Genomic DNA, 57,671 nt, shown 5'->3' with positions numbered 1-57,671 from the left:
TGAAGCATCATGGCAGTACAGATCCGCAAGTTAGACTCCACCGCGCCCGACTTCAAGAACACCCTCGACGCCCTGCTGGCGTTCGAAGCGGAAACCGATGACGCCATCGAGACCGCGGTCGCGCATATCCTGCGCGACGTGAAGGCGCGCGGCGACGCGGCTGTGCTGGAGTACACCAACAAGTTCGACCGCATCCCCAACGGCGGCGCGAAGTCGATGGCCGAATTCGACATTGGCCAGGCCGAGTTGGACCAGGCCCTGGCCGCGCTGCCGGAAGCCCAGCGCGCCGCGCTGCAGGTGGCGGCCGACCGCGTGCGCGTGTTCCACGAGCGCCAGAAGGACGCCTCGACCGGCTTCACCTTCACCGAGCCCGATGGCACGGTGCTGGGCCAGCGCGTGACCCCGCTGGACCGGGTCGGCATCTATGTCCCGGGCGGCAAGGCGGCGTATCCGTCGTCGGTGCTGATGAACGCGATTCCGGCCCACGTCGCCGGCGTGAAAGAAATCATCATGGTCGTGCCGACCCCGGACGGCGTGAAGAACCAGATGGTCCTGGCCGCCGCCGCGATTGCGGGAGTGACCCGCGTGATCACCATCGGCGGCGCGCAAGCCGTCGGCGCGCTGGCCTACGGCACCGAGACCATCCAGCCGGTCGACAAGATCGTCGGCCCCGGCAACGCCTATGTCGCCGCCGCCAAGCGCCGCGTGTTCGGCGTGGTCGGCATCGACATGATCGCCGGCCCGTCCGAGATCCTGGTGCTGTGCGACGGCACCACCGATCCGGACTGGGTGGCGATGGACCTGTTCTCGCAGGCCGAGCACGACGAACTGGCCCAGGCCATCCTGCTGTGCCCCGACGCCGACTACATCGCGAAAGTGGAGCAGAGCATCCACAAGCTGCTGCCGACGATGCCGCGCAAGGACACGATCACCACGTCGATGACCGACCGTGGCGCGCTGATCAAGGTGCGCGACATGGACGAGGCCTGCGAGATTGCCTCAAGCATCGCCGCCGAACACCTCGAAATCTCGGCGCTCGATCCGATGCAGTGGGCGGATAAAATCCGCCACGCGGGCGCGATGTTCCTGGGACGTTTTTCATCCGAGTCGCTGGGCGACTATTGCTGCGGCCCGAACCACGTGCTGCCGACCTCGCGCACGGCGCGCTTCTCGTCGCCACTGGGCGTGTACGACTTCCAGAAACGCTCGTCGATCATCCAGGTCAGCGAAGCCGGCGCCCAGACGCTGGGCAAGGTCGCTGCCACCCTCGCGTATGGCGAAGGCCTGCAGGCGCACGCGCGCAGCGCCGAGCTGCGTCTGGATCCCACGCAGTTGCAAAACCTGCCGCAGGCATCATGACGTCCTGGGTCAACCAGGTATTCTGCGAGGATGCGCTGGCCGGCCTGGCGCGCATCCCGGACGGGTCCATCGACCTGATCCTGACCGACCCGCCCTACAACCTGGGCAAGGACTACGGCAACGCGTCGGACCAGCAAAGCGTCGAGGCCTACCTCGCCTGGACCGAGCAGTGGATCGACGCCGCCATCCCCAAGCTCAAGCCCAACGGCAGCCTGTACATCTTCCTCACCTGGCGCTTCGCGCCCGAGATCTTCGTGATGCTGAAAAAACGCATGACGATGATGAACGAGATCATCTGGGACCGCCGCGTGCCATCGATGGGCGGCAGCGTGCGCAGCTTCTCCTCGGTGCACGACACCATCGGCTTCTTCGCCAGGCGCAAGGATTACTATTTCGACCTGGACGCGGTGCGCATCCCGTATGACGCCGAGACCAAGAAGGCGCGTTCGCGCTCGATTTTTGTTGGCGCCAAGTGGCTCGAAGTCGGCTACAACCCGAAGGACGTGTGGAGCGTGTCGCGCCTGCACCGCGAGCATCCGGAGCGCGCCGACCATCCGACCCAGAAGCCGCTCGAGATCATCGAGCGCATGGTCAAGGCCTCCTGCCCGCCGGGCGGCATCGTGCTCGACCCCTTCATGGGCAGCGGCACCACGGCCATCGCCGCCAAGCGCCTGGGCCGCCAGTACACCGGCTTCGAACTGAATCCCGATTACTGCGCCATCATTGCCGAACGCCTGGCCGCGCCTGAGGTGCCGGTCAGCGGGGCGAAAGCAAAAAAATTGCGCAAGGCCGCCAAGGCCGCCAACATCACGGAAGAAACATCATGACCGACATCGCCAAACTGATCGAGAACACCATCCGCGCCGACGTGCGCGCCGTGGGCAGCTATCACGTGCCGGACTCGATCGGCTACGTCAAGCTCGACTCGATGGAAAACCCATACCAGCTGCCCGAGCCGCTGCGCGCCGAACTGGGCGCGCGCCTGGCCGAGGCGGCCCTGAACCGCTATCCGGTGCCGTCCTACCGCACCCTCAAGGACAGGATCTGCAGCAAGCTGGGCGTCCCGGAAGGCTATGACGTCCTGCTCGGCAACGGCTCGGACGAGCTGATCACGATCCTGGCGACCGCGATCGCGCGCCAGGAACGCGAAGCCGGCAGCCGCCGCGCCGTGGTGATGGCCCCGGTCCCGGCCTTCGTGATGTTCTCGCGCTCGGCCCAGTTCGCGGGCGCCGACTTCGTCGGCGTGCCGATCCAGTCCGATTTCTCGCTCGACCTGCCGGCCATGCTGGCGGCGATTGCCGAGCACAAGCCGTCGCTGGTATTCCTGGCCTATCCGAACAACCCGACCGGCAACCTGTACGATGCCGGCGACATGGTCGCGATCATCGAGGCCGTGGGCGAGCATGGCATCGTGGTGGTCGACGAGGCGTATCAACCGTTCGCCCGGGTCAGCTTCATGGAGCGGCTGCCGCAACACCCGAACCTGGTCGTGATGCGCACCCTGTCCAAGCTGGGCCTGGCCGGTATCCGCCTCGGCTATATGTCGGCCGCCGCGCCGCTGCTGGCGGAGTTCGAGAAGGTGCGCCCGCCGTACAACGTCAATGTGCTCACGCAAGTGGCGGCCGAGTTCGCGCTCGACCACCTGGACGTGCTGGACCGCCAGGCCGGCCTGCTCAACGAGGAACGCACCCGCCTGGCCGCCGCCCTGGCGGCCCTGCCCGGTGTGGAAGTGTTCCCGTCGGCCGCCAATTTCATCTCGCTGCGCGTGCCCGATGCCGAGCGCGCCTGTGCGATTCTCCATGGCGAGAAGGTCTTGATCAAAAATTTGAGTAAAATGCATAAATTGCTGGCCAACTGCATCCGCGTCACGGTCAGCACCCCCGAAGAGAACGACCAGTTCCTGGCAGCCCTGAAGACGTCGCTGTAATCCAGCGCCCCTGACGGACACCATTTAATCCAGTCGGCTCCTGCCCAGCAAGAGACCGACCGACGACCGCCCTTAGCAATGACCCGCACTGCCGACATCACGCGCAATACCAACGAGACGCAGATCCGCGTCTCGATCAACCTCGACGGCACCGGCCGCCAGAAGCTCAATACCGGCGTCCCCTTCCTCGACCATATGCTCGACCAGATCGCGCGTCACGGCATGTTCGACCTCGAGGTCGAGGCCGTGGGCGACCTGCACATCGACGCCCACCATACGGTGGAAGACGTCGGCATCACGCTGGGCATGGCCGTGGCCAAGGCCATCGGCGACAAGAAGGGCATCGTCCGCTACGGCCACTCGTACGTGCCGCTGGACGAAGCGCTGTCGCGCGTGGTGATCGATTTCTCGGGCCGTCCCGGCCTGGAGCTGCACGTGCCGTTCACGCGCGCCATGATCGGCGCCTTCGACGTCGACCTGACCGGCGAATTCTTCCGCGGCTTCGTGAACCACGCGGCGGTCACCCTGCACATCGACAACCTGCGCGGCGTGAACGCCCACCACCAGTGCGAGACGGTGTTCAAGGCCTTCGGCCGTGCGCTGCGCATGGCCACCGAGCTGGACCCGCGTGCGGCCGGCATCATCCCGTCGACCAAGGGCAGCCTGTAATCATGGCCAACAAGATCGTCGTCGTCGATGGACTCGGTAACCTGCGCTCGGTGGCGCAGGCGCTGCGCGCCGCCGCGCCCGAGGCCGACGTCCTCATTTCCAGCTCGGCCGCGGACCTGGACCGCGCCGACCGCATCGTGCTGCCGGGCCAGGGCGCCATGCGCGACTGCATGCGCAGCCTGCGCGAATCCGGTCTCGAAGACGCGCTGATGCGCGCCGCCAAGACCCGTCCGATCATGGGCGTGTGCGTGGGCGAGCAGATGCTGTTCGATGAAAGTGAAGAGAACGAAGGCACCCCCGGCCTGGGCCTGTTGCCCGGCAAGGTGGTGCGGTTCCAGTTGGACGGCAAGCTGCAGGCCGACGGCTCGCGCTTCAAGGTCCCGCAGATGGGCTGGAACCAGGTGCGCCAGGCGCGTCCCCACCCGCTGTGGGAGGGCGTCGAGGACGGCAGCTATTTCTATTTCGTGCATAGTTACTACGCCGCGCCGGAGAACCGCGACGACGTGATCGGCGAGACCGACTACGGCGGCCCGTTCTGCTGCGCCGTCGGCCGCGATAATATCGTCGCCACCCAGTTCCACCCCGAAAAGAGCGCCGCCGCCGGGCTGCGCCTGTACCGCAATTTCATTCACTGGAATCCGTGATTCCGCGTTTTAAACCGTCAACCAACCGACAACGACCATGCTGCTGATCCCCGCCATCGACCTGAAAGACGGTCACTGCGTTCGCCTGAAACAAGGCGATATGGACCTCGCCACCGTGTTTTCCGAAGATCCCGCCGACATGGCGCTGCATTGGCTGAAGAAGGGCGCGCGTCGCCTGCACCTGGTCGACCTGAACGGCGCATTCGCGGGCAAGCCGAAGAACGAGTCCGCCATCAAATCGATCCTGCAGGTGGTGCAGGAATACGCCGAAGACAATGGCCTGGACGAGATCCCGGTCCAGCTGGGCGGCGGCATCCGCGACCTCGACACCATCGAGCGCTACCTGGACGACGGCATCAGCTACATCATCGTCGGCACCGCCGCGGTCAAGAACCCGGGCTTCCTGCACGACGCCTGCGGCGCCTTCCCGGGCCACATCATCGTCGGCCTGGACGCCAAGGATGGCAAGGTCGCGACCGACGGCTGGAGCAAGATGTCGGGTCACGAAGTCATCGACCTGGCCAAGAAGTTCGAAGGCTATGGCGTCGAATCGATCATCTACACCGACATCGGCCGCGACGGCATGATGGCCGGCGTGAATATCGAGGCGACCGTCAAGCTGGCGCGCGCGGTGAAGATTCCCGTGATCGCCTCGGGCGGCGTGCACGTGCTGGCCGACGTCGAAGCGCTGTGCGCGGTGCAGGACGAGGGCATCGAAGGCGTGATCTGCGGCCGTTCGATCTACGAAGGCACGCTCGACCTGGCCTCGGCCCAGGAACGCGCCGATGAACTGACGGAAGGGGCGCAAACCTGAACACGTCGTTCCCGCGCAGGCGGGAACCCAAGTTTTACGCGCAGTCGATCTGCATGCGAACTTGGGTCCCCGCCTGCGCGGGGATGACGTGCCGGCGCTGAGAAATCATGCTAGCTAAACGCATCATCCCCTGCCTCGACGTCACCGGCGGCCGCGTGGTCAAGGGCGTCAATTTCACCGAGCTGCGCGATGCCGGCGACCCGGTCGAGATCGCGCGCCGCTACGACGCCCAGGGCGCCGACGAGATCACCTTCCTCGACATTACCGCCTCCAGCGACGGCCGCGACCTGATCCTGCCGATCATCGAAGCCGTCGCCTCGACCGTGTTCATCCCGCTCACCGTCGGTGGCGGCGTGCGCAAGGTCGAGGACGTGCGGCGCCTGCTCAATGCCGGGGCCGACAAGGTCAGCATGAACACCTCGGCCGTCACCAATCCGCAACTGGTGTTCGACGCCGCCAACAAGCACGGCTCGCAGTGCATCGTGGTGGCGATCGACGCCAAGCAGACCGGTCCCGGCAAGTGGGAAGTCTTCACCCACGGCGGCCGCAACGCCACCGGCCTCGATGCGGTGGAATGGGCGCGCAAGATGGAGAGCCTCGGCGCCGGTGAGTTGCTGCTCACTTCGATGGACCGCGACGGCACGAAAATCGGCTTCGACCTGGGCCTGACCCGCGCCGTCTCGGACGCCGTGGGCATCCCCGTCATCGCTTCCGGCGGCGTCGGCGGCCTGAAGGACCTGGCCGATGGCGTCCTCGAAGGCCATGCCGATGCGGTGCTGGCCGCCAGCATCTTCCACTACGGGCAGCACACGGTCGGCGAGGCCAAGCGCTACATGCTCGACCGTGGCATCCCGATGCGCCTCGCTTAAGGAAAGCCACATGCCGACCAATGCCAAGTGGCTCAACAAGGTGCGCTGGGACGAGCACGGCCTGGTGCCGGTGATCGCCCAGGAAGCGGCGACCGGCGACATATTGATGTTCGCCTGGATGAACCGCGACGCCCTGACCCGCACCGTCGAGACGGGCGAAGCCGTGTACTGGAGCCGCTCGCGCAAGAAACTGTGGCACAAGGGCGAAGAGTCCGGCCACATCCAGAAGGTGAGCGAGATCCGCCTCGATTGCGACGAAGACGTGGTCCTGCTCAAGATCGAGCAGGTGGGCGGCATCGCCTGCCATACCGGCCGCCATTCCTGCTTCTTCCAGAAGTACGACAACGGCGACTGGCACAGCGTCGAGCCGGTGCTGCAGGACCCCGACACCATTTATTCCCCGGACAAGAAGAAGACCCCATGAGCGTTACCCTGGCCCGCGTCGCGGCCGTGATCGAATCGCGCAAGCCCGAACACGGCGGCGACCCCGCGACTTCCTATGTCGCCAAGCTGTTCGCCAAGGGCGACGACGCCATCCTCAAGAAGATCGGCGAGGAAGCCACCGAGCTGGTGATGGCGGCCAAGGACGCCCGCGTGGCGAACGACCCGTCCAAGGTGCTCTACGAATGCGCCGACCTGTGGTTCCATTCGATGGTGCTGCTGGCCAGGTTCGACCTCACGCCGCAACAGGTGCTGGACGAGCTGGCGCGACGCGAAGGCGTGTCCGGCATCGTTGAAAAAGCTGCACGCAAGGAATAAATATTCCTTGAAGCGTTGCAAGTGAGCACCTGCTGACTGTGCGTGGCCCTGCTTCCGGTGTCATAATCGGAGACTGAGCGTCATACCGATGTCATGCGGCGTTGATACGATGCCTCGGCTTCATGGGCCTGTAAGTCCTTGAAATGTTGTAATAATCTGGAGACAAGATGGATAACTGCATTTTTTGCAAGATCGTCGCCAAGCAGATCCCGGCCGCCGTCGTCTATGAAGACGAGGACGTGCTGGCATTTAAGGACATCAACCCGGCGGCGCCGGTGCACTTGCTGGTGATTCCTAAGCAGCACGTGTCCACCTTGTCCGACTGCACCGAGGAGCATACGGCGCTGCTCGGCAAGATGCTGGCGCTGGCGCCGAAGCTTGCAAAAGAGAATGGTATTGACGTCAAGATCAGCGCCGATGGCAAGCCGGGCGGCGGCTTCAAGACCCTGATCAATGCCGGTCCGGACGGCGGGCAAGAGGTGTATCACCTGCACCTGCATATGTACGGTGGCCCGCGTCCGTGGCGCGGACTGGGCTTGTGAAGCGGCCTCTAAGCCAGGACTAAGTTTCAATGGGGGCAGAGTGCCCCCGCATCGCGTATACTGTGGTAGACGCTTTCCCGATTTTTCAGGCGCGTGCGCCTTGCTAGGAGAAATAACATGGGTGGTTTGAGTATTTGGCACTGGGTCATCGTGCTGGTGGTCGTGATGCTGATCTTCGGCACCAAAAAGATCAGCAATATGGGTTCTGACCTGGGCAAGGCCGTCAAGGGCTTCAAGGATGGCGTCAAGGGCGACGAAGAGAAGGCTGCCGAAGCCAACCCGGCCCAGCCGACGCAGCAGGTGGCCGACAAGTCGACCATCGACGTGGAAGCCCGCGACAAGACCCGCCTGTAAGCCGCAGTCCCCATGATCGACCTCGGACTGTCGAAAATCGCGATCATCGGCGTGGTCGCCCTGATCGTGATCGGCCCTGAAAAGCTGCCCAAGGTGGCGCGCATGGCCGGTACGCTGTATGGCCGCGCCCAGCGCTACCTGCATGACGTGAAGTCCGAGGTCAGCCGCGAGATCGAGCTCGACGAGCTGCGCAACCTGCACAAGGAAGTGCAGGAGAAAGCGCAATCGTTCAAGAGCGAGGTCGAATCGGCCACCAGCGATTTCGAGTCGTCCGTCACCAGCCACGTCGACGAGGTCGAGGCCTTGTGGGATGACCGCGCGGCGCACGACAGCAGCGCGAGCACGATCACGCCGACCGTGGCCGACATCGACCGCAAGGCCAGGGATTTCCGCCGCAAGAAGCTGGTGCGCACCTCGAGCGTGCCGGCCTGGTACAAGAACCGCCATGGCACCAAGCGCCATGTGATGTCGGGCGCCGCCCGGGTGCGCAAGTTCCGCCCCGGCAATGCCAGCAAATCCAATTCTTCCTTCTTCTAAATGACTGAGCAAGCCGCCGGCGAAGACACTTTCATCTCGCACCTGGTCGAGCTGCGTGACCGCCTGGTCAAGGCCTCGATCGGCATTGCGATCGTGTGCGCCGCGCTGATGGCGTGGCCGGGGCCGTCGCATATCTACGACCTGATCGCCGCGCCGATGATCGCCTCGATGCCTCCCGGCTCGACCATGATCGCCACCGGCGTCATCTCGCCGTTCCTGGTGCCGATGAAGGTCACCCTGCTGCTGTCCTTCATCCTGGCGCTGCCCTGGGTGTTCTACCAGGCCTGGGCCTTCATCGCGCCCGGCCTGTACGCCCACGAAAAGCGCCTGGTGCTGCCGCTGGTGATCTCGTCCTCGGTGCTGTTCATCGCCGGCGTCGCGTTCTGCTACTTCTTCGTGTTCGGCCGCGTGTTCCACTTCATCGGCGAATTCGCGCCGACCTCGATCGCGGTCATGCCCGATATCGAAAACTACCTCGATTTCGTGATGTCGATGTGCCTGGCCTTCGGCGCCTCGTTCGAGGTGCCGGTGGTGGTCGTGATCCTGGTGCGCATGGGCATCGTCAGCCTCGAGAAGCTGCGTGCGGTGCGTTCCTACGTGATCGTCGGCGCCTTCGTGATCGCCGCCATCGTCACCCCGCCGGACGTGGTCAGCCAGCTGGCCCTGGCCATTCCGATGTGCCTGCTCTACGAGCTGGGCCTGCTGGTGGCGCCGATGTTCGCGCGCGCCACCCGCGCGCCGGAAGAAACCGCGTAACCACGCGATAGCGCCGGGCGCTGCCCCGGCGCTACGGACAATTCCCTACGATGTAATACCCCTGCGCCGTCTGCGCCAGCGTGCTGGTGAAGAAGACGTTGTACAGGCCCATGTTCTGGTTCGAGCCGTTGGCCAGCGCATAGCCGCCGCTCGCGTGCGCGCGGCCGGCCTGGACGTGGGCGTAGTTGCTGGCCGTGCTGGTCGTGCAGGTGAACGGCGGCGGTGGCGTGCCCGCGCCTACCTGGAAGGCGGGAATGGCGCAGGCATTCGACGTTTGTCCGTTATTGCCGATGGCCGTCACGCTGCCGCCGTAGCTGCCGTCCGCGCGGTTCGCATAGGCCTTGCTGAAGGCGGCGCCGCTGCCGGCCGCATCGTCGTCGACCGGCGACGGGCCATCGAGCAGCACCCGGTAGCCGGCGATCGACCCTTCGGCGAAGCTGGCGGCGCCGTTCACCGTGACCGTCGATCCCGACACGCTGGCGCTGCACGAGGCCATGACGGGCGCCGGCGCCTGCGACACCCGCAGGTTCTTGTTGAACCAGAAATCCATGATGAAGGCGGGGTAGTTCACCCGGGTCGCGTTCACATAGTTGGCGTTCTGGCCGCCGGCGCCGGCCGGCCAGGCGTGGGCCAGGCCCGTCACCGTGATCTGCGAGGTGCGCACCTTGCCGTTCGCGTCCGTGTATTCCACATTGCTGCCGCTGCCCGGCACGGTCACCGCCGCGCCTTGCGTCCAGGCGCCGCCATACACCTGGCGCATGGCGGCGGCGTCCAGCGGGCCATAGGCCTGCGCCACCGTGTAGTCGCTGGTGCCCCAGATCACGCCGGTGACCTGGGTCGCGAAATGGTCAAGCGCGCTGCCCGCCATCGCGCGGCAGGCGTTGGCCGCGGTGGTCGCCGTATAACCGGAAGGGACGATCGAGATCTGGCCGGTGGTGACGCCCGGCGGCGGGGCGGCGGACAGGCCCAGGCCGGCGAAGACCTCGGGCGCGGTGCAGCCCAGCACCATGGCCTTGGCGCCGCCCGAGGACAGGCCGGCCACGTACACCTGTTTCGGATCGATCGCGTATTGCGGGTTGGCGAGGAAGCGGTTGATCAGGTCGAGCAGCACCGCCGTGTGGCCATAGGAGCGGCTGCGGTTGGTGGCGGCCCAGTCCCAGCAGTGGGTGCCGTAGACGTTGCCGGTGGCGTTCGGCGCCAGGATCACCGCGCCGTACTGGTCGGCCACCGCCTTCCAGTTGTAGCCGGCGTCGCCGCTGCCGTTGATCACGTCGCCGCCCGCGGTCTGGGCGCAACCGTGCAGCACCAGCACCAGCGCGCGCTTGTTGTCCAGGCTAGGTGGCGTGGCCGGCCAGTAGTAGTAGCCGCTCAGGGCGCCGCCATGGGTGGTGTCGTTGGCCCAGACCTGGTTGGCGCTCCAGGCGCCGGGGCCGGCCTGGACCGGGGTCTGGGCGAAGGCAGGGGGCAGCGGCGCACACAGCGCCAGGCAGATCGCGGCTTGCGCCGCTCGTCGGTGGAAGGGCAGCATGCGGAGTCTCCGATATGGTTGTCGTGGGCTTGCCGGTGTCGGCCTGCCACATTCATCATAGTTCGGGAGACGGCGCGCACAAGCGGGCGTGGGAGCACGCCGCTTGTGCGTTTTTGCACGGCCTGGACAGCCATGCGGACGGGGTTACTGCATCAACTCCGAGATCATCTTGACCGGCGCATTGCCGTAGCTGAGGAACTGGTCGTGGAATTCCTTCAGCTTGAAGCGCTCGCCCAGCTGCTGCTTGCGGCGTTCGCGCAGTTCCATGATCTGGTGGTAGCCGCTGAAGTAGCTGGTCAGCTGCACCGAGGTCAGGGTCACGCGGCGCCATTTTTCGTCGGCTTCCTGGCGCGTCTGGAAGGCCTGGCGCGTGAGCAGGTCGATCGCCGCCTCTTGTCCCATGCCGTTCACGTGCACGCTGTAGTCGAGGATGGTGTTGGTCACGCTGCGCAGGTTCCATTTCGAGTACATCAGCCACATCTCGGGCGCGTTGTCGCCGTAGCCCGATTCGAGCATCATGCGCTCGCCATACACGGCCCAGCCTTCGACCATGGCGCCATTGCCGAACAGCGACTTGATCAGGGAAGGCGAGCGGTTGGCGTGCACCAGTTGCGCATAGTGGCCGGGGATCGCCTCGTGGATGTTCAGGATCTGGAGGATCCACTCGTTGTACTCGCGCAGGCTGCTCTCGGCCTGTTCCGGCGTGAGGTTGTCCATCGGCGTGACGTTGTAATACGTCTTGTCCTTCGAGCGGTAAGGGCCCGGCGCGTCGATGCTGGCGCCGGCCACGCCGCGCTGGTACATCGGCGTTTCGCGCACCTCGAGCGGCTTGCTCGGGTCCAGCGTCAACAGGTCGTGCTTGATCACCCAGTCCTGCAGGAGCGGGATCTGGCGCCGGATCTCGGCGAAGAAGTTCTCGCGTGCGACGTGGCGGCTCGATAACTTGTCGATCATCATGCCGATCTTCTGGAAGCGGTCCTGCGGCTTGGCGACGCCCGCCATATAGCGCGGCCACAGCTCGTCCGAGATGCGGTCCATGTTCGACAGCAGTTCCTCGCGCGTGACCAAGGCCTTGCGGAAGGTCTCTTCGGCGCTGGAGGACGACTGGATGTCGAGCGCGAACTTCTGCTCGTACAGCGCCTTGCCGGCGCGGAAGGGACGCGCCTTGCCGTTGGCCGCCTGGCGCTGCTCGACACCGTTCAAAAAGTCGACGTAACCCAGTACCGCGCTGCCGGCGTTGGCGATGCGCTGGGCGAAGATCGCCTTCTCTTGCGGCGTCAGGATCGATTCCTCGGCCGCCTTGCCCAGGTCGGCCAGCACGGCCAGCGTGCCCGGCGCCTGGCCGATCGCGAGCTGGGTGTGCTCGCGCGTCGGGTTGGTGATGGACGCCTGCGCCGCCGCGTAATAGTCGGGCACGTCGGCCAGGCGCTTGAGGATGGTGCGCAGGCGCTGCGGCTTGGCCGCGTAGTCGGTGTTCAGGATCAGGTCGAGCGGCGCGGCGACGTTGTACTGCGATGGGTTCCACTCGTGTTCGCGCCAGGTGGTGAGGCGCCAGCGGTCCTTCTCCAGCTTGTTGACCAGGAGGGCCAGGTCGGTGCGGTAGCGCGGCGACAGCTGCCTGGGATCAAGCTTGCCGAATTTTTCCAGCCACTCGTTGGCGAAGGCGAGCTGTTTCGCGCGCGTGTCGGCGTTCGGGATGGTGAGATTCGCGGCGTGGTCGAACTTGCCGACGTAGATGCCGCCCTCGGGATCCATGCGCCACAGGGCGGTCAGGTATTGCATGCTCAGGGTCGACATGCGGCGGTCGACGCGCGTTTCCGCGGCGTTGGCGCTGGCCGCCCCCGCGGCTGCGGCGCCGGCGCCGACCAGGGCCTTCTTGCCCTTGCTGGAAGTCTTCTTCTTGACGACCTTCGAGGATTTCGCCTTGCCCTTGGCTGGCTTGGAAGTGGCGGCGATGGCCGGCGTCAGTGCGAAACACGCCAGCAAGGCCGCCAGCGCGATTTTCGTTTTCATCATCGTATTCAGCCCTGTAACTAAGGAGATGTCTTGCTCGCGGGAGGCGCGAAGGCGTGCAGATTAGCACTAATTGCATCATTTGCGGGCAGCTGAAACATTCCGACACGCATGAATACCAATATTGACGAATCGATAAAATCAGCGCCCGAGTCCCGCCTTGAGCATCTCCAGCATATCCCCCGGCGACATGCGCGCCGCCATCTCGGTCCCTTCCAGCAGGCTGTCGGCCAGGTCGCGCTTGTGGCGGTGCAGGTCGACGATGCCTTCCTCGATCGTGCCGCGCGCGACCAGGCGGTAGATGGTCACCGGCCGCTGCTGGCCCATGCGGTGGGCGCGATCGGACGCCTGGTCCTCGACCGCCGGGTTCCACCACGGGTCCATGTGGATCACGTAGTCGGCCGCCGTCAGGTTGATGCCAACGCCGCCCGCCTTCAGGCTGATGAGGAACAGGTCGCCCTCGCCGGCCTGGAAGGCGTCCACGCGGCGCTTGCGTTCCTGGATCGGGGTCGATCCGTCCAGGTACTGGTAGGCGACGCCCTGGGCGTCGAGATACTGGCGGATCAGGGTCAGGTGGTCGACGAACTGGCTGAACACCAGCACCTTGTGCCGGTTCTCGAGCAGGTCCGTGGTCAGGCGCGCGAAGGTCGCCAGCTTGCTGCTGGCGATGCCGGCGCCGGGCGCCACCAGCTCGGGATTGCAGCAGGCGCGGCGCAGCCGCATCATCTCGGCCAGGATCTCGATCGCCTTCTGTCCCTCGGGCGCCTCGAGCGCGGCCAGCTTGTCGAGGGCCTGGCGCCGCAGCGATTCGTACAGCGCGTTTTCCTCGGCGCTCAGTTCCACCGGGACCACGATCTCGGTGCGCGGCGGCAGCTCGGACAGCACCTGCGCCTTGGTGCGGCGCAGGATGAAGGGCGCGGTCAGGCGTCGCAGGCGCGCGCGCGCGCCTGCTTCGGCGCGTTTGTCCTGGGCTTTCTCGATCGGGCGGGCGAAACGCAGCTGGAACTGGTCGGCGCTGCCCAGCAAGCCCGGATTGATGAAGCGGAACAGGTTCCACAATTCTCCCAGGTGGTTTTCCAGCGGCGTGCCGGTGGCCGCCATGCGGAAGTCCCCCTGCAGCGCCATCACCGCCTGCGAGCGCTTGGTGTGCATGTTCTTGATCGCCTGGGCCTCGTCGAGCACGATGCTGTGCCAGCGCCGGCCCTTGAAGCGCGCCGCTTCCAGCTGCAGCAGGCCGTAGCTGACCACGACCACGTCGAACGGCCCCGCGTCGTCGACCGTGGCGGCGCGTTCGCCGGGACCGAACAGCTTCAGCTTCAGGGTCGGCGCGAAGCGCGCCGCCTCGTCGATCCAGTTCAGGCACACCGAGGTCGGCGCCACCACCAGCGCCGGGCCGTCCTTGGCGCGCGTGAGCAGCAGCGCCAGCGCCTGCAGCGTCTTGCCGAGGCCCATGTCGTCGGCCAGGCAGGCGCCCACGCCCCAATGGGCCAGGCGCGCCAGCCACTGGAAGCCTTCGATCTGATAATCGCGCAGCTCGGCCTGCAGGGTGGACGGCAGTTCGGGCAGATGCGCCGCATTGTCGGCCATGCGTTTCAGGTGCCCCTGCCAGGCCTTGTCGGCGTCGACGTGGCCGGCGTCGCGCGCCAGCTCGTCCAGCGCGAAGCTGGCCAGCGCATGGGTGCGGATGCCGTCGCCGTGCAGTTCGCCATACGCGCCCAGCTCCGTCAGGCGCCGGTGCAGCTCGTCGGACAGGGCCAGGTATTCGTTCTCGCCCAGGGCCACGAAGCGGCTGCCGCTCTCCTGGATCTTTTCCAGCAGCGTGCGCAGGTTCATCACGCGGCCTTCGTCGATGACCACGTCGCCGCTGGCCGTGAACCAGTCGCGTTCGCGCCGGATCTGCACCCGCACCGACTTCGTCGTGGCCTTCTTCGTGACCCTGAACTTTTCTCCCTCGGGCCAGGCGACCACGATGGCGTCGGCATCCAGCGCGCGTAGCTGGTCGACCAGCTCCAATGCCAGCAGCGGCTGGCCGAGCAGCCATTCGCCGTGGTCCGGCTCCGCGTGTTCGAGGGCCTGGCATTTGCCGATCAGCTGGCGCTCGGCTTCGCGCTCGGCGTTCAAGTCGCGCCGCGCTTCGGTGCGGATGCCCTCGACGTCGGCGATCACATTGGCCGCGCCTTCCCCAGGGCCGTAATAGGCGCCGTCCGGCAGGGGGCGCACCAGCAGCTGCATACGCATGCCCTGCTGGTAGGGACGCAGCAGCACGTGCAGGCGCGGGTCGGCCGGCACGGTCTCGATATCGCTGCTGCTGGCGCCGATGTCCGATTGCACGGTGACGATCGACGACACCGCCCCGATCGCGCGCAGCACGCGGCGCTCGGCCGCCATCGGCACCGTCAAGCCTGCGCCGACGATGGCGGCGATGCGTCGGTGCTCGTCCCTGACGTGCACCAGGCGCAGGCGGGTCGGCGTCTCGCGCGTGACCACGACCTCGCCGTCGCCGTCTTCCACCGGCGGATGCAGCACGATCGACACCATCTCGCCCTGTTTCTTGACCAGCAGTTCCGGCTCGCCCGGCAGCAGCTCGACCCGGGTGCCGGGCGAATCCATCCAGAACAGCAGCGGATGGCCGACCAGGGCGGCCAGCGCCTTGTGCACCTCGAGCTCGAAACGGATGCCGCTGCCGGCGTAGTAGCGGCGGCCGGCGATCGCGTTCACCGCCTGCAGGTCTTGCGCGGTGAGGAAGTCGAGCGCGGCGCCTTCCTCGGCCAGGCGTTTCAGGCCCATGGCGCGGCCGCGGCTCCAGCCGCCTTGCGCGTCGCGCTTCTGCTCGCGCGGCTCCAGCTCCTGCACCCCCAGGTGCGGGTCGTAGCGGATCAGCCAGACCAGGCGCGACTCGCGGACGTTTTCCACGTTCGCCGCCGGCTGCAGGTTGATCAGGGCGTTCAGCTGGCGTTCCCACGGTTCCTCGCGCGCGAACCAGCCGGTCATGTCGGGCAAGCGGTGCCTGCGTCGCAGTTCACTGGCGCGCGCTTCGTGGGCCAGGTGGCCGGCCTGGCCCATCTGCGCCAGCACGCCGGCCAGCTGGGCCGACCACAGGTCGAAGCCGGCCGCCTCGGATTGCAGCAGCATGTCTTCCAGCCGTGCGCGCTGGTCGTTCAATGCGGGCAGGGCCAGCCAGTGATGGATCAGGGCGCGGAACACGGTCGGTTCCAGCGACAGCTCCCAGCTGCGCGTGCCGAACAGCGCGGCGTCGACGGTGCCGCGCTGGATCTCGTGCAGCATGCCGAGCTGGAACCAGACCGCGTTGTCGGGCCGCTGCACCGCGCGCGTCTCGATCTCGAGCCAGGCATCGGCCAGCTTGCGGTAAGCCGGATCGCTGCTGCGCAGCAGGGCGGCCATCGCGATGTGCGCGCAGTGGCCGTCGAACACGGCCTTGCGCTTGCCCGTTTCGCGCCTCAACTGCTTGAGGGAGGCGTCGATCCCGGCCAGGCCGCTATCCAGATCGTCGCGCAGCACCTGCACCACGCTGCGCAGGAACAGGCCGGGCGAATCGCCTGTTTCGTTCACCAGCGACAAGGCGTCATCCAGGCGCCCGCACAGGATGTAGTGCTCGCCCAGCGAGCGGCGCAGCGGGCTTTCCGGGCTGCTGCGCGCCACCAGTCGCTCGGCGTACTCGCGTACCGCTGGCGCAAGCTGGGGTTCGCTGCGCGCATGCATGACCAGGATGTGCAGGATGCCTTCGCGCAGGCGCGGGTGGATGCGCTCCATCATGCCTGGCGCGAACGGGCGCGCGCAGACGTCGACCAGCGGATGCAGGTAGCTCGCCTCATGGCAGCGCTGGCAGGCGTCCAGCAGGGGGGAAACGACGTCGTGTTCCTGTCCGGTCAGCAGGGCGATGCGCAGCAGCGCCAGGCCCTGGCGGTAGCTGCGCAGCATCAGGTTGCCCTGCCAGTCGCGCCGCACGGTCGAGACCTGGCCATAGGCCGCGGCCACGCTATCGAACAGGCCATCGTCGAGAGCCGCGTCCAGCACCGGCCAGGACAGCTCGGGCGCGATGGCGGCGCCGCGCTCGCCCATCTCGACCACCAGCTTGCGCTCGCGCAGGCGCGCCAGTTCATCGACCCATTGCGCGATCGGCAGCGCCACCCCCAGCGCCCGCATATGCTCCAGGATGCGCTGGCGGCCCATCGGTTCGCCCGCGATCGCCAGCACGACCAGCAGCGCCCGTTCTTCCGCCGTGCAGGCGGCCAGGCGCGCGTTCACATCGTCAGTCGTCATGCGAGGTTGTCGATCTCCACCGCCGGCAGGCCGTCCGGCACCGGGATGCCGAACACGCGCAGATAGAAGTACAACTCCGCTTCCAGCGTGCGCACCACGCTGTCTGCCTTGCGGAAGCCATGGCCTTCGCCTTCGAGCGTCAGGTAGGCCACCGGCAGCTTGCGCGCGCGCAGCGCCTCGACCACGCTCTCGGACTGCTGCGGCGGCACCACCTTGTCGTCCAGGCCCTGGAAGAAGATCATCGGCCGCCGCAGTTTATCGGTATGGTGGATCGGCGAGCGCTCGCGGTACACCGCCGCGGCGGTTTCCGGCGGCGCGATCAGGTACTGGTTGTAGTGCGACTCGAACTTGTGCGAGTCGGCGTCCAGGCCGGCCAGGTCGGACACGCCGTAGTAGCTGGCGCCGGCCTTGAAGACGTCGTGGAAGCCGAGCGCCGACAGCACGGTCAGGCCGCCGGCGCTGCTGCCGCGGATCAAGAGGCGTTCGGGATCGACGATGCCCTGCGCCGCCAGGTGGCGCGCGCCGGCCACGCAATCCTCGACGTCGACCACGCCCCATTGATGCTTGAGCAGGTTGCGGTAGGCGCGCCCGAAGCCGGTGCTGCCGCCATAGTTCACGTCGAGCACGGCGAAGCCGCGGCTGGTCCAGTATTGGGTGGACAGCTTCAGGGTGCTGGCCGCCATGCCGGTCGGGCCGCCGTGGCCGATCACGATCAGCGGCGGCAGTTCGCCCGCCGGGGGCGCGTGGTCGGCATTGGTCGGCGCGTAATAGAAGGCGTGGGCGGTGCGACCATTCGCACTCGGATAATCGATCGCCAGCGGCACCGACAGGTAGCCGGTGGCCGGCAGTTGCGGGATCGAATGGGCCAGCACCTCGCTGCTGTTGTTGGCCAGGTCGATCCGCGCCAGTTCCGGCGCGATGGTCGGCGCGCCGCCCAGCACGGCCACGGCGTCGCCCTGCACCCGCAGCTCGCGGATCTCTTCGTACGGCGACTCCAGCGGCAGCAGCTTGCCGTCCGACAGGCGCGCCAGATAGCTGACGCCTTGTTCGACGTAGGCGCACACGATCTCGTCCTCGGAACGGAAGCCGTACAGCGAACCGCCGAAACTCCAGTGCGGGCCGCCGAATTCGGCATCGACCGGGCACAGCGCATGCACCACGCCGTGGTCGTAGCGGTACAGGTTCCACCAGCCGCTGCGGTCCGACACGAAGTGCAGCACGCCGCCGGGCGACCACTCGGGCTGGCAGATCGATTCGTCGGGGCCGCCCGCGACCAGGCGGCCGTTCACCAGCGTCCCATCGGCGGCCACGTCGGCCAGCCACAGTTCCGTGCCTTCCCACGGCATGCGCGGATGGTCCCAGCACAGCCAAGCCAGCTGGCGGCCATCGGGCGACAGGCGCGGCGCCGCATAGAAGTCGTTGCCGTCCACGAGCACGGTCTCGACACCGTCGAAGCCGACCGCGGCCAGCGTATTGACGGGGTGGGCGGCGCCGGCCGAATGGTCCTCGCGTACCGCGACCAGGCGCTGGCGCGCGCCGTCGAGCACGAAGTCGGCGAAGCGGTGGCCCGTGCCCTCGGCGCTCACGGCGACCGGCTGTCCGCCGATCTCGACCCGGTACAGGCGGTTGTCCACATGGTGCGAGAACCAGGCCACGCCGCCCGCCAGCAGGCAGGCGCCGCCGCCGTATTCATGGACGCGGCTGCGCACATTGAAGGGCGCCGGCGTCAGCTCGCGCGTGCCGGCGGCGTCGTGCACCATGAGCGTCGTGCGTCCGCCCTCGCTGGCGCGGCCTTCGAGCCAACCCAGGCGCGGACCGTCGAGCATCGTTTGGGACAACGGCACCGCGCCAGCCGCGACCACCGCGGCGCTGATCGGGGAGGGCCAGGCGCCGCAAGGCAAAGGATGTTTGCTGGTGGCAATCGTCATGATCCGGACTCTTTCCTTGGTGGGGGCGCCTATTATAGTGTTCGCCCAAGAATGCGATAATAGCCGTTTCCTTACCAACGCCATTGTCAGCCATGCCACAATTTGCCCCGCTCCAGAACGACACCTTCCTGCGTGCGCTGTTGCGCCAGCCAACCGACTACACCCCGGTATGGCTGATGCGGCAGGCAGGCCGCTACCTGCCGGAATACCGCGCCACCCGCGCGCGCGCCGGCTCGTTCCTGGGGTTGGCGAAGAATCCCGACTACGCCACCGAAGTCACGCTGCAGCCGATCGACCGCTACCCGCTGGACGCGTCGATCCTGTTCTCGGACATCCTGACGGTGCCGGACGCGATGGGCCTGGGCCTGTATTTCGCCGACGGCGAAGGCCCGAAGTTCGAGCGTCCGCTGCGCAGCGAGGCCGAAGTCAACGCCCTGGCCGTGCCCGACATGGCGTCGCTCGACTATGTGTTCAAGGCGGTGACCTCGATCCGCACCGCGCTGAACGGCCGCGTGCCGCTGATCGGTTTCTCGGGCAGCCCGTGGACACTGGCTTGCTATATGGTCGAAGGCGGCGGCTCGCGTGAATTCCATACGGTCAAGAAGATGCTGTACAGCCGTCCGGACCTGATGCACCGCATCCTGGACATCAATGCGCAGGCCGTGACCCAGTACCTGAACGCCCAGATCGACGCCGGCGCCCAGGCCGTGATGATCTTCGATTCCTGGGGCGGGGCGCTGGCCGACGGCGCCTACCAGGAGTTCTCGCTGGAGTACATGCGCAAGATCGTCGCCGGCCTGAAGCGCGAACACGACGGCGTGCGCATCCCGGCCATCGTCTTCACCAAGGGCGGCGGCATCTGGCTCGACGAGATGGCCGACATCGGCGCCGACGTGCTGGGCCTGGACTGGACCATGAACCTGGGGCGCGCGCGCAAGCTGGTGGGCGACCGCGTGGCGCTGCAGGGCAACCTCGATCCGGCCATCCTGTTCGCCGAACCGGACCAGATCCGCGCCGAAGTCGAGCGCTCGCTCGCCGCCTATGGCGCGCCGTCGAGCGGCCATGGCCACGTGTTCAACCTGGGCCACGGCATCTCGCAATTCACGCCGCCGGAATCGGTCAGCGCCATGGTCGACGCCGTCCACAGCTTCAGCCGCAAGCAGCGCGCCGCCTGAGTCATCCTCCGGACTGGCGGCCCTCTTGACAAGGCCGCCAGTCACCCCCTCACTTGTTCACAACTTCCTAAAAGCGGGTAAAAATTCCTGTGGACATCTCAGCATCTTCTGAATCAACGTAAAACGATGATTTATAAGTGTTTTTTGCTTGAGGGTAGTGCTGAGTGCGTCCTGCACCACAAGGTTGTCCAGTAGAATTCAGCCAATTTTGGCTCTTGTTCACAAAGTTATCAACAGACGTTTTAGCAATGGGGAAAAGTGCTTGGTTTACCGGGACTTAGCGTGCTTCTTCAAGTATTGCCTTAGGTTTGTGATGCAACGCAGCGAGTTTTCCACCTCCGCCACCCCAGTTATGCACAACGCGGAAAAAGCCCTCGAGCTTGTTAACAGGTGTCAGGGTGAATATGCAAGTCATTGATTCATAAGAAAAAAATTCTCTTGAATTTGAGAATTATCGATTGCGACTTGATCTAACGTAAACCTTTGATGGGGTCAAGTCCCACGCTATTCACAAAGTTTTCCACAGATTTGCACAGGGCCCAGATTGTCAACCAGCACCGATAGCACGCATTGCTTCCTCGAAGTCGTGCTCGATACACCGCTGAACAGCAGTTTCGACTACCGCTGGCCATGCCGGCCGGGCGAAGAACCGCTGCCCGGCCAGCTGGCGCTGGTGCCGTTCGCGCGCCGCGAGGTCATGGCGCTGATCGTGGCGGTCAAGTTCGAGACCGATGTCGCGCCCGAAAAACTGAAGGATGCGCTGGCCGTGCGCAGCCAGCTGTCCCCGCTGCCGGAGCGCTGGATCGCCCTGGCGCGCTTCGCCGCCGACTACTACCAGCGTCCGCTGGGCGAGGTGGCGCTGCCCGGCCTGCCCAAGAACCTGCGCGTGCCCAAGACGGTGGCGCTGGACCGGGCCCTGAAAAAACTGGCCAAGCTCGACCAGGCACAAGATGCGACGGCGGTCGACATGCCGGTGCTGAACCCCGCCCAGCAGGAGGCGGCCGCCGCGATCGGCGGCGCCGACGGCTTCACGCCGCTGCTGCTGTGGGGCGTGACCGGCAGCGGCAAGACCGAGGTCTACCTGCAGGCTTGCGCCCGCGTGCTCGCGCGCGACCCGCAGGCGCAGATCCTGATCATGGTCCCCGAGATCAACCTGACGCCCCAGCTCGAAGGGAATATCCGGGCCCGCTTCCCGGGCATGATGCTGGCCACCCTGCACAGCAGCCTGTCCGAGGGCGAGCGCATGCTGCACTGGCTGGCCGCGCATGGCGGCCAGGCGCGCATCGTGCTCGGCACCCGGCTGGCGATCCTGGCCTCGCTGCCGAACCTGCGGCTGATCGTGATCGACGAAGAGCACGACCCCTCGTACAAGCAGCAGGAAGGCTTGCGCTATTCGGCGCGCGACCTGGCCGTGTGGCGCGCGCACCAGCTGGGAATCCCGATCGTGCTCGGCTCGGCCACGCCGTCGCTCGAATCCTGGCATCACGCGCGCTCGGGACGCTACCGGCGGCTGGACCTGCGCGAGCGCGCCGTGCGCGACGCCGTGCTGCCGAAAGTCAGGCTGGTGGACATGGAACGCGACCGCCCGCGCGACGGGCTGACGAGCGAGGTGCTGGCGGCCCTGCGCGGGCGGCTGGAGCGCGGCGAGCAGTCGCTCCTGTTCCTGAACCGGCGCGGCTACTCCCCGGTGATCTGTTGCGACGCCTGCGGCTGGATCAGCAACTGCACCCGCTGCACCGCCTTCATGGTGCTGCACAAGCCCGAGCACCGGCTGCGCTGCCACCACTGCAGCCTGGAGTTGCGCATTCCGCGTTCCTGCCCGACCTGCGGCAACGTGGACCTGCAGCCGCTGGGACGCGGCACCCAGCGCGTGGAAGAGGGATTGCAAGCGATGTTCCCCGAGGCGCGCATCCTGCGCATCGACGCCGACTCCACGCGCCTGAAGGGCAGCGCGCAAGCCGCCTTCGACAGCGTGCACCGGGGCGAGGTGGACATCCTGATCGGCACGCAGATGGTCGCCAAGGGCCACGACTTCAAGAAGCTGACCCTGGTCGGGATCCTGAACCCCGACACCGCCCTGTTCTCGCAGGATTACCGCGCCAGCGAGCGCCTGTTCGCCCAGCTGATGCAGGTGGCGGGGCGGGCCGGCCGCGCCGGCGCGCCGTCCGAGGTGCTGGTGCAGACGCGGTATGCGCAGCATCCGCTGTACGGCGCGGTGATGCGCCACGATTACGAACGTTTCGCCGGCCAGCTGCTCGAAGAGCGCAAGGAAGCAGGCCTGCCGCCCTTCATGTACCAGGCCTTGCTGCGGGCCGAGGCGAAGGAGCTGCCGATCGCGATCGCATTCCTGGAAGCGGCGCGCGACTGCCTGCCCAGCGACGCCATCCTGATCAACGACCCGATCCCGATGACGATGACGCGGGTCCACAACATGGACCGCGCCCAGCTGCTGGTCGAGTCCAGCTCGCGGCCCGCGCTGCAGGCCTTCCTGCGGGTCTGGATCGATCAGCTGCGGGCGATGAAGTCGCGCGTGAAGTGGTCGCTCGAGGTCGACCCGCTCGACATTTAAGTCAAGCCGCAGCCCTGGCGCCGCTGCGGCGGCGCTTGGCATAGCCCATCAGCGCCAGGCCGGCGCCGAGCAGCAGGCCGGTGGCCGGTTCGGGCACTTCGCCAGGTTCTTCCCCGGCTGCCGGTTCCACGTTGAAGGTGATGGTGCCGAAGTCCCACTGGCCGTCCACCCCCAGCAGATCGTCATAGTCTTCGAAGAATTCCAGGCGCAGGATGCCGTCGACGCCGACTTCGAACGCCAGGCCCAGGTCGACCAGGTCGGCGAACCCCGAGTAGCTCAGGGTGCCCGGGAACCACTCCGCGATGCCCGGCGTGAAGAACACGCCTTCGGTCTGCTTGGAATTTTCGAAAGCGACGACCATGTCCGCCAGCCAGCTCGGCGAATCGGCGGTCAGGGTGAAATCGTAGGCGATGCTGGTGACGAGCGAGTTGGCGCCGATGTCGAGCAGGACGACCGTGTTGTCGGCGTCGCCGCGCAGTCCATGACTCTGGATGCCGGTGACATCGAAGGTGATCGGCGCGGCGAACAGCGACGACGAGGCGAACAGCGACAAGCTGACAAGCAGTTTCTTGAAGGTAGCAAGTTTCATGACGATCTCCCTGGTTGTGGAATTCACCGATGAGCAACAAGCGTGCCGGGGGACGTGGCTTCTTGCAATCAACTGATTTCTAACGAGAAATTAATAAAGTATGGCTGCGATACCGGAGGGTATGTAAAGTTGCTCGACATGCAATATGAATACGGTGCCGGATGCGGGGCCGACCCGGCGCATGCGGCAGGGCCGGATTCGCCACCGGCAGCGGCAAAATAGCGTATCGTTTTGCCTGTCATTAGCGCAGCAGCGGAGACCAGCAATGAAACAACTGAACGTGGACGTCGCCATCATCGGCACCGGCACCGCCGGCATGACCGCCTACCGCGCCGCCAAGGCGCAAGGGGCGCGCACGGTGGTGATCGAGAGCGGCCAGTACGGCACCACCTGCGCCCGGGTCGGCTGCATGCCGAGCAAGCTCCTGATCGCGGCGGCCGAGGCGTCCCACGTGATCGACACCTGCGCGCCATTCGGCGTGCATGCCGGTGAAAAACGCATCGACGGCCGCGCCGTGATGGAACGGGTCAAGCGCGAACGCGACCGCTTCGTCGGCTTCGTGCTCGAAGGCGTGGAGGCGATGCCGGTGCAAGACCGCCTGCAGGGCCGGGCGCGCTTCACCGGCCCCTGCACGCTGGTGGTCGACGACCACACCGAGATCCAGGCCGGCCGCATCGTGATCGCCACCGGCTCCACGCCGCTGCGCCTGCCGCAACTCGAGAACGTCGGTCCCGGCGTCGTCACCAGCGACGACGTGTTCTATTGGGACGACCTGCCGCGCTCGGTGGCCGTGATCGGCACCGGCGTCATCGGTCTCGAACTGGGCCAGGCCATGGCGCGGCTCGGCGTGCGCGTGCGTTTCTACGCGCGCGGCGGCAGCATCGCCAACATCACCGATCCGGAAGTGCTGCGCTGCGCGGGACGGGTCTTGATGGAAGAACTCGACATCGCCTTCCAGACCGAGGTGGTCGGGGCCGTGCAAAAGGGCGACGAGGTGGCGCTGACGGTGCGCGATGCGCTGGGCAAGGAAAGCACCGAGCGCTTCCAGTACGTGTTGATGACGGCCGGCCGCACGCCGAACGTGCATGACCTGGGACTGGAGCATACGGGGCTGGAGCGGGGGCCGGACGGCATCCCCGTGTTCGATGCGCGCACCATGCAGTGCGGCACCAGCAACATCTTCATCGCGGGCGACGCCAACAACGAACGCCCGCTGCTGCACGACGCGGCCGACCACGGCAAGATCGCCGGCGACAACGCGGGCCGCTACCCGGACGTGCGTCCGGGCCTGCGCCGCGCGCCGATCGCGGTCGCCTTCACCGAGCCGAACATCGCCACCCTGGGCAAGAACTACAAGGCCCTGTGCGCCGGCGGCCAGCGCAAGTTCGCGGTCGGCAGCGTGTCGTTCGCCAACCAGGGCCGCAGCCGGGTCATGTTGCAGAACAAGGGGATGTTGCGGGTGTATGCCGAGTATGGCACCCGGCTGTTCCTGGGCGCCGAGATGATCGCGCCGCGCGCCGAACACCTGGCCCATCTGCTGTCATGGGCATTCCAGATGCGCCTGACGGTCGACCAGATGCTCGAGATGCCGTTCTACCACCCGGTGATCGAGGAGGGCGTGCGCACCGCGCTGCGCGACCTGGCCGCCAACCTCTCCAAGGGCGAGAGCCAGACCGATGCGGCCGATACCGAGCCCGGCACCTAACGCAGGATGGAAGGCTGCGCCCTCCACGCGGTCGGCGCAGCGAATTAATTCAGCAACGCAGTGTTCAGCTTGCCTTCGCTGGCGAGCTTGCGCAGGATGCGCACCGTGTCGAGGTCGGCTTCTTCATATGCCGACTTCTTGAACTCGTCATACATCGCATTGGCCGGATCGACGTGCTCGCCGGTGCCGTCGTCGTAGCAAAAACGCACCAGCAGCATGGCGTTGGTCGGCGCTTCGATGATCATGCGCAGGCTCGAGGCCGCGATCTCGCCCTGGGCCGGCACCTCATAGCGCACTTCCTGCAGCGGGGTCAGGAAAACCTGGTCTTCGATCACCAGGTCGCCGAAGGTCAGGCGGCGGCGGAAAGCGCCCGCCTCGCGCTCGACGATCTCGCTGGCGTCCAGGTGCGGAATGAACATCTTCGGGTCCTCGGCGCGCAGGACCAGGCCATGCCAGACCTGCTCGCGGGTGAGGGTGTCGATCAGCGGGTTCATCGGGTCGTTGATTTCTACGAGATGTTCGAATTTCATAGGGCGTATGTCCAGAAAATAGAGCCGCAGCGGAGCAAACCGCAAAGGACGCATGTTACTCGATTGCGCGCCCGCGCGTCCGGCGTCGTCCGCTCGGGCCATCCCGGCCGGTGTTGCAATCCGCAGTGTTGCAATCCGGTTTATGCGGCGCGCGCCATCGCCCGCTGAGCCCGCCAGATTGTTACAATCGCTGCCTGTCCCTCCAGAAATAATTCCCATGTCCAATGCACCAAGATTCGGCCTCAACGGGCCGCAGAGCGAAGCCGCGCTATACCTCGACGGCCCATGCCTGGTGCTGGCCGGCGCCGGCTCGGGCAAGACCCGCGTGATCACGCAAAAGATCGCCTACATGATCGAGCATTGCGGCTACGATCCGCGCACCATCGCCGCGCTGACCTTCACCAACAAGGCGGCGCTCGAGATGCAAGAGCGCATCGGCAAGCTGCTCAAGCAGCCCAAGCAGGCCAAGCAATTGACCGTGTCCACCTTCCACTCGCTGGGCGTCAAGATCCTGCGCCAGGAAGCGGCCGGGGTCGGCTTGAAGGACAAGTTCTCGATCATGGACAGCGACGATTGCTACACCATCGTGTCGAGCCTGGCCCTGACCACGGACAAGCAGGAAATCCGCGCCATCCAGAACGCGATCTCGCTGTGGAAGAACGGCCTGGTCGACCCGGAAGACGCGATCAAGGCGGCGCGCGACGAGGACGAGGCCCTGGCCGGACGGGTCTACCGCAGCTACGTGGCGACCCTGCAGGCTTACCAGGCGGTCGACTTCGACGACCTGATCCGCCTGCCGGTGGAACTGTTTCGCAATAACGAACCGATCCGCGACCGCTGGCAGCGGCGCCTGCGCTATCTGCTGATGGACGAATACCAGGACACCAATACCTGCCAGTACGAGCTGGTCAAGCTGCTGGTGACGGGCCTGGGCAAGAAGCCGATGTTCACGGCGGTCGGCGACGACGACCAGGCGATCTATGCCTGGCGCGGCGCCTCGGTCGAAAACCTCAAGACGCTGGGCGACGATTTCCCCGACCTGAAGGTGATCAAGCTCGAGCAGAACTACCGCTCCACCACCCGCATCCTGCAGGCGGCCAACGCCGTCATCGGCAACAACCCGAAGCTGTTCGAGAAGTCGCTGTGGTCCGAGCACGGCCTGGGCGAGCCGATCAAGGTGCTGGGCATGCAGAACGACGACCAGGAAGCCGACCAGGTCGCGATCATGATCTCGGCCGACCACTTCCAGCGCAAGAACAAATGGACGGACTACGCGATCCTGTACCGCGGCAACCACCAGGCGCGCGTGATCGAACAGGCGCTGCGCAAGGAGCGCATTCCCTACACGATGTCCGGCGGCCAGAGCTTTTTTGACAAGGCGGAGATCAAGGACATCATCGCCTACCTGCGCCTGATCGCCAACCAGGACGACGACCCGGCCTTCATCCGCGCCGTGACGACGCCCAAGCGCGGCGTCGGCATGGCCACGCTGGAAGTGCTCGGTGAGTTTTCCAAGCAGTGGAACTGCTCGCTGTTCGAGGCGGCGAGAAAGGGCGGTATCGAGGCCAAGCTGGCCGAGCGCCAGCTGGGGCCGCTACGCGACTTCTGCCACTTCATCGCCGAGCTGGAAGACCGCGCCACCCGGCCGGGGCCATCGGGCAGCGGCGACCATGCGGCCGAGGTGCTCGACGACATGATGAAGGAGATGAACTACGAGCACTACCTGTACGAAAACTTCGACGACCGCGCGGCCCAGGGCAAGTGGCAGAACGTGCTCGAGTTCACCAACTGGCTGAAAGACCGCGGCCGTGGCGGACGCGACCGCGATGGCGAGGAAAAGAACCTGCTCGAACTGACCCAGATGGTGGCCCTGATGTCGATGCTCGAGGGAGCCGACGAGGAACAGGATGCCGTGCGCATGTCGACCCTGCACGCCTCCAAGGGACTGGAATATCCGCACGTCTACCTGGTCGGGGTGGAAGAGGGCATCTTGCCGCACAAGGGCGATCCGGACGCGTCGGTCGAGTCGATCGCGGCGCGGATCCAGGAAGAGCGCCGCCTGATGTATGTGGGCATCACGCGCGCCCAGCGCACGCTGCACGTGAGCTGGTGCAAGCGCAGGAAACGAGCGGGCGAACTGGTCAATTGCGATCCCTCGCGCTTCATCAAGGAGATGGCGCTGGACGTGGGCGAGGCGGCGCCGATGGAAAGCGAAATCCTGAGTCCCAAGGAAAGATTGGCGAACCTGAAAGCCTTGTTGGCAACACCCAGACCGGTTCCTGAATAAGTTGGAAATTGAACGTTGCGCGTAAGCCTTGGCGGATCGACAAGACCTGCGCACGATTGAAATCGCATTTGACTTCGACTGTCGAGCAAGAAATACTTGCCCGAATGCGAGTTTTTCGATAGCTAAAGTTCCACGGCAATTGCTGTGTGGCAAGCGCAACGTTTTCTATTCCGATTCATGGCCACCGTTTCCGATATCACCGACACCCCGCTCTCGGGCTTGAACCACATCGACGCCCTGCTGGACAAGGGGCCCGACTGGAATTACCTCAGCAATTCCAACGCCAACGTCCTGTTCTACACCTTCTCGACGGCGTCGGGCAACGAAACCGGCAAGACCGGCCAGGAAGCGTTCAGCGCCGCCCAGCAGGCGGCAACCCGCGCCGCCTTCACCTATCTGCAGCAAATTACCGGCATCGAATTTCGCGAGACGGGATCCGGGACGGCGGCCCAGATTCACCTGGCGAACATCGATCTCGAGGGCCAGTACACGACCGGCCTGTGCAGCTGGCAGGCCGGCTACCGCTCGACCTCGAACGGCACGCTGACCGAGTACACGGCCAACGCCTATGTGTACCTGGACAACGCCGAGCGGCGCCACATCACCGAGAACCTGACGGCGGGCACCCAGGGCTATGAAACTCTGTTGCACGAGCTGGGCCACGCACTGGGCCTGAAGCATTCTTTCCGCGAGGGTGTGGCAGGCGAGATCGTTTTGCCCGGCAACGAAAACAATACCAGCAACACGCTGATGTCCTACGACTCCCTCGGCGGCTGGCACAGCACCTACAGTCCCTATGACATCGCCGCCTTCAACTGGCTGTACGGTGGCGACGGCCTGCGCGGAGAGCTCGGTCTCAACGGCAGCGGCGGTCGCTATATCACCGGCAGCTATAAGGACGACGTCCTGGTGGGCACCCAATTCAACGACACTTTGCAAGGTAATGGAGGCAACGACATGATCGACGGCGGAGCAGGAATCGATACGGTGGTCTACAACGGCAACCGCAACAGCTATACGTTCGGCACCCTGGCCGATGGCGGACTAGCGGTCTCGGGAGCGGAGGGAACGGATACCCTGCGCAATATCGACTGGCTGCAGTTTGCCGACATGAAGGTCGAGCGCGCCAACGTGGTGAGCTCGGACACGGTGGCCCCAGCGGCGCCGGTGATGGCGATCACCCAGAACGGGCTGCTGTATGCGAACAGCAACCGGCCGCTCATCAATGGCACTGCGGAAGCGAATGCCACCATCAAGGTCTATATCGGCGACCGCCTGATCGCCACCGCCACTGCCGACGCCAATGGCTTGTGGAATGCCCGGGCCACGGAAACGCTGGCGGATGGCTTCAACTACCAGGCATTCGCGACCGCGACTGACGCGGCGGGCAATGTGTCGGCGAACAGTGCGGTAGTGCCTTTCCACGTGGACGCCACGGCGCCATCCGTCCCGACGGTGAGCGCGACGCTGGCCGCCGGCGGCAACCGTCCGGTGTTCACCGGCACCGGCGATGCCGGCACCACGATCGAGCTGTATCGCGACAGCGACTTTACCAAGATCGGCAGCGCGGTCGTCGGCGCCGACGGCAAGTGGGTGCTGAACTCGCATCCACTGCCCAATGGTAATTACAATGTTGTCGTCACCTCGCTCGATGCCGCGGGTAATGCGCGCGCCGGACAAGCCACCGTCAGCCTGGCGATCAACAACAACGGTTACCAGGCCGGCACCGCCAATGGCGACACCATCACCATCAATCCCGGCAGCACCGCGGTGGACGCGGGCGCCGGCATCGATACCGTCGTGTTCAACGGCAACCGCGCGGACTACAGGCTGCGCGACGAGACCTGGGGCTTCTCGGCGACTGCCGCCAATGGCGAAGTGGACGGCCTGTTCAATGTCGAGCGGATCAAGTTCAACGATGGCTACAAGGCGATCGACATCGACGGCGCGGCCGGCGAAGTGTTCCGCCTCTACCAGGCCATCTTCGACCGTGCGCCTGACCTCGGCGGCATGGGCTATTGGCTGCACCGCCGGGATACGGGAACCGAGCTGATGCAGATTGCCAAGGAGTTCATGAGCATCACGGCGCCGGACGGCACCATCGAATTCGAGACGCTGTACGGAAAGAACTTGAGCAATGAACAATTCATTGTCGAGCTGTACGACAATGTGCTGAACCGCGCTCCCGATGCCGGCGGCCAGGCCTACTGGCTGCAGCAGATCCAGCTGCACAGCCGCGAGCAGATCCTCATGGCGTTCAGCGAGAGCCCGGAAAACAAGGTGAACGTGGTCGAGCTGATCGCCCAGGGCATCGACTACGTGCCTTTCGCCTGATCGGCGGCGGCAAGGCTGGCATAATGCCGGCTTTGCCGGAGTCCGCCATGACCCAGGAAGACCGCTTCGTCAGTCTCGAAATCAAGCTCGCCCAGCAGGAAGACCTGTTGGACGAGCTGAACAAGACCATCTACCGCCAGGATCGCCGCATCGACCAGCTCGAGGCGATGGTCGCCAAGCTGGCCGACCACGTGCGCACCCTGCGCGACGCCGGCCAGGCGCCCCTCAACGAACGTCCACCGCATTACTGACGCCGCGCCGCATGGCCGGCCTGGCCATGCATACATGTCTTTACGCGCGTAAGTACGGGGCGTGTTTCCTGATACATTGCAATACTTTTTAATTGTGACGGTGGGCATGCAAGCCTGCTATGATCTTCAGCGCACTGCCGTCGAGCTAGCCCCGACGGCGCCTTCCCTAGTGTTCGCGAAAGACCTCATGACCCGTCCACAACTGCTCATCATCGCAGCCAGCGTGGCGCTGGCGCATGCAACCGCAATTGCCGCCCCCGCCGCTCCCGCGCTCGACGCCTCCAACCCCTTCGCCCAGCCCAGCAGCCTGCCGCTGAACTACCCGGCCTTCGACAAGATCAAGGACGCGCACTTCCTGCCCGCCTTCCATGCCGGCATGCGCGAAGAACTGCGCGAAGTCGAAGCGATCGCGGGCGACAAGGCCGCGCCTACTTTCGAGAACACCATCGTGGCGCTGGAACGTTCCGGCCAGCTGCTGGCGCGTGTGGTCGCGACCTTCTCGAACCTGCAGGGCGCCAACACCAACGACACGCTGGACGCGGTCGACCGCGAGATGTCGCCCAAGCTGGCGGCCCACTCCGACGCCATCCACCTGAACCCGAAACTGTTCGCGCGCGTGAAAGCGCTGCACGACAAGCGCGATACGCTGGGCCTGGACGCCGAGTCGGTCCACCTGCTCGAGCGCTATTACAAGGAATTCGTGCGCGCCGGCGCCAACCTGTCCAAGGCCGACCAGGCCAAGCTGAAGAAATTCAATGGCGAGATCGCCTCGCTGCAGTCGGACTTCCAGCAGCGCGTGCTCAAGGGCGCCAATGCCGCGGCCCTGATCGTGAACACCCGCGCCGAACTGGCCGGCATGAGCGATGCGCAGATCAGCGCCGCCGCCGACGAAGCCGCCAAGCGCGGCCAGAAAGGCAAGTTCGCGATCCCGATCGTGAACACCTCGAGCCAGCCGGCCCTGTCGTTCCTGACCTCCCGCGCCACGCGCGAGCGCCTGATGAAGGCGTCGCTGGAACGCGGCACCCATGGCGGCCAGTTCGACACCACGGAGCAGGTGCTGCGCCTGGTCAAGCTGCGCGCCGAGCGCGCCGTGCTGCTGGGCTACCCGAACTTCGCGGCCTATTCGCAGGAACTGGAAACCGCGCGCAACCCGGCCGCCGTCAACAAGCTGCTGGGCGACCTGGCCGCGCCTGCCGTCAACAACGCCAAGAAGGAAGCGGCCGAGATCCAGAAGGTCATCGACAAAGAGGGCGGCAAGTACCAGGTCGCCGCCTGGGACTGGCCGATGTACCAGGACAAGGTGCGCGCCGCGACCTTCAACTTCGACGAGAGCCAGCTGCGCCCTTACTTCGAATTGAATCGCGTGCTGGTCGACGGCGTGTTCTTCGCCGCCACCAAGGAATTCGGCATCACCTTCAAGCAGCGCACCGACCTGCCGGTGTACAACCCGGACGTGACCGTGTACGACATCTTCGACGTCGACGGCAAGCCGTTGGCGATCTTCATCTTCGACCCCTATGCCCGCGGCAACAAGCAGGGCGGCGCCTGGATGAACGAATACGTCTCGCAGTCGCACCTGCTGGGTCACAAGCCGGTGATCGGCAACCACCTGAACATCCCCAAGCCGCCGAAGGGCGAGCCGACCCTGCTGACCTACGATGAAGTGGTCACCACCTTCCACGAGTTCGGCCACGCACTGCACGGCATGTTCTCGAACGTGAAGTATCCGAAGTTCTCGGGCACCAACGTGCCGCGCGACTTCGTCGAGTATCCGTCGCAGGTCAACGAGATGTGGGTGACCTGGCCCGAGGTGCTGGCCAACTACGCCAAGCACCACCAGACCGGCGCGCCGATGCCGAAGGATTTGCTCGATAAAGTCGTCGCTTCGAAGAAGTTCGCCCAGGGCTACCGCACCACCGAATACCTGGCCGCGGCGCTGCTCGACCAGCGCTGGCACCAGCTGACCCCGAGCCAGATCCCGACGGACGTGCTGTCGTTCGAAGCCAAGGCGCTGCAGGATGCCGGCGTGGCCTATCCGCCAGTGCCGCCGCGCTACCGCACCGGTTACTTCTCGCACTCGATGGGCGGCGGCTATTCGGCCGGCTACTACGCCTACCTGTGGAGCGAGCGTCTCGACGCCGAGACCGTCAAGTGGTTCACCGAAAGCGGCGGCCTGACCCGCAAGAACGGCGATCACTTCCGCAAGACCCTGCTGTCGCGCGGCGGCACCGCGGAAGCGATGGACCTGTTCCGCGACTTCCGCGGCCGCGATCCGGAAATCGGACCGCTGCTCGAGCGCCGTGGCCTGGTCGAGACCAAGCCTTCCGGCAACTGATATCGCGCCGCCCTCATACGCTGTCACGAGCAGCGGGTGAGGGCGGCGTGCTATTTGCAGTACTTCTTTCCCACAACGCACAAGAGACACAATGAACCGTCCACAAATGCTGCTGATCGCAGCCAGCGTCGCCATGGCCACCTTCTCCTTCGCCCAACCCGCCGCCGCGGCCCTGGAAGCGTCGAATCCGTTCGCCAAGCCGAGCACCCTGCAGTACGGCTACCCGGCTTTCGACAAGATCCGGAACGAGCACTTCGCGCCGGCCTTTGCCGAAGGCATGCGCCTGGAAGCGCTCGAGGTCGCGAAGATCGCCGACAACAAGGCCGCGCCGACCTTCGAGAACACGATCGTGGCGATGGAGCGTTCGGGCGAACTGCTGACGCGCGTGCGCTCGGTGTTCTCCGCCCTGACCGGTTCGTACACCAACGACACCCTGCAGGCGCTGCAAAAAGACCTGGCGCCGAAGTTCGCCGCCCACGGCGATGCGATCCGCCTGAACCCGAAGCTGTTCGCGCGCATCAAGACCCTGCACGACAAGCGCGATTCGCTGGGCCTGGACGCCGAATCGAAGTTCCTGCTCGAGCGCTACTACAAGGACTTCGTGCGTTCCGGCGCCAATCTGTCCGAGGCCGACAAGGCCAAGCTGAAAGGCTACAACGCCCAGCTGGCGGCGCTGCAGACCCAGTTCAGCCAGAACGTGCTGCGTGAAGTGAACGCCTCGGCCTTCGTGGTCGACACCCGCGAAGAGCTGGCCGGCCTGCCGGAAAAAGCGATCGAAGCGGCCGCCGTGGAAGCGAAGAAGCGCGGCCTGGACGGCAAGTTCGTGATCCCGGTGGTGAACACCACGCAGCAGCCGGCGATGGCGCAGCTGAGCGTGCGCGGCACCCGCGAGAAGCTCTTGACCACCTCGATGATCCGCGGCGCGCGCGGCGGCGAATTCGACAACCGCAACGTCGTGCTGCAGCTGGCCAAGCTGCGCGCCGAGCGCGCCGAACTGCTGGGCTACGACAGCTACGCCGCCTATTCGCTGGAAGACCAGACCGCCAAGGACACCGCCTCGGTCAACAAGCTGCTGGGCGACCTGACCGCGCCGGCCGTGCGCAACGCCAAGAAAGAGGCTGCCGAGATCCAGCAGGTGATCGATGCCGAAAAAGGCGGGTTCCAGGTGGGCGCCCAGGACTGGAGCTACTACAGCGACAAGGTGCGCACCGCCAAGTACGCCTTCGACGCCAACCAGCTCAAGCCCTACTTCGAGTTCAACAACGTGCTGGAGAAGGGCGCCTTCTTCGCCGCCAACCAGCTGTGGGGCATCACCTTCAAGCAGCGCACCGACCTGCCGACCTATGATCCGGACGTGCGCGTGTACGACGTGTTCGAGGAAAACGGCGAGCACCTGGCGATCTTCGTGATCGACCCGTATGCGCGTTCGAACAAGCGCGGCGGCGCCTGGATGAGCTCCCTGGTCGACCAGAGTTTCCTGCTGAACCAGAAGCCGGTCATCACCAACAACCTGAACCTGACCAAGCCGGCCGCCGGCGAACCGACCCTGCTCACCTGGGACGAAGTGCGCACCACCTTCCACGAACTGGGCCACGCCACCCACGGCTGGTTCTCGAAGGTGAAGTACCCGCGCTTCTCGGGCACCAGCGTGCCGCGCGACTACGTCGAGCTGCCGTCGCAGGTCTACGAGATGTGGATGGCCTGGCCTGAAGTGCTGGCCAACTACGCGAAGCACTACCAGACCGGCGCGCCGATGCCGAAAGAGCTGCTGGACAAGCTGCGCGCCGCCCAGCGCTTCAACGAAGGCTACCGCACCACCGAGTACCTGGCGGCCGCGGTGCTGGACCAGAAATGGCACCAGCTGGGTTCGAAGCAGATGCCGAGCGACGTGATCGCCTTCGAGCAGCAGGCATTGAAAGAGGCCGGCCTCGATTTCGCGCCGGTGCCGCCGCGCTACCGCAGCACCTACTTCTCGCACGCCATGGGCGGCGGTTACTCGGCCGGCTACTACAGCTACCTGTGGGCCGAGCGCCTGGACGCCGATGCCGGCGAGTGGTTCAAGGAAAACGGCGGCCTGCTGCGCAAGAACGGCGACGTGTTCCGCCAGAAGGTGCTGTCCAGGGGCGGCACCATGGACGCGGTCGAAATGTACCGCGACTTCCGCGGCCGTGACCCGGTCATCGAGCCGCTGCTGGAGCGCCGCGGCCTGAACTAAGCCGCCCGGCAAGCCGGCCCCGCGCCGGCTTCCTTCCGCACTACCTTCACAACGAGACGCAAACAAGATGAAACGTACCCACTTCCTGCTGGCCGCCGCCGTGAGCGCAGCCGTCCTGAACATCGCCCATGCGGCGCCCGCCGCGCCAGCGGCAGCGGCCAGCGCCGCGTCGGCCAGGTTCGACGCCTCGAACCCGTTCGCGAAAGAGAGCGCGCTGCCGTTCAACTACCCGGCCTGGGACAAGATCCGCAACGAGCACTTCGCGCCGGCCTACGAAGAAGGCATGCGCCAGCACGCGCTCGAGATCGAGAAGATCGCCAACAACAAGGCCGCGCCGACCTTCGAGAACACCATCGTCGCGATGGAGCGCTCGGGCCGCATGCTGGCGCGCGTGAGCACCGCCTTCGGCACCCTGTCGGGCTCCTACACCAACGACACCCTGATCGCCCTGGGCCGCGAGATGGCGCCGAAGCTGTCGCAGCACAGCGACGCGATCCGCCTGAACGCCAAGCTGTACCAGCGCATCAAGACCCTGTACGACAAGCGCGACAGCCTCAAGCTGGACGCCGAATCGGCCTACCTGCTGGACCGCTACAACAACGACTTCGAACGCGCCGGCGCCAAGCTGTCCGAAGCCGATAAGGTCAAGCTGAAGGAATACAACAGCAAGCTGGCCGCCCTGCAGACCCAGTTCGCCCAGAACACGCTGAAGGAAGCCAATGCATCGGCGCTGGTGGTCGACACCCGCGCCGAGCTGGCCGGCATGAGCGACAAGGCGATCGACGCCGCCGCGCTTGAGGCCAAAAAGCGCGGCCTGGACGGCAAGTTCGTGATCCCGGTCGTGAACACCACCCAGCAGGCGGACCTGTCGGTATTGACCAACCGCGACACCCGCGCCAAGCTGCTGTCGGCCTCGATGGCGCGCGGCAGCCGCGGCGGCGAGTTCGACACCCGCCAGATCGTCCTGCAGATCGCCAAGCTGCGCGCCGAGCGCGCCGTGCTGCTGGGCTACCCGAACCACGCCGCCTACAACCTGGAAGAGCAGACCGCGAAGACCACCGACGCCGTCAACGCCCTGCTGGGCGAACTGGCCACGCCTGCCGTCAACAACGCCAGGAAAGAGGCGGCCGACATCCAGAAGGTGATCGATGCCGAAAAAGGTGGCTTCAAGGCCGCCGCGCATGACTGGGCCTTCTACAGCGACAAGGTGCGCGCCCAGCGCTACGCTTTCGATGCCGGCCAGCTGCGCCCGTACTTCGAACTGAACCGCGTGCTGGTCGACGGCGTGTTCTTCGCCGCCAACAAGGAATTCGGCCTGACCTTCAAGGAGCGCAAGGACCTGCCGGGCTACAACGAAGACGTGCGCATGTTCGACGTGTTCGACGCCGACGGCAAGCAGCTGGCGATCTTCACCTTCGATCCGTACGCGCGCTCGAACAAGCGCGGCGGCGCCTGGGCCAACGCCTGGGTCCCTCAGAGCAAGCTGCTGGGTACCAAGCCGGTCATCGCCAACAACCTGAACGTGACCAAGCCGGCCGCCGGCGAGCCGACGCTCTTGACGTACGACGAAGTGCGCACCACCTTCCACGAGTTCGGCCACGCGCTGCACGGCATGTTCTCGGACGTGCAGTACCCGCGTTTCTCGGGTTCGCGCGTGCCGCGCGACTACGTCGAGTTCCCGTCGCAGGTGAACGAGATGTGGATGGCCTGGCCCGAAGTGCTGGCCAACTACGCCAAGCACTACCAGACCGGCGAGCCGATGCCGAAGGAATTGCTGGACAAGGTTCAGGCCTCGTCGCAGTTCAACGAAGGCTTCCGCACCACCGAGTACCTGGCCGCGGCGCTGCTGGACCAGGCCTGGCACCAGCTGGCCCCGAACCAGATCCCGCAGGACGTGCTGGCCTTCGAGGCTGAGGCGCTCAAGAAGGCCGGCGTCGACTTCGCCCTGGTGCCGCCGCGCTACCGCAGCACCTACTTCTCGCACACCTTCTCTGGCGGCTACTCGGCCGGCTACTACGGCTACCTGTGGGCCGAGAAGCTGGACGCCGACACCGTCGAATGGTTCAAGGCCAACGGCGGCCTGACCCGCAAGAACGGCGACCACTTCCGCAAGACCCTGCTGTCGCGCGGCGGCACGCTGGATGCGATGCAGATGTACCGCAACTTCCGCGGCAAGGATGCGGACATCAAGCCGCTGCTGGAGCGTCGTGGTTTGACCGGCGAGTGATGCCGGTTTGCGCCGGTCGTGGTGACATGACGGGCGTCGTGGTTTGCTGAGAAACTTGGGCTCCCGCCTTCGCGGGAGCGACGTTGTTTGAGAGTAGGGAAGAGTTGACTGCAACTCTTTGGCCAATAACTCATGCATGTCGCTCCCGCGAAGGCGGGAGTCCAAGTACTCTGCAAACCGCTCCTCCCACAGCCGTGTTCCTCCTCCCGCCCCCATGGCTTACAATGAAATCGAGCCAACACCGGAGAACACGATGCAATCCGAACACGATGCCGACCTGAAGGCACGCCTGAAAGCCCTGCACCGCGAACTGCAAGAGACGGGCGACACCGATGTCGAACTGGAAACGCTGCTGCGCCAGCTCGATGGCGACATCGAGAAAGTGCTGGAGCGCCGCGCCGAGCAGCAGCTCGACGCCAACACCTACGGCCTGGGTTCGCGCACCCAGGAACTGGCGGCGCGCTTCGCCGCCCGCCACCCGCGCGTCGAGTCCGGCCTGCGCGAACTGGGCCAAATCCTGTCGAATATGGGTATCTAACGTAGGCGAATAAGCCACAAGTCATTGATTTTAAGCCATTTTTCGGGGCTGTCCGATGCCCCATAAATGGTTTTCCGGTACAATGCCGGCCAATGAACTCCCCAGCCAATCTCTTTGCGACGGTCGCCAAGCGCTCCAGCCGCGCCGCTGCCGCACCTTTTCTCCCGATGTCCCGTGCCGAAATGGACAAATTGGGCTGGGATTCGTGCGACATCATCCTGATCACGGGCGACGCCTACATCGACCACCCGAGCTTCGGCATGGCCCTGGTCGGCCGCCTGCTGGAAGCGCAGGGTTACCGCGTCGGCATCATCAGCCAGCCCGACTGGACCTCGGTCGAACCGTTCCGCGCGCTGGGCAAGCCCAATCTGTACTGGGGCATCACCGCCGGCAATATGGACTCGATGGTCAACCGCTACACGGCCGACCGCAAGATCCGTTCCGACGACGCCTATACCCCCAACGCCGAGCCGAACAAGCGTCCCGACCGCGCCGTCACCGTGTATTGCCAGCGCGCCCGCGAAGCCTTCCCCGGCGTGCCGGTGATCGCCGGCAGCATCGAAGCCTCGCTGCGCCGCATCGCCCACTACGATTACTGGTCCGACAAGGTGCGCCGCTCGGTGCTGTTCGAGTCGAAGGCCGACCTGGTCATCTTCGGCAATGCCGAGCGGGCCCTGGTCGACGTCACGCGCCGCATCGCAGCGGGCGAGAACATCAAGACCATCCGCGACCTGCGCGGCACCGCCTTCCTGGTGCCGCAGGGCTGGCTGCCGGACGAAGAGTGGTCGGTGCATAACTCCACCCGTGTGGACGTGCCGGGCCGCATCGACAAGCAGCCGAACCCGTACGCGATGGCGCTGGAAGACCCGAAGACTTGCGCGCTCGACAACGCCGCGCCGGAGCCGGAAGTCAAGCCGGTGGTCATCATGACGCGCGAGCAGCGCCAGGCCGCGGCCCGCGAAAAGGCCGCCAAGACCGTGGTGCGCCTGCCGTCGTTCGAAACCGTCAGCGAAGATCCTGTGATGTATGCGCACGCTTCGCGCGTGTTCCACCTGGAGTCGAACCCGGGCAATGCGCGCGCGCTGGTGCAGGCGCACGGCGACCGCGACGTCTGGCTCAATCCGCCGCCGCTGCCGCTGGCCATGGACGAGATGGACAACGTCTACGACCTGCCATACGCGCGCGCGCCGCACCCGAGCTATGGCAAGGCCCATATCCCGGCTTGGGAAATGATCCGTTATTCGGTGAACATCATGCGCGGCTGCTTCGGCGGCTGCACCTTCTGCTCGATCACCGAGCACGAAGGCCGCATCATCCAGAGCCGCTCGGAGCCGTCGATCCTGCGCGAGATCGAGCTGATCCGCGACACGACCAAGAACTTCGCCGGCACCATCACCGACCTGGGCGGCCCGACGGCGAATATGTACCGCCTGGCCTGCAAGGACAAGAAGATCGAGGAAAGCTGCCGCCGCCTGTCGTGCGTGTATCCGACCATCTGCTCCAACCTGGGCACCGACCACAGCAAGCTGATCTCGCTGTACCGCAAGGCGCGCGCCATCCCCGGCATCAAGAAGATCCTGATCGGTTCCGGCCTGCGCTACGACCTGGCCGTGCGCTCGCCCGAGTACGTGAAAGAGCTGGTGACCCACCACGTGGGCGGCCTCTTGAAGATCGCGCCGGAGCATACCGAGCAGGGCACGCTGTCGAAGATGATGAAGCCGGGCATCGGCGCCTATGACGAGTTCAAGCGCCTGTTCGACAAGTATTCGGTCGAGGCGGGCAAGAAGCAGTACCTGATTCCGTACTTCATCGCGGCCCACCCCGGCTCGACCGACGAGGACATGCTGAACCTGGCGCTGTGGCTGAAGAAGAACAACTTCAAGCTGGACCAGGTGCAGACCTTCACGCCGACGCCGATGGCGATGGCGACCACCATGTACCACTCGCGCAAGAACCCGCTGGCCAAGGTGACCGAGGATTCCGAGGTCGTCGAAACCGCCAAGAGCGGCAAGACGCGCAAGCTGCACAAGGCCTTCCTGCGCTACTACGATCCGGAGAACTGGCCGATCCTGCGCGAAGGCCTGAAGCGCATGGGACGGACCGACTTGATCGGCAATGGCGAGCGGCACCTGATCCCGCCGCCGGGCGGCGAATTGCCGGGCGCGGCGCGTGAAGAGCGTCGCCCTGCAGGTGCGCCGCCGAAGGGCCGTGTGATCGAGGTGGCGCCGAAGCGGGCTGCGGGTCCTGGCGGCCAGCGTAGCGAACGTCGTAATGATCGCGCGTCGGCGGGAACGCCATTCATGGCGCCGCCGTCGAAGGTCAAGCCGTCGATCCTGTCGACCATCAAGTCCAAGCCGAAAGCGGCGGGACGGAAATAGCGGTGCAATACCGATCGGAACCGGGATTGGTCTCCCGGTTTTTTTTCGTCCATGCAATATGGTCCTAATGAGTCTGTGAAGTATCAACCCACGAGGGGCAGTTCAGGCACGTCGTTGCGTTTATTTCGTTTGTTTCGTAGAATTCGTTTACAATGGATTTGGGAGTAGCCTGGCACAGCAGCGGCAGCGAAGTCTGCCGCTGCTGTGCCAGGCGTGCAAGAACGCACTCCTAAAAAATACCAGGAGCAAAATGATGTCTGAAATGATTGATCGCTTGGAAAGTAAGGAAGATGTCGAGCTTGCGAAAGCCGCACAACGGTGCATCGTCAGTGCTCTTGACCACTCTCGGGCGGTTAATATCGCAATTTTGGAAGATGGCGTAGAGCGTATCGAAGACTCTCCGATTCTGAAATTGCCCCCAAAAGTGCTGCGTTTGTTTGCGGATATGTTGGGTTCGCTGGCCCAAGGCAATGCGGTTGCTATCATGCCCAAGGAGCTTTATGTCACTACTCAAGAAGCAGCAATGTTCTTGAATGTATCTCGTCCCTATTTAGTCAAGATGCTGGATGATGGAAAGATTCCTCACCATAAAGTAGGGACGCATCGTCGTATCAGGTTTGAGGATGTGGTTGCATATAAAGAGCAGCGTAAGAAAACCGCTCATTCAGCGCTGCAAGAATTAGTTGATCAAGCACAAGAATTCGATATGGGATATTGATGGCAGGGAACGTCCAGTATACGGCTGTTCTAGACGCATGCGTTCTTTATCCCGCGCCTCTCAGGGACATCCTGATGACGCTGGGTGCCGAAGGGGTTTACCGTGCGCGCTGGACGGCCGAGATACAGGATGAGTGGATTCGCATTTGATTGATAAGCGCCCGGATCTGAACAAGGAAAAGCTGCTGTATACGGCATCCCTCATGAATGCAGCTGTCGAAGATGCCATTGTCCGGGACTATGAGTATCTCATTCCAACGTTAGCGTTACCTGATATCGATGATCGACATGTCCTGGCGGTCGCGATCGTTGGTCATGCAGACGCTATCGTCACTTTCAATCTTAAAGACTTTCCTGAAGGAATGGTTTCTCGACATGCAATCGAGATTCTGCACCCTGACGATTTTCTTGTCGCGCAATACGACTTGGACAAGATTGGCATCCTCAGCATGATGAAGACGTGTCGCATGAAATTAAGAAAACCGCCGAAATCAGCTGAGGATTATATTGCCACGCTTGAACAGCAAGGTTTGCCTCAGATGTGCCAAATATTGCGCAATGCGATCGGCCTGATCTAGCTTTTATGGCTTCGAATTGGGCGTCGGCGCCCCGCGCCGCTCGCGCGCGATGTCCAGGTCCACGCTGGCCTGCCTGGTCCGCAAGGCCCGCGCATACCGATGCCTTGCCCGCAGCCGCGGATTGGTAACCAGCGTCCCCAGCGTTTCGCCGATCACCATCACCACCCCCAGCAGCGGCAGCACCAGCATCAGCCCGACCACGCCGGCCAGCATGCCGCCGATAAAAATCATCAGCACCGTCACCAGCGGGTGGATGTGCAGGCTGCGGCCGAGGGTGAGCGGCATGAACAGGAAGTCGTCCAGCAGCCGCACCAGCACGAACACCCCGATCGCCCCGTAGGCCATCAGCGGATTGCCCGGCGCATCGGTCGACGCCACGATCACCACCAGCACGCAGCCGGCAATCGACCCGACGAACGGCACCCAGGCCAGCACGGCCGAGATCAGGCCGAGCAGCAAGGGCGACGACACGCCGATCACCCACAGGCCCAGCGCCAGCACCAGCGTGTCGAGCACGGTCAGTTTCAGCAAGCCTTCGAAATAGCGGCGCGCGGTCTGGTCGACCTCGTGCAGCAGGTACAGCGCACGCTCGAAGTAGGCGTTCGGCACCGCCCGCGCCAGGAACTTCTTGAAGCGCACGCCGTCGCGCAGCAGGAAGAAAGTGAGGAAGGGCGCCAGCAGCAGCGACGGCACCCAGGTCACGACGCCGACCACGATGTCGCCCAGGTGGTTCTGCGCGAAGTCGTTGGTATAGGTGGTGAAGGCCATGTCGACGGTCGAGGTCAAGCGCATCTCGGCCAGGATCGGGAATTTCGCCTCGAGCATGGCCAGCGAGGTGCGGACAAAAGCCACCCCGCCATCCAGGTACAGGCCGATGGTCGCTTCCCACGAGTCTTCTTCCGGTCCGTCGCTCCAGCTCAGGGCCGCCGCCAGCGCCAGCGCGGCCAGCCCGAAGAACAGGGTGCAGACCCAGACCGCGGCCGCATTGCGGCTGAAGCCCGAGCGCACCATGCGCTGCATCGGTCCCAGCAGGATGTAATACAGCACGGTGCCGAAGATGAAGGGCAGGAATAGCCACAGCAGTTGCTGGACCACCAGCAGCAACAGGCAGGTGGCGGCGACGATCCCGGTCCAGACCACGGGACCGGCGCGCTCGGGACCGTTGACGATGCCCGGCACCGGACTCATAGCGCTTCCAGTTGCGGCCGTCCGGTGCCCATCCATTCGCGCAGGCGCAGGCCGATGTGGCGCGCCAGCGCCAGCGAGATCTTGTAGCCGAGGACGGCGTCGGTTTCCATCAGGCCCAGGAAGTCGGCGCGGAAGAACACCGCCACCTCGCATGGTTCGAGCGCGCGCGCCTGGGCATTGCGCGGCGAGTTGTCGAGCAGGGCCAGGTCGCCGAAGAACCCGCCCGGCTCCAGCTCGGCCACCACCTGGGTCATGCCTTCGTGCAGGCGGCTGATGCGCACCCGGCCGCTCATCAGGAGATACAGCGCCTGGCCTTCCTCGCCCTCGTCGAAAACGATCTCATCCTTTAGATAGCGGCGCTCGTGCAGCAATCCATCGACGATCTTCAATTCCAGCGGAGTGAGCGCACTGAACAGCGATGAACTCTTCAGCCGGTGCAGGCGCGGCGACATCCGAGGGGGCTTGAGGAAACGAAAAATCACGTGATGCTCCGGCGTGGTGCGGTGTGTTGTCTGTTTGATTATCCGCGATTGGATGCTGCTACGCATCAAAAAGCTGCAGCCGTGCACGACAGTGTGGCGTGTTGTTCATACATCCTTCAAACGTGCGCACCACGATTTTGGAAACCGTGTAACATAAATTCTTTACGGCAACAGTAGTTGTTGTAGTGATATTTGCCATGCGAGCCGTCGCGCATGGCCCGGCCAACGTTCCCGAAGAGGACAGGCAGTGATCGATATACAGACTTTTCTTCTTGCGCTCGGGATCGGTAACGTCGGCTTTGCGATCCTGATGGCAGGATATACCCACGGGGCGCAGCGCAATCCGGGATTGCACCTGTGGATGTGGGCGCGCCTGGGCATGGGCCTGAGCCAGCTGGCCGGCTGGGCCCGTCCGATGGTCGGCCTGGCCTTCCTGGGCGGCCTGGAAGGCATCGGCTGGATCCTCGCGGTATCGCTCGAGATGGCGGCCTACTGCGTGTTCTTCGGCTTCACGCGCTGGGGCCGGATCGTGTTGCCGATTGCCGTGCTGTCGTCCGCGGTGGTGATCGCGGCCGGCGTCCATGGCGCCAGCCACGCCCAGCTCAGCGCCCTGGTGGCGGGCGTGGTGGCGCTGTTCGCCGCCGCCATGGCCTGGGTGTTGCTGCGCCGGCGCCATGCGTCCCTGCTGCAGCGGATCATCGGCATCAACGATGCGCTGTTCTCCGTCGCGGTCTCGCTGTGGGCCGGCTCGACCCTGCTGGGCAAGGGGCCGTTCGACCACGTGCTGGCGCGCGAAGCGGCCTACCTGGCCGGCTACATGCTCATGATCGTCAACGGCTTCGGCTTCCTCTTGCTGTGCAAGCAGAAGGACGATGCGCGCATGGCCCGGCTGGCCTCCACCGACTGCCTCACCGGCCTGCCCAACCGCCACGCCTTCATGGAGCGCGCCGAGCGCGCGCGCCTGGCCTCCCAGCGCCAGCGCCACCCGCTGGCGCTGATGATGATCGACATCGACCACTTCAAGCAGATCAATGACCGCTGGGGCCACGCCAGCGGCGACGACGCCCTCCAGGTGTTCGCCCGCACCGCGCGCGACGTGATGCGCGAGCACGAGACCATCGGCCGCCTGGGCGGCGAGGAATTCGCGATGATGCTGCCCGGCGCCGACATCGACGCCGCGATGCAGGCGGCCCAGCGCCTGCGCCAGGCGGTGCGCGCGGCCACCGTGATCACCAGCGGGCCGAGCTACACGATGACGGTCAGTATCGGCGTGGTGGTGCTCGATCCGAACGAAGACCTGAGCGCGGCGCTGGCGCGCGCCGACCATGCCTTGTATACGGCCAAGCGCGCGGGACGCGATCGGGTGGAAGCCGGGGATCCGGTGCGGCGCCGGGCGTGAACCGAAGACCGCAGATAAAACCAGGAACGGAAAAAGAAAAAGGGTCCGACGAATCGGACCCTTCTTCCTTGATGCTGGCGGAGCGGACGGGGCTCGAACCCGCGACCCCCGGCGTGACAGGCCGGTATTCTAACCAACTGAACTACCGCTCCGTTTACTCTGATCGTACCTTCGATCGACCATCGAGATGCTTTGGTGGGCGCTGAGAGGCTCGAACTCCCGACCTAATCCTTGTAAGGGATCCGCTCTACCAACTGAGCTAAGCGCCCATCTCGGTGGTTTCTATCTGACGCTTGTCATTGCGTCCGAAGAGGCCCGAATTATAGAGGGTGGCTTTCAAGGTCTGCAAGGGTTTTTCGAAAAAATATCAAAAACCTTTTTTCGACCCATGGCGGATGGACCGGAAGGCGGAGCCCGAGCCGGCACATCTGCATGTGTTGTAATCGCGGCGACACACGCGATATTTACTTGCCGTCGCACATGCCCATCACGGACAATACCGCCTTTGACAAGTCGGCAACCTTAAAAACATCGCAAAGATGTGCGCCTGAGATGCGCTGCCGAGGGCGGGTCATATCCGCTCGCGCACCCGGCGGGGGTAGCGTCCATAAGAAGAGGAACGGGGACATCGGTTCTTTTTTTAATCAACAGGAAACACTCCAATGACCAAGATGTCCAAGATGCACAAGCGCGTCATCCGCGCGCATGGCGCAATGCTGGCGCTGTCCGCCGCGTTGCCGATCGCACCGGCGTTCGCCCAGACGACCGAGTCCGACCAGTCCCTCCAGCTGCAATCCGTGACCGTGACGGCCCAGCGCCGCACCGAGAACATCCGCGACGTGCCGGTCTCCGTCACCGCCCTCAAGGGCGACAAGCTGGATGTGCTGGTCTCCGGCGGCGAAGACATCCGCCTGCTGGCCGGCAAGGTGCCGAGCCTGAACGTCGAATCGTCGAACGGCCGTACCTTCCCGCGCTTCTACATCCGCGGCTACGGCAACACCGACTTCAACACCTTCGCCTCGCAGCCGGTCTCGCTGGTGTACGACGACATCGTGCAGGAGAATCCGATCCTGAAGGGCTTCCCGATCTTCGACCTGGCCAGCGTCGAAGTGCTGCGCGGCCCGCAGGGCACCCTGTTCGGCCGCAACACCCCGGCCGGCGTCGTGAAATTCGAATCCGAAAAGCCGAACCTGAAGAAGGTCGAGGGCTACTACAACCTGTCGGCGGCCTCGCACTACACGATGAACGCCGAAGGCGCCGTCAACGTGCCGCTGTCGACCAATGTGGCGATGCGCGTGTCGGCCGTCGGCCAGCACCGTGACGACTACGTCAACAACTTCAGCGACGTCGCCAAGACCCGCAAGACCGGTGAACTGGACGGCTACAACGAGCACGCCGAACGCGTGCAGTTCTTGTACAGCAAGGACGGCTTCAGCGGCCTGCTGGGCTTCCACCAGCGCCAGACCAACGGCAGCGCGCGCCTGTTCCGCGCCAACCTGATCAAGAAGGGCAGCAACACCTTCGCCGACGGCACCGACCTGGACGACATCGTCACCAACGCCCAGAACTTCCAGAGCCTGAAGACCAACGGCATCAACCTGCGCCTGCAGTGGGACCTGGGCAACTACAAGCTGCACTCGATCACCGGTTACGAGCACATCATCGATTACTCGAGCCGCGGCGACATCGACGGCGGCACGCCGGCCGGCCCGGGCTTCATCCCGTTCCAGGTCGAGACCAACGGCTATATCGAGAACCTGGACCAGTACACCCAGGAATTCCGCCTCGAGTCGGCCTACGCCGGCCCGTTCAACTGGCAGGCCGGCCTGTACTTCTTCGACGAAGACGTGACTGGCGGCAGCGACAACTTCAACAGCACCACCTATGCGCGCACCTCGCGCCTGCGTTCGAACCAGAAGAACGAAGCCTGGGCCGCGTTCGCATCGGCAAGCTACGACCTGACCCCGGACTGGACCATCCGCGGCGGCCTGCGCTACACCAAGGACGAGAAGGAATTCCGCACCATCGAGGCGACCAACGTCGTCCAGATCGGCCCGTCGTCGGTGGAAGAGAGCAAGGACAAGATCAACTGGGACCTGTCGGCGACCTACAAGCTGACCCCGACCGTGAACGTCTACGGCCGCGCCGCCACCGGCTTCCGCGCACCGAGCATCGCCGCCGCCTCGGCCGAAGTGCCGATCACCGTGGCCGATTCGGAAACCATCAAGTCGTTCGAGCTGGGCGTGAAAGCCGACCTGTTCGACCGCCGCGCCCGCACCTCGTTCTCGATCTATGACTACACGATCGAAGACCAGCAGCTGACCGTGGTGGGTGGCAACTCGAACGTCAATCGCCTGATCAATGCCGACAAGACCAAGGGCAAGGGCGCCGAGTTCGACTTCGAAGCGGCCGTCAGCACCGCCCTGCGCGTGAGCGCCGGCGCCAGCTACAACTACACGCAGATCCGCGACGGCAGCCTGTCGGTGAACAAGTGCGCCCAGTGCACGGTCACCAACCCGCTGAACGCCTTTGGTCGCGTAGTCATCGACGGCAACCCGCTGCCGCAGGCGCCGCGCTGGACCTTCAACGCGACCGCCCGCTACGGCGTGCCGTTCCGTGACGGCGAGCTGTACGTCTTCACCGACTGGTCGTACCGCAGCAAGATCAACTTCTTCCTGTACGAGGCCACCGAGTTCACCGGCGCCCCGCTGACCGAAGGCGGCGTGCGCGTCGGCTACATCTTCGGCAACGGCAAGTACGAAGTCGCCGCGTTCGGCCGCAACATCCTCGACCAGCGCCGCATCACCGGCGCCATCGACTTCAACAACCTGACCGGTTTCACCAACGAGCCGCGCCAATGGGGTATGCAGTTCAAGGGCAATTTCTGATCGTTTGACAGTCAGTTCGCCTGAACCGAAGGGCCGCGCATTGCGCGGCCCTTTTTTTCGTTTTGCCCACGGTGCATGACACAAAAAACCAGAAGTGTTGCATGAATATTTATCTGCCAATTACACTATTCGCAATGCATACTTGTTCAACATCTTTATCATGGCACTAAATATTTTGCATATTTAACGATTTGCCGAAGAAATCATGTTTCTGCTGAATATGCCGAGTTAACCGTTGTATGCACGCCGAAAACGGTTGGAATTTATTCCTGCCAGTTCTTTTCTTCAAGCTAAGCTGAGTTTGCCGCCTCGAGACGGCACCGGCACCGCCGGTCCTACAACGACACAAGCGAGCCATCGCTTGACGGAAAACCTTGAAGAAGGAAGAACCATGAAGCAAACGCATTCGATTCATCCGACCGTGTTGAAGATGTGTGCAGCGGTCGCGCTGGCGCTGGGAGCCGGATCCGCCCTCGCGGCCGCCGACGCGAGCGGCAGCGGCGCGCCGCAGTTCGTCGTGGAGACAGACCGTATCATCGTGAAGTACCGCGACTCGAAGGCCGCCGCCAATGGCGCCGCGGCCCGGGTCGCCGGCCTGAGCAGCGACCGCAAGGCGAAGCTCGACCGCGCCGGCCAGCAGTTCGGCATGGTGGTCAAGGAAAGCCATGCCATCTCGACCGGCGCCCAGGTGTTCAAGCTGGACCGCCGGCGCCACCTGAAGGAAGTGGAATCGCTGGCCGCCGAGATGATGGCGCGCGACCCGTCCATCGAGTACGCCGAGCCGGACCGCATCATGACCCATATGGCGACGCCGACCGACCCGCGCTACACCGACCAGTGGCATTACTATGAAACCGCCGGCGGCCTGCGCCTGCCGACCGCCTGGGACAAGTCGACCGGCAGCGGCGTGGTGGTGGCGGTGATCGATACCGGCTACCGCCAGCACGCCGACCTCTCGGGCCAGCTATTGGCCGGCTATGACTTCATCAGCACCGCCACCATCGGCAACGACGGCAACGGCCGCGACAGCGACGCCAGCGATCCGGGCGACGCCGTGGTGGCCGGCGAATGCGGCAACGGCCAGCCGACCCGCGACCAGGGTTCGAGCTGGCACGGCACCCACGTCGCCGGCACGGTGGCGGCGCGCACCAACAACGGCACCGGCGTGGCGGGCGTGGCCTACAACGCCAAGATCGTCCCGGTGCGCGTGCTCGGCAAGTGCGGCGGCTATACCTCGGACATCGCCGACGCGATCACCTGGTCGTCGGGCGGCAGCGTGTCGGGCGTGCCGGCCAATGCCAACAAGGCGCGCGTGCTGAACCTGTCGCTGGGCGGCGGCGGCGCCTGCGGCGCGACCACCCAGAACGCCATCAACGGCGCCCGCTCGCGCGGCGCGGTGGTGGTGGTCGCCGCCGGCAACGACGCCGTCAACGTCAGCAACGCCAGCCCGGCCAACTGCTCGGGCGTGATCGCGGTGGCGGCCACCGGCCGCACCGGCGGGCGCGCTTCCTACTCGAACTACGGCACCCTGATCGACGTGGCGGCGCCGGGCGGCGACGGCGCCTATGGCGTGCTGTCGACGCTGAACACCGGCACCACCGCGCCGGCCTCGGACAGCTATGCGGCCTACCAGGGCACCTCGATGGCCACGCCGCACGTGGCCGGCGTGGCGGCGCTGATGCTGGCGCTGAACACCAACCTGACGCCGGACGACATCGAGTCGAAACTGAAATCGACGGCGCGCGCCTTCCCGGCCAGCTGCTCGGGTTGCGGCACCGGCATCGTGGACGCCACCGCGGCGGTCAATGCGGCCACCACCGGCGGCACCGCGGCCACGACCCTGGCCGAGAGCGAGGCGAACAACACCATCGCCACCGCCGACCTGGTCACCGTCGGCAACACGACCGTGAACGGCAACCTCGGCTCGACCACCGACACGGATTACTTCCGCGTCGACCTGCCGGCGGGTAAAACGCTGAGCGCGGTCCTGACCCCGGGCCTCTCCAATGCCGACTACGACCTGTACGTGTATAACGCATCGGGTTCGCAGCTGGGCACCAGCCAGAACGGCGTCGGCGCGGTGGACAGCGTCAGCTCCAGCAATACGGGCACCAGCGCGGCGACCCGCTACGTGCGCGTGACCTACTACAGTGGCGGCACCGGCGCCACCAATGGCAAATACACGCTGAAGCTTAGCTGGTAATACCTGGGTGGACGGCCTGGCCGTCCACCCAGTGCTGCAGCGGCTTGCGCCAAACGGCATTTCGGACGATACTGTATGCAATTACAGTATCGTCCCCATCCCGCATATCGCACCATGGGGCGGCATCCAGCGTGAACGCCCCGGTCCGAAAAATCATCCACTGCGATTGCGATTGCTTTTATGCGTCGGTCGAGATGCGCGACGATCCGCTGCTGCGCGGCCGTCCGCTGGCGGTGGGCGGCCGGCCCGACCAGCGCGGCGTGGTCGCCACCTGCAACTACGAGGCGCGGCGCTACGGCATCCATTCGGCGATGGCCACCGCCACCGCCATCAAGCTGTGTCCCGATCTGCTGGTGATCCCGCCGGCGATGGAAAAATACCGTATCGCCTCACGCCAGATCATGGCGATCTACCAGGACTACACCGAGATCGTCGAGCCGCTGTCGCTCGACGAAGCCTACCTGGACGTCACCGATTCCCCCCACTGCAAGGGCAGCGCGACCCTGATCGCGCAAGAGATCCGGCGCCGCATCTTCGAGACCGTCGGCATCACCGCCTCGGCCGGCGTGGCGCCGAACAAGTTCGTGGCCAAGATCGCCAGCGACTGGAACAAGCCGGACGGGCTGTTCCTGGTGCGCCCTGACGAAGTCGACGCCTTCGTGGCGGCGCTGCCGGTCAAGAAGCTGCACGGCGTGGGTAAGGTGACGGCGGAAAAGATGAACCGCCTGGGCCTGCAGACCTGCGCCGACCTGCGCGCCTGGAGCATGGACCAGCTGCAGGAACACTTCGGCAGCTTCGGCGCGCGTTTATACGACCTGAGCCGCGGCGTCGATCACCGCGAAGTGAACGTCTCGCGCGAGCGCAAGTCGATCAGCACCGAAGAGACCTTTACGCCCGATGTGCCCGACCTGGCCGGCTGCCTGGCCTTGCTGCCCGATTTATATGAGCACTTGCTGGGCCGGATCAAGCGCGCGAATGCCGAAAAATTCATCAACAAGTTGTTCGTGAAAATCAAATTCTCGGATTTCCAGCAGACGACGGTCGAGTGCGTAGGCTATGCGCCACATATTCCGACCTATGCGCGCCTGATGGAGACCGGCTGGGCTAGAGCCAGCCGCCCGGTGCGCCTGCTGGGCGTGGGCGTGCGCCTGGGCGACACCGAAACCATCGAGCAGCTGCGGCTGTTCGACGACGTTCTGGACGATTCGATAAGGTCCTGAGCTTTTTATGCGACGTTGCCATATAGCAGCGTAGAATATCGATCCTTTGAAATACTGACACAACCGGATAACCTATGTGGTTCAAGAATCTACAGATTTACCGTCTGCCGGCCCCATGGGCCTATACCCCTGAACAACTGGAACAAGCCCTCGAGCCGCAGAGCTTCGTGCCTGCCAGCAGCAATGAATTGCTGCGCCAGGGCTGGGACAAGCCGCGCCCGAACGGCGGCCTCGTCCACGTGGTCAACAAGCAGATGCTGATCATGCTGGGCACCGAAAAGAAGTTGCTGCCGGCATCGGTCATCAACCAGGTGGCCAAGGCCAAGGCAGCCGAGCTGGAAGAGCAGCAAGGCTTCCCGCCAGGCAAAAAGGCAATGAAAGAACTGAAGGAACGCGTGGCCGACGAACTGCTGCCGCGCGCCTTCACCCTGCGCAGCAACGTCTGGACCTGGATCGACCCGGTCAATGGCTGGCTGGTGGTCGATGCGGCGAGCCCGGCGAAGGCCGACGACATCGTCAAGCTGCTGCTCAAGGCCGTCGACAAGATGCCGCTGGAATCGCTGCGCGTCCAGAAATCGCCGGTCGCCGTGATGACCGGCTGGCTGGAAGCCGATGAAGCGCCGTACGGCTTCACGATCGACCAGGACACCGAGCTGCGTGCGACCGGCGAAAGCCGCGCTGCGGTGCGCTACGTGAAGCACACGCTGGAACCGGACGACATCCGCCGCCACATCGCGGCCGGCAAGCAGTGCACCCGCCTGGCCATGACCTGGAACGACCGCATCAGCTTCGTGCTGACCGAGTCGCTGGCGATCAAGGGCATCAAGCCGCTGGACGTGATCAAGGAAGGCGAAAGCCCGACCTATAGCGACGACGAGCGTTTCGACAACGACATCGTGCTGATGACGGGCGAGCTGGCCAAGTTGCTGGCCGACGTGGTCGAGGCGCTGGGCGGCGAAGCCAAGGCGTAATTGACGGCCCGCTAAGGTGATGTGGGGTGGACGGCTTGCCGTCCACCCCACAATATTTAACGGATCACATCATTTCGCCGCCGCGACTTCTTCGCTCGTGGCCGGCTCCGACTTCCCACCCGTACCACCACCATTTTCCAGCTCCCCGCTGGTATAGGTCGCCCCCTGCCGATCCTCATGCGGCGCCGGACGGTTCGGCAACGGCGGCAGCGCCTTGGCCTTCTCCAGGTCGATCCCGGCGATTTCCGCCACGCGGCGGCCATAATCCTCGTCGCAGTGCCACAGATGCCACACCATGCGCAGCTGGATCGGTTCCGGGCATTGTTTCAAATCTCCCCCGACGTTGTTGACCAGGTCGTCGCGCTCCCAGTCCTCGAAGGTGCGGTATCGCGTGCCGGCCTGCTTGTAGTCGCTGCGCGTGGTGGTGGTCTGGTAGCGGCCCAGGTGGCCTTCCACCCACTGGTGGTATTCGTAGCCCGGCTGCTCGGCTTCCTGGTAGCCGCCCATCAGGCTCGGCTCGTAGTTGATGTGCTTGTCCTCGTCCGAACCGTCGACGCCGTCCACATAGAACGTCATCTGGCCGTCGCGCTGGTTGGTGCGCGCCTTCGCCTTCTCTTGCGGCGCGTTGATCGGCAGTTGCAGGTAGTTGGGCCCCACGCGGTAACGCTGGGTGTCCGAGTAGGACAGGGTGCGGCCCTGCAGCATCTTGTCGTCCGAGAAGTCGATGCCCTCGACCAGCACGCCGGTGCCGAAGGCCGACTGCTCGGTTTCTGCAAACACATTGTCTGGGTTCTTGTTCAGCACCATGCGGCCCACCGGCAGCAGCGGGAACTGGTCTTCCGGCCAGCGCTTGGTGTCGTCCAGCGGGTCGAAGTCGAGCTCGGGATGCTCGCCGTCGGCCATGATCTGGACGCAGAATTCCCATTCCGGGTAGTCGCCGCGCTCGATCGCGTCGTACAGGTCGCGCGTGGCGTGGCTGGTGTCGCGGCCCTGGATCTCGGCAGCTTGTTGCGCGGTCAGGTTGCGCACGCCCTGCTTGGGTTGCCAGTGGAATTTCACCAGATGGGCGACGCCGTGATCGTTGACCAGCTTGTAGGTGTTGACGCCCGAACCTTCCATCTCGCGGTAGTTGGCTGGGATGCCCCATGGGCTCTTGACCCAGGTAACCATGTGCAGCGCTTCCGGATGGCTGCAGATGAAGTCATAGAAGCGCCATGGCTCTTGCTGGTTGGTGACGGGATCGGGTTTGAAGGCGTGGATCATGTCCGGGAACTTGATCGCGTCCCGGATGAAGAACACCTTGAGGTTATTGCCCACCAAATCCCAGTTGCCGTCGACGGTTTTCAGCTTGACCGCGAAGCCGCGTGGATCGCGTGCGGTTTCGGGCGATTCCTTGGCGCCGATCACGGTCGAGAAGCGTACGAATACCGGGGTCTGCACGCCGGTCTCGTTGAGCACGCGTGCCGTGGTGTACTTGGAGGCGGGCTCATCGCCGATCTTGCCATAGGCTTCGAAAAAGCCGTGGGCGCCGGTGCCGCGCGCATGCACGACGCGTTCGGGGATGCGCTCGCGGTCGAAGTGGGTGATCTTTTCGATGAACTGGTAGTTCTCGAGCGTGGCCGGGCCACGTTCGCCGACCGAACGCAGGGACTGGTTGTCGCGGACGGGATGACCCTGGCGCGTGGTCAGCGTGGGACGCTTCTCATTCATTGCCTTCTCCTTTTGATGCGGGTGATCGAGAAAGGCAGTATAGGAAGTCGAACGAGAAGACAGCGCGCGGCTGCCCTCGCTTTTAATCCCCGTCAAACAGGCGCAGGAACTATTGCTTACAGCTGCTGGAAGACGCCTTCGCTGCGGTTCTTGGTCACGTTATCCCACGGGAAAACCTGGCCGTTCATGGCGACATATACGCCGGCCGGCAGGGTCTGCGCAACGCCGCAGGCGAAGCCCAGGTTGAACAGCGCATCCGAATTGGCGATGGAATACGGGATCATGGCGCCGGTCAGCACGATGGTCTGGTCGAGCCTGGCGGCGCCGAGGACGGCGGCCGTCTCGCGCATGGTGTCGGTGCCGTGCACGATCACGATCGCCTTCTCGCTGGCGGCCTGGCACGACGCCAGCACGCGCTCGCGGTCGGCATCCTGCATGTCGAGCGAATCGAGCAGCGGCAGCACGTCGAGCGCGACCGGCACCGTCATGCGGCTGCGCTTGATCACCTCTGGCAGATGGCTTTCGCCGAAGCCGAGCACGCCGTTCAGTTCATTGTAATGCTTGTCGAAAGTGCCACCGGTGGCGATGAGTCGCAAAGTCATGTTGGTTTATCTACTCGCAGAAAAAAGGTGCGTCATGATAGCCGCAAACCATAGTGTATCCGACTGTGACTGCGCTAGAATCGTCCGGATCGGATGAGTACACTCATCGTCTTTCTTTTCTTTCTTTCCCCCGGCCATGAAAGCAGTTGCCCCCGGCACCGTCATCTTCCACCGCCATCGCGGCTATGGCGTGATCACCCACGTCAATCTGCTCACTGGCTGGATCTCGGCGCGTTTCAACGACGAGGCGCGCGCCCTCGACCTGAACCTGTCGAGCGACGAAGTCCAGCACGCCGACGGCGAGCCGATCCTGTTCCGGCGCGCGCCGCCAGACCGCATGCCGCATGCGCGCCTGATGGCCGTGGTGCGCGCATTGCACGAGGCCGGCTACCAGAAGCTGTACCTGTATTCCTGGCCCAAGCCCTCCGGCCTGCACTGGCGCTGGCACCTGTTCACGGGGCCGCGCAACTGGATGCAGCGCACCTGGCGCGAAGGCTGGTATGGCTCGGGCGCCGACTACAACAACAATCCCGTGATGGGGTGGGGCGACGTGCCGGGCGCCACCACCGACGAGCTGATCCACGCGCTGGCGAAGTTCGATCCGCAAGGGTTGGCGCAGGCGCTGGGCCGCGACGAAGACCATACCGCCTGGTTCGCGCAAGCCTGCGACCTGCTGCTGCCGGGATACATGTACAGCCTCAATATGGAACGTCCCGCGGGCGGCGGGCTGGTCGAGGCGCCGGCGGTGCCGATCGTGCCGGTACGCTCCGGCCTCAAGGCCTATACCGGCCGCGACATCGGCTGGCCGCCGGGCTGGGCAGGACTCTGGACCGGCACCCACGTGATGCCGGCGCCAAAGGTCAACCTCACGGGCGAGCCCGAACTGCGCTGATCAGCGCTATTCCAATGCCTCCGGATTGAGGATGTTCGCCGGCTCGCCTTGCGCGAACTTGACGACGTTCTCGAACGCCGCCTGGAAATAAATCTCGTAACTGTCTTTCTCAACATAGCCCAGGTGCGGGGTGGCCAGCACCGTCGGGATGCGCAGCAGCGCAGCGTCCTGCGCCAGCGGTTCGCTGGTGAACACGTCCAGCGCCGCCGTGCCCGGACGGCCCTGCTTCAGGGCGTGCTCGAGCGCGCCTTCCGCCACCAGTTCGGCGCGGCTGGTGTTGACGAACAATGCATCCGGCTTCATGCACGCCAGGTCGCCGGCCGTGACGATGCCGCGCGTCGATTCCGCCAGCCGCAAATGCAGGCTCAGCACGTCGGCCTGCTCGAACAGCGCTGCGCGCGACTGCGCCGCCTCGAAGCCGTCGGCGACGGCCGCCGCGCGGCTGGCTTCGCTGCCCCAGACCAGCACCCGCATCCCGAAAGCGCGCGCATAGCCGGCCACCAGCTTGCCGATCTTGCCGTAACTCCAAAGGCCCAGGGTACGCCCGTGCAACACCCGCCCAACGCCATTGAGCGCCGGATTGATCGAGGCCGTCTGCCACAAGCCATCCTTCAGATTGTTCGCATACGGCACGATCTTGCGGCTGGCGGCCATGATCAGGGCCCAGGTCAGCTCGGCCGGCGCGAGCGGCGAGCTGACCCCTTCGGCGATGGCGATGCCGTGCGCGGTCGCGGCGGCCACGTCGATGTGGCCGCTGACCTTGCCGGTCTGCGAGATGAGCCTCAGGTTCGGCAGCTTCGCCAGCAATGCCGGCGTAAAAGCGGTGCGTTCGCGGATCAGCACCAGGGCGTCGAAAGGGGCGAGGCGGATCGCCAGCTGGCCCAGTCCTCGGGTGGTGTTATTGAAGACCTTGACCTCATGGCCGTCGAGCAGTCGGAAGCAGTCAAGACCACGCACAGCGTCTTGATAATCGTCAAGAATCGCGATTTTCATTGGTGTTGTCAGAGTTATATCAGTTAAATGTAAACAAATAACAGGGTAGGGCATTTGCCCAAATAGCCTACTACATTACTAGGGCATTTTTCCTACTTTTTTGTAGTGGAAGGGCCCGTAAGGCGCTTTTTGGGGTGTACAATCGGCTCAGAACTTAAACGAATGACACGTATCCAACGGTGCTCATGAGACGCACTGCTCAGCCTTGCCAGAGGCTGCCGACCCGACCGCTGTCCCACCGCGATCCTGCCATGGGCCGCCCGCCCACCGTCGATCCCGACCATGGGGCGCCCCGGCCAAAGGACGATCCCGACCCAGCGATCCACCCGAATTCTTTATTGGCATTTGGAGGACTCCCATGAATCAGCCCGTGATGGGCGGCGTCGCCGCACTGAACGTTCCAGCTTACATCAAACATCAAAAGCTCATCAATTGGGTCGCGGAAATCGCCGCCCTGACCAAGCCTGACAGCATTTACTGGTGCGACGGTTCGGAAGAAGAATACGACCGCCTGTGCGCACAGATGGTCGAAGCGGGCACGATGCAGAAGCTCAACCCCGCCAAGCGTCCGAATTCCTACCTGGCCTGGTCCGATCCGTCGGACGTGGCGCGCGTCGAAGACCGCACCTTCATCTGCTCCGCCACCAAAGAGCAAGCCGGCCCGACCAACAACTGGATGGAGCCGGCCGAGATGCGCCGCACTCTGCACGGCCTGTTCGACGGCTGCATGGCCGGCCGCACCCTGTACGTGGTGCCGTTCTCGATGGGCCCGCTGGGCTCGCCGATCGCCCATATCGGCGTCGAACTGTCCGACTCGCCTTATGTCGCGGTCAATATGCGCATCATGACGCGCATGGGCAAGGCCGTGTACGACGTGCTGGGCCCGGACGGCGAGTTCGTTCCCTGCGTCCACTCCGTTGGCGCGCCGCTGGCTGCCGGCCAGAAGGACGTCGCCTGGCCATGCAACGCCACCAAGTACATCGTGCACTATCCGGAGACCCGCGAGATCTGGTCCTTCGGTTCCGGCTACGGCGGCAATGCGCTGCTGGGCAAGAAATGCTTCGCCCTGCGCATTGCCTCGAACATGGGTTATCAAGAGGCGCAAGCCGGCGGCACCGGCTGGCTGGCCGAACACATGCTGATCCTGGGCGTCGAGTCGCCGCAGGGCGACAAGAAATACGTGGCCGCGGCCTTCCCTTCGGCCTGCGGCAAGACCAACTTCGCGATGCTGATCCCGCCGAAGACCTTCGACGGCTGGAAAGTGACGACCATCGGCGACGACATCGCCTGGATCAAGCCGGCCGCGGACGGCAAGCTGGTCGCGATCAACCCGGAAGCCGGCTACTTCGGCGTGGCCCCGGGCACCAATGAAAAGACCAATCCGAACTGCATGGCCTCGCTGCGCGAGAACGTGATCTTCACCAACGTGGCGCTGACCGACGACGGCGACGTGTGGTGGGAAGGCATGACGAAGGAAGCCCCGGCCCACCTGATCGACTGGCAGGGCAAGGACTGGACGCCGGCCTCCGGCACCAAGGCGGCGCACCCGAATGCGCGCTTCACCGTGGCCGCGACCCAGAATCCGGTGATCGACCCGGCCTGGGACGATCCGGCCGGCGTGCCGATCTCGGCCTTCATTTTCGGCGGCCGCCGCTCGACCACGGTGCCGCTGGTGACCGAGGCCAACAACTGGGTGGATGGCGTGTACATGGCCG

45 protein-coding genes and 2 tRNA genes (2 of these 47 only partly in view) are annotated in these 57,671 nt (G+C 64.8%); 34 read left to right on the top strand and 13 right to left on the bottom strand.

What is annotated here, in order from left to right; translation table 11 throughout:
- The 14 genes from hisG to tatC all read left to right on the top strand — a co-directional run.
- Positions 1 to 3 carry the final stretch of an ATP phosphoribosyltransferase gene (gene hisG / locus ABIB42_RS08480; protein WP_005664389.1) on the top strand. The gene continues 672 nt to the left of window position 1, outside the view, so only the last 3 of its 675 coding nucleotides appear in the window; its start codon lies off the left edge, out of view; its stop codon occupies positions 1 to 3.
- Positions 4 to 9: 6 nt separating this feature from the next.
- Entirely contained in the window at positions 10 to 1,359 is a 1,350-nt protein-coding gene (hisD, locus tag ABIB42_RS08475) for a histidinol dehydrogenase (protein ID WP_005664391.1), read from the top strand.
- Positions 1,356 to 2,186: a DNA-methyltransferase gene (locus ABIB42_RS08470; protein ID WP_314436228.1), complete on the top strand. Its 831-nt coding sequence runs from the start codon at positions 1,356 to 1,358 to the stop codon at positions 2,184 to 2,186. Before hisD ends, ABIB42_RS08470 begins: the two co-directional genes overlap by 4 nt.
- Positions 2,183 to 3,286 (top strand): histidinol-phosphate transaminase, encoded by a 1,104-nt coding sequence (gene hisC, locus ABIB42_RS08465; protein ID WP_005664395.1) that lies wholly within the window; start codon positions 2,183 to 2,185, stop codon positions 3,284 to 3,286. The genes ABIB42_RS08470 and hisC overlap by 4 nt, the downstream gene beginning before the upstream one ends.
- 78 nt (positions 3,287 to 3,364) lie before the next feature.
- Entirely contained in the window at positions 3,365 to 3,955 is a 591-nt protein-coding gene (gene hisB, locus ABIB42_RS08460) for an imidazoleglycerol-phosphate dehydratase HisB (RefSeq protein WP_005664397.1), read from the top strand.
- 2 nt (positions 3,956 to 3,957) lie between these two features.
- A complete protein-coding gene (hisH, locus tag ABIB42_RS08455; protein ID WP_071361040.1) occupies positions 3,958 to 4,599 on the top strand; it encodes an imidazole glycerol phosphate synthase subunit HisH in 642 nt (213 codons plus the stop codon).
- 37 nt (positions 4,600 to 4,636) lie between these two features.
- Positions 4,637 to 5,413, top strand: coding sequence for a 1-(5-phosphoribosyl)-5-[(5-phosphoribosylamino)methylideneamino]imidazole-4-carboxamide isomerase (gene hisA, locus ABIB42_RS08450; RefSeq protein WP_005664401.1), 777 nt, complete (start codon positions 4,637 to 4,639; stop codon positions 5,411 to 5,413).
- Between the two features lie 104 nt (positions 5,414 to 5,517).
- Entirely contained in the window at positions 5,518 to 6,282 is a 765-nt protein-coding gene (gene hisF, locus ABIB42_RS08445; protein WP_429248220.1) for an imidazole glycerol phosphate synthase subunit HisF, read from the top strand.
- Positions 6,283 to 6,292: 10 nt separating this feature from the next.
- Positions 6,293 to 6,706 (top strand): phosphoribosyl-AMP cyclohydrolase, encoded by a 414-nt coding sequence (hisI, locus tag ABIB42_RS08440; RefSeq protein ID WP_005664403.1) that lies wholly within the window; start codon positions 6,293 to 6,295, stop codon positions 6,704 to 6,706.
- A complete protein-coding gene (locus ABIB42_RS08435) occupies positions 6,703 to 7,041 on the top strand; it encodes a phosphoribosyl-ATP diphosphatase (RefSeq protein WP_005664404.1) in 339 nt (112 codons plus the stop codon). Before hisI ends, ABIB42_RS08435 begins: the two co-directional genes overlap by 4 nt.
- Positions 7,042 to 7,208: 167 nt before the next feature.
- Positions 7,209 to 7,583: a histidine triad nucleotide-binding protein gene (locus tag ABIB42_RS08430; RefSeq protein WP_429248213.1), complete on the top strand. Its 375-nt coding sequence runs from the start codon at positions 7,209 to 7,211 to the stop codon at positions 7,581 to 7,583.
- 117 nt (positions 7,584 to 7,700) lie between these two features.
- The gene (gene tatA, locus ABIB42_RS08425; protein ID WP_005664406.1) at positions 7,701 to 7,937 is read left to right on the top strand and encodes a Sec-independent protein translocase subunit TatA; all 237 of its coding nucleotides are present in this window, start codon (positions 7,701 to 7,703) and stop codon (positions 7,935 to 7,937) included.
- Between the two features lie 12 nt (positions 7,938 to 7,949).
- Positions 7,950 to 8,474 carry a Sec-independent protein translocase protein TatB gene (tatB, locus tag ABIB42_RS08420; RefSeq protein WP_071361044.1) on the top strand — a complete coding sequence of 175 codons (525 nt, stop codon included), beginning with the start codon at positions 7,950 to 7,952 and terminating at the stop codon, positions 8,472 to 8,474.
- Entirely contained in the window at positions 8,475 to 9,230 is a 756-nt protein-coding gene (tatC, locus tag ABIB42_RS08415) for a twin-arginine translocase subunit TatC (RefSeq protein WP_071361045.1), read from the top strand.
- 31 nt (positions 9,231 to 9,261) lie between these two features.
- Here tatC and ABIB42_RS08410 read toward each other — a convergent pair whose 3' ends face one another.
- The 4 genes from ABIB42_RS08410 to ABIB42_RS08395 form a co-directional block, all read right to left on the bottom strand.
- The gene (locus tag ABIB42_RS08410; protein WP_429248212.1) at positions 9,262 to 10,758 is read right to left on the bottom strand and encodes an extracellular catalytic domain type 1 short-chain-length polyhydroxyalkanoate depolymerase; all 1,497 of its coding nucleotides are present in this window, start codon (positions 10,756 to 10,758) and stop codon (positions 9,262 to 9,264) included.
- A gap of 144 nt (positions 10,759 to 10,902) precedes the next feature.
- Entirely contained in the window at positions 10,903 to 12,774 is a 1,872-nt protein-coding gene (locus ABIB42_RS08405) for a DUF885 domain-containing protein (protein ID WP_219861832.1), read from the bottom strand.
- Positions 12,775 to 12,912: 138 nt separating this feature from the next.
- A complete protein-coding gene (locus ABIB42_RS08400) occupies positions 12,913 to 17,052 on the bottom strand; it encodes a DEAD/DEAH box helicase (protein ID WP_219861830.1) in 4,140 nt (1,379 codons plus the stop codon).
- Positions 17,049 to 18,980: a S9 family peptidase gene (locus ABIB42_RS08395; RefSeq protein ID WP_219861828.1), complete on the bottom strand. Its 1,932-nt coding sequence runs from the start codon at positions 18,978 to 18,980 to the stop codon at positions 17,049 to 17,051. Before ABIB42_RS08395 ends, ABIB42_RS08400 begins: the two co-directional genes overlap by 4 nt.
- 92 nt (positions 18,981 to 19,072) lie before the next feature.
- On the opposite strand from ABIB42_RS08395, the gene hemE reads away from it, so the two are divergent.
- Both hemE and ABIB42_RS08385 read left to right on the top strand, forming a co-directional pair.
- The gene (gene hemE / locus ABIB42_RS08390; RefSeq protein ID WP_219861826.1) at positions 19,073 to 20,155 is read left to right on the top strand and encodes a uroporphyrinogen decarboxylase; all 1,083 of its coding nucleotides are present in this window, start codon (positions 19,073 to 19,075) and stop codon (positions 20,153 to 20,155) included.
- A 544-nt stretch (positions 20,156 to 20,699) separates the two neighbouring features.
- Positions 20,700 to 22,724, top strand: coding sequence for a primosomal protein N' (locus ABIB42_RS08385; RefSeq protein WP_219861824.1), 2,025 nt, complete (start codon positions 20,700 to 20,702; stop codon positions 22,722 to 22,724).
- A gap of 1 nt (position 22,725) precedes the next feature.
- Here ABIB42_RS08385 and ABIB42_RS08380 read toward each other — a convergent pair whose 3' ends face one another.
- Entirely contained in the window at positions 22,726 to 23,313 is a 588-nt protein-coding gene (locus tag ABIB42_RS08380; protein WP_219861823.1) for a PEP-CTERM sorting domain-containing protein, read from the bottom strand.
- Between the two features lie 265 nt (positions 23,314 to 23,578).
- Between ABIB42_RS08380 and ABIB42_RS08375 the strand changes: the two genes are divergently transcribed.
- A complete protein-coding gene (locus ABIB42_RS08375; protein WP_219861821.1) occupies positions 23,579 to 25,018 on the top strand; it encodes a dihydrolipoyl dehydrogenase in 1,440 nt (479 codons plus the stop codon).
- A gap of 44 nt (positions 25,019 to 25,062) precedes the next feature.
- Here ABIB42_RS08375 and ABIB42_RS08370 read toward each other — a convergent pair whose 3' ends face one another.
- Complete coding sequence (locus ABIB42_RS08370) at positions 25,063 to 25,548, bottom strand: SRPBCC family protein (protein ID WP_071361054.1); 486 nt, start codon at positions 25,546 to 25,548, stop codon at positions 25,063 to 25,065.
- Positions 25,549 to 25,765: 217 nt separating this feature from the next.
- On the opposite strand from ABIB42_RS08370, the gene ABIB42_RS08365 reads away from it, so the two are divergent.
- From ABIB42_RS08365 to ABIB42_RS08320, 10 genes are all read left to right on the top strand, one after another.
- Positions 25,766 to 27,835 carry a UvrD-helicase domain-containing protein gene (locus tag ABIB42_RS08365; RefSeq protein ID WP_219861819.1) on the top strand — a complete coding sequence of 690 codons (2,070 nt, stop codon included), beginning with the start codon at positions 25,766 to 25,768 and terminating at the stop codon, positions 27,833 to 27,835.
- Positions 27,836 to 28,012: 177 nt separating this feature from the next.
- Positions 28,013 to 30,169 (top strand): DUF4214 domain-containing protein, encoded by a 2,157-nt coding sequence (locus ABIB42_RS08360; RefSeq protein WP_219861817.1) that lies wholly within the window; start codon positions 28,013 to 28,015, stop codon positions 30,167 to 30,169.
- 47 nt (positions 30,170 to 30,216) lie between these two features.
- On the top strand, positions 30,217 to 30,420 hold the full coding sequence (locus ABIB42_RS08355) for a SlyX family protein (protein ID WP_005664422.1): 204 nt from the start codon (positions 30,217 to 30,219) through the stop codon (positions 30,418 to 30,420).
- A gap of 187 nt (positions 30,421 to 30,607) precedes the next feature.
- The gene (locus tag ABIB42_RS08350) at positions 30,608 to 32,755 is read left to right on the top strand and encodes a M3 family metallopeptidase (protein WP_219861815.1); all 2,148 of its coding nucleotides are present in this window, start codon (positions 30,608 to 30,610) and stop codon (positions 32,753 to 32,755) included.
- A 91-nt stretch (positions 32,756 to 32,846) separates the two neighbouring features.
- Positions 32,847 to 34,970 carry a M3 family metallopeptidase gene (locus tag ABIB42_RS08345; RefSeq protein ID WP_219861814.1) on the top strand — a complete coding sequence of 708 codons (2,124 nt, stop codon included), beginning with the start codon at positions 32,847 to 32,849 and terminating at the stop codon, positions 34,968 to 34,970.
- A 67-nt stretch (positions 34,971 to 35,037) separates the two neighbouring features.
- Positions 35,038 to 37,197 (top strand): M3 family metallopeptidase, encoded by a 2,160-nt coding sequence (locus tag ABIB42_RS08340; protein WP_005664428.1) that lies wholly within the window; start codon positions 35,038 to 35,040, stop codon positions 37,195 to 37,197.
- Between the two features lie 253 nt (positions 37,198 to 37,450).
- Positions 37,451 to 37,735 carry a DUF4404 family protein gene (locus ABIB42_RS08335; protein ID WP_005664429.1) on the top strand — a complete coding sequence of 95 codons (285 nt, stop codon included), beginning with the start codon at positions 37,451 to 37,453 and terminating at the stop codon, positions 37,733 to 37,735.
- Between the two features lie 167 nt (positions 37,736 to 37,902).
- Positions 37,903 to 40,113 (top strand): YgiQ family radical SAM protein, encoded by a 2,211-nt coding sequence (locus ABIB42_RS08330; RefSeq protein WP_071363713.1) that lies wholly within the window; start codon positions 37,903 to 37,905, stop codon positions 40,111 to 40,113.
- 250 nt (positions 40,114 to 40,363) lie between these two features.
- Complete coding sequence (locus ABIB42_RS08325; protein ID WP_429248211.1) at positions 40,364 to 40,831, top strand: helix-turn-helix domain-containing protein; 468 nt, start codon at positions 40,364 to 40,366, stop codon at positions 40,829 to 40,831.
- A 145-nt stretch (positions 40,832 to 40,976) separates the two neighbouring features.
- The gene (locus tag ABIB42_RS08320; RefSeq protein ID WP_429248210.1) at positions 40,977 to 41,408 is read left to right on the top strand and encodes a PIN domain-containing protein; all 432 of its coding nucleotides are present in this window, start codon (positions 40,977 to 40,979) and stop codon (positions 41,406 to 41,408) included.
- 3 nt (positions 41,409 to 41,411) lie between these two features.
- Here the strand turns inward: ABIB42_RS08320 and ABIB42_RS08315 are convergent, their stop codons facing one another.
- Positions 41,412 to 42,596, bottom strand: a complete 1,185-nt coding sequence (locus ABIB42_RS08315; RefSeq protein WP_005664433.1) for an AI-2E family transporter — start codon at positions 42,594 to 42,596, stop codon at positions 41,412 to 41,414.
- Positions 42,593 to 43,078 (bottom strand): cyclic nucleotide-binding domain-containing protein, encoded by a 486-nt coding sequence (locus tag ABIB42_RS08310; protein ID WP_005664435.1) that lies wholly within the window; start codon positions 43,076 to 43,078, stop codon positions 42,593 to 42,595. The genes ABIB42_RS08315 and ABIB42_RS08310 overlap by 4 nt, the downstream gene beginning before the upstream one ends.
- A 247-nt stretch (positions 43,079 to 43,325) precedes the next feature.
- On the opposite strand from ABIB42_RS08310, the gene ABIB42_RS08305 reads away from it, so the two are divergent.
- A complete protein-coding gene (locus ABIB42_RS08305; RefSeq protein WP_429248209.1) occupies positions 43,326 to 44,477 on the top strand; it encodes a GGDEF domain-containing protein in 1,152 nt (383 codons plus the stop codon).
- A gap of 75 nt (positions 44,478 to 44,552) precedes the next feature.
- On the opposite strand, the gene ABIB42_RS08300 is transcribed toward ABIB42_RS08305, so the two are convergent.
- Together ABIB42_RS08300 and ABIB42_RS08295 are read right to left on the bottom strand one after the other, a co-directional pair.
- Positions 44,553 to 44,629, bottom strand: a tRNA-Asp gene (locus tag ABIB42_RS08300).
- Between the two features lie 41 nt (positions 44,630 to 44,670).
- Positions 44,671 to 44,746, bottom strand: a tRNA-Val gene (locus ABIB42_RS08295).
- A 393-nt stretch (positions 44,747 to 45,139) separates the two neighbouring features.
- Here ABIB42_RS08295 and ABIB42_RS08290 point away from each other — a divergent pair.
- The 4 genes from ABIB42_RS08290 (at position 45,140) to ABIB42_RS08275 (ending at position 51,759) form a co-directional block, all read left to right on the top strand.
- Positions 45,140 to 47,365, top strand: a complete 2,226-nt coding sequence (locus tag ABIB42_RS08290; protein ID WP_005664439.1) for a TonB-dependent receptor — start codon at positions 45,140 to 45,142, stop codon at positions 47,363 to 47,365.
- Between the two features lie 391 nt (positions 47,366 to 47,756).
- Positions 47,757 to 49,568 carry a S8 family peptidase gene (locus ABIB42_RS08285; RefSeq protein WP_429248208.1) on the top strand — a complete coding sequence of 604 codons (1,812 nt, stop codon included), beginning with the start codon at positions 47,757 to 47,759 and terminating at the stop codon, positions 49,566 to 49,568.
- 104 nt (positions 49,569 to 49,672) lie between these two features.
- Positions 49,673 to 50,788 carry a DNA polymerase IV gene (dinB, locus tag ABIB42_RS08280; protein ID WP_429248219.1) on the top strand — a complete coding sequence of 372 codons (1,116 nt, stop codon included), beginning with the start codon at positions 49,673 to 49,675 and terminating at the stop codon, positions 50,786 to 50,788.
- A 74-nt stretch (positions 50,789 to 50,862) separates the two neighbouring features.
- The gene (locus ABIB42_RS08275; protein ID WP_429248207.1) at positions 50,863 to 51,759 is read left to right on the top strand and encodes a recombination-associated protein RdgC; all 897 of its coding nucleotides are present in this window, start codon (positions 50,863 to 50,865) and stop codon (positions 51,757 to 51,759) included.
- A gap of 69 nt (positions 51,760 to 51,828) precedes the next feature.
- Here the strand turns inward: ABIB42_RS08275 and ABIB42_RS08270 are convergent, their stop codons facing one another.
- Both ABIB42_RS08270 and ABIB42_RS08265 read right to left on the bottom strand, forming a co-directional pair.
- A complete protein-coding gene (locus ABIB42_RS08270) occupies positions 51,829 to 53,469 on the bottom strand; it encodes a catalase (protein WP_429248206.1) in 1,641 nt (546 codons plus the stop codon).
- A 116-nt stretch (positions 53,470 to 53,585) separates the two neighbouring features.
- Complete coding sequence (locus ABIB42_RS08265; protein ID WP_429248205.1) at positions 53,586 to 54,071, bottom strand: asparaginase domain-containing protein; 486 nt, start codon at positions 54,069 to 54,071, stop codon at positions 53,586 to 53,588.
- 136 nt (positions 54,072 to 54,207) lie between these two features.
- Between ABIB42_RS08265 and ABIB42_RS08260 the strand changes: the two genes are divergently transcribed.
- Positions 54,208 to 54,963: a hypothetical protein gene (locus ABIB42_RS08260; protein WP_005664452.1), complete on the top strand. Its 756-nt coding sequence runs from the start codon at positions 54,208 to 54,210 to the stop codon at positions 54,961 to 54,963.
- Positions 54,964 to 54,969: 6 nt separating this feature from the next.
- Here ABIB42_RS08260 and ABIB42_RS08255 read toward each other — a convergent pair whose 3' ends face one another.
- Positions 54,970 to 55,956 (bottom strand): D-2-hydroxyacid dehydrogenase family protein, encoded by a 987-nt coding sequence (locus ABIB42_RS08255; RefSeq protein WP_429248204.1) that lies wholly within the window; start codon positions 55,954 to 55,956, stop codon positions 54,970 to 54,972.
- A 358-nt stretch (positions 55,957 to 56,314) separates the two neighbouring features.
- Between ABIB42_RS08255 and ABIB42_RS08250 the strand changes: the two genes are divergently transcribed.
- On the top strand, positions 56,315 to 57,671 hold the 5' portion of the coding sequence (locus ABIB42_RS08250; RefSeq protein WP_184240174.1) for a phosphoenolpyruvate carboxykinase (GTP). Its footprint extends 512 nt past the window's final position; only the first 1,357 of its 1,869 coding nucleotides appear in the window; it begins with the start codon at positions 56,315 to 56,317; the stop codon falls past the right edge of the window.

Source organism: Massilia sp. UYP32, assembly GCF_050434365.1.
Taxonomy (GTDB): Bacteria; Pseudomonadota; Gammaproteobacteria; order Burkholderiales; family Burkholderiaceae_D; genus Telluria; species Telluria timonae.
This window is presented reverse-complemented; position numbering and strand designations above follow the sequence as displayed.

Bases quoted from the DNA above. Each gene is read 5' to 3' on its own strand.
- ABIB42_RS08255 (WP_429248204.1), bottom strand. From the start codon at position 55,956: ATGAAAATCGCGATTCTTGACGATTATCAAGACGCTGTGCGTGGTCTT.
- tatC (WP_071361045.1), top strand. From the start codon at position 8,475: ATGACTGAGCAAGCCGCCGGCGAAGACACTTTCATCTCGCACCTGGTC.
- ABIB42_RS08470 (WP_314436228.1), top strand. From the start codon at position 1,356: ATGACGTCCTGGGTCAACCAGGTATTCTGCGAGGATGCGCTGGCCGGC.
- tatB (WP_071361044.1), top strand. From the start codon at position 7,950: ATGATCGACCTCGGACTGTCGAAAATCGCGATCATCGGCGTGGTCGCC.
- hisI (WP_005664403.1), top strand. From the start codon at position 6,293: ATGCCGACCAATGCCAAGTGGCTCAACAAGGTGCGCTGGGACGAGCAC.
- ABIB42_RS08345 (WP_219861814.1), top strand. From the start codon at position 32,847: ATGAACCGTCCACAAATGCTGCTGATCGCAGCCAGCGTCGCCATGGCC.
- ABIB42_RS08260 (WP_005664452.1), top strand. From the start codon at position 54,208: ATGAAAGCAGTTGCCCCCGGCACCGTCATCTTCCACCGCCATCGCGGC.
- hisD (WP_005664391.1), top strand. From the start codon at position 10: ATGGCAGTACAGATCCGCAAGTTAGACTCCACCGCGCCCGACTTCAAG.
- ABIB42_RS08405 (WP_219861832.1), bottom strand. From the start codon at position 12,774: ATGATGAAAACGAAAATCGCGCTGGCGGCCTTGCTGGCGTGTTTCGCA.
- ABIB42_RS08375 (WP_219861821.1), top strand. From the start codon at position 23,579: ATGAAACAACTGAACGTGGACGTCGCCATCATCGGCACCGGCACCGCC.
- ABIB42_RS08315 (WP_005664433.1), bottom strand. From the start codon at position 42,596: ATGAGTCCGGTGCCGGGCATCGTCAACGGTCCCGAGCGCGCCGGTCCC.
- ABIB42_RS08410 (WP_429248212.1), bottom strand. From the start codon at position 10,758: ATGCTGCCCTTCCACCGACGAGCGGCGCAAGCCGCGATCTGCCTGGCG.
- ABIB42_RS08395 (WP_219861828.1), bottom strand. From the start codon at position 18,980: ATGACGATTGCCACCAGCAAACATCCTTTGCCTTGCGGCGCCTGGCCC.
- ABIB42_RS08400 (WP_219861830.1), bottom strand. From the start codon at position 17,052: ATGACGACTGACGATGTGAACGCGCGCCTGGCCGCCTGCACGGCGGAA.
- hisC (WP_005664395.1), top strand. From the start codon at position 2,183: ATGACCGACATCGCCAAACTGATCGAGAACACCATCCGCGCCGACGTG.
- hisA (WP_005664401.1), top strand. From the start codon at position 4,637: ATGCTGCTGATCCCCGCCATCGACCTGAAAGACGGTCACTGCGTTCGC.
- tatA (WP_005664406.1), top strand. From the start codon at position 7,701: ATGGGTGGTTTGAGTATTTGGCACTGGGTCATCGTGCTGGTGGTCGTG.
- hisH (WP_071361040.1), top strand. From the start codon at position 3,958: ATGGCCAACAAGATCGTCGTCGTCGATGGACTCGGTAACCTGCGCTCG.
- ABIB42_RS08435 (WP_005664404.1), top strand. From the start codon at position 6,703: ATGAGCGTTACCCTGGCCCGCGTCGCGGCCGTGATCGAATCGCGCAAG.
- ABIB42_RS08430 (WP_429248213.1), top strand. From the start codon at position 7,209: ATGGATAACTGCATTTTTTGCAAGATCGTCGCCAAGCAGATCCCGGCC.
- ABIB42_RS08355 (WP_005664422.1), top strand. From the start codon at position 30,217: ATGACCCAGGAAGACCGCTTCGTCAGTCTCGAAATCAAGCTCGCCCAG.
- ABIB42_RS08380 (WP_219861823.1), bottom strand. From the start codon at position 23,313: ATGAAACTTGCTACCTTCAAGAAACTGCTTGTCAGCTTGTCGCTGTTC.
- ABIB42_RS08350 (WP_219861815.1), top strand. From the start codon at position 30,608: ATGACCCGTCCACAACTGCTCATCATCGCAGCCAGCGTGGCGCTGGCG.
- hisB (WP_005664397.1), top strand. From the start codon at position 3,365: ATGACCCGCACTGCCGACATCACGCGCAATACCAACGAGACGCAGATC.
- ABIB42_RS08370 (WP_071361054.1), bottom strand. From the start codon at position 25,548: ATGAAATTCGAACATCTCGTAGAAATCAACGACCCGATGAACCCGCTG.
- ABIB42_RS08265 (WP_429248205.1), bottom strand. From the start codon at position 54,071: ATGACTTTGCGACTCATCGCCACCGGTGGCACTTTCGACAAGCATTAC.
- ABIB42_RS08360 (WP_219861817.1), top strand. From the start codon at position 28,013: ATGGCCACCGTTTCCGATATCACCGACACCCCGCTCTCGGGCTTGAAC.
- ABIB42_RS08330 (WP_071363713.1), top strand. From the start codon at position 37,903: ATGTCCCGTGCCGAAATGGACAAATTGGGCTGGGATTCGTGCGACATC.
- ABIB42_RS08365 (WP_219861819.1), top strand. From the start codon at position 25,766: ATGTCCAATGCACCAAGATTCGGCCTCAACGGGCCGCAGAGCGAAGCC.
- hemE (WP_219861826.1), top strand. From the start codon at position 19,073: ATGCCACAATTTGCCCCGCTCCAGAACGACACCTTCCTGCGTGCGCTG.
- ABIB42_RS08285 (WP_429248208.1), top strand. From the start codon at position 47,757: ATGAAGCAAACGCATTCGATTCATCCGACCGTGTTGAAGATGTGTGCA.
- ABIB42_RS08335 (WP_005664429.1), top strand. From the start codon at position 37,451: ATGCAATCCGAACACGATGCCGACCTGAAGGCACGCCTGAAAGCCCTG.
- ABIB42_RS08270 (WP_429248206.1), bottom strand. From the start codon at position 53,469: ATGAATGAGAAGCGTCCCACGCTGACCACGCGCCAGGGTCATCCCGTC.
- ABIB42_RS08340 (WP_005664428.1), top strand. From the start codon at position 35,038: ATGAAACGTACCCACTTCCTGCTGGCCGCCGCCGTGAGCGCAGCCGTC.
- ABIB42_RS08290 (WP_005664439.1), top strand. From the start codon at position 45,140: ATGACCAAGATGTCCAAGATGCACAAGCGCGTCATCCGCGCGCATGGC.
- ABIB42_RS08275 (WP_429248207.1), top strand. From the start codon at position 50,863: ATGTGGTTCAAGAATCTACAGATTTACCGTCTGCCGGCCCCATGGGCC.
- ABIB42_RS08325 (WP_429248211.1), top strand. From the start codon at position 40,364: ATGATGTCTGAAATGATTGATCGCTTGGAAAGTAAGGAAGATGTCGAG.